Below are 56,433 nucleotides of genomic sequence, written 5' to 3'. Positions count from 1 at the left end.
GAGGTTCCTGACCCACGGCTAAGCCAGCTAGCGCAGATTGTTTCTCCTGAAAGAGTCTTACCTGCTGTGACGGAATTTGTTGATATTGCAGGGCTGGTGGCGGGTGCCTCTAAGGGAGAGGGACTCGGTAATCAATTTCTGGCAAACATCAGAGAAACCGATGCGATTGCCCATGTGGTTCGCTGTTTTGAGGATACAAACGTTATTCATGTGGCAGGAAAAATTGATCCCATTGATGACATTGAAATTATTAACACAGAGCTGGCTTTGGCTGACTTGGCTACTGTTGAGAAAGCCGTTCAAAGAGCGCAGAAAACAGCCAGGGCTGGGGATAAGGACGCCCTTCGTTTGCTGTCAATTCTAGAGGTGATTCACAGTAAACTTAATCAAGGAACCCCTGTAAGAGCCATGGGGTTTGATGAGGAGGAAAAGATTCTAATCAGACCTTTATGTCTTATTACCGCAAAGCCTGCATTATATGTGGCGAACGTTGCTGAAGGCGGGTTTGAAAACAATCCTCTATTAGATAAGGTGATTGCCTATGCCCGCCAAGAGGGAGCCCCTGTGGTGCCTATTTGTGCGGCCATTGAAGCACAGTTGTCCGATCTTAGCGATGAAGACAAATTACTGTTTCTCTCTGATATGGGGCTATCGGAAGCAGGACTTGATCGATTAATACGTGCTGTATATAAATTGCTTGGTTTGGAAACTTACTTTACAGCGGGTGTCAAAGAGGTAAGGGCTTGGACAATACGCTCAGGCGCCACAGCGCCCCAGGCGGCCGGAGTGATCCATAACGACTTCGAGAGAGGATTTATTCGTGCAGAGGTCATTGCTTTTGATGACTATATCGCCTGTCGTGGCGAGTCAGGCGCTAAAGAGGCTGGTAAAATGCGTCTTGAAGGAAAAGAGTATCGAGTGAAAGATGGTGATGTAATGCACTTTAGGTTTAATGTATAATAATATTTTTAGTTTTACATTTATTTACAAATTTATTACAAATAGTAAACTTGGTAATAACAGGAGCAGATGGTTAATTCGATTTTCATGAAGGGGAAAAAATCCTCTGCAGTGCTTTTGCTGCATGGATTATATGGAACCCCTCAACAGTTACAGTACATTGGCCGTAAACTCAATGTTCAAGGTGGCTATAACGTTTGTATTCCTAATATTCAAGGTTATTCAGTTTTTGATAACCCTGAGGCCAATGTCACCACTAAATGGCCACACTGGTTAGAGCAGGTGGAGGCACGCTTTGATGCTCTAAAACGTGAGTATGATGAGGTCAGTGTAGCAGGTCTTTGTATTGGTGCGGATCTGTGCCTTGAACTTGCAGCCATTAGAAGTCCTGATATTTATTCATTAATTTTATATTCAGCACCTCTGCGTTATGACGGGTGGAATGTGACTTGGATGCGCTGGCTAAAATTTTTAGGTTATTACACACCGATTCGGTACTTTTGGTCCTTAACTGAACGTCCTCCATACGGTCTTAAAGATGAGCGTATTCGGCAGTGGGTGGCCCATCAGATGGAAAAGCAAGGCTCTTCAGCAATCGGATCATCGGCCTCTCCATTAACGGGGGTATTAGAGTCTGAGAGACTCATGCGCAGTGTTCGCAAAAAGTTACACAAAATATCGGCCCCGACACTTATAATACATGCTGTTGAAGATGATCTGGCGAGTCCTAAGAACGCTGATTTGATTGAAAAAAGTATTTCTTCCTCAGTGATTAAGAAAGTGTTATTGAATAACTGTTATCATATAATTACTATGGATTTTGAGAAGGAGCGAGTAGCTCAAGAGACACTTGGTTTTATTCAATCACAACCGCAATCGGATGTGGTTCAAAACAAAACCAATCTGTTACTTGTCAGCTAGTTTAGAAGATTAATGAGTTCATTACCTTTAATACAAAAAATGCTCATAGAAGAGTTTGGTCTTACTGAAGAGCAAGTGAAACCTGAGTCTCAACTCAATGAGTTAGGAGTTGACTCATTGGCAACCGTTGAATTTATGTTTATGTTAGAGGATCGGTTTAAACTTAAAATGAGTGGTGAGCCAGTGCCTATTAAAACCGTCGGTGATATTGCTAAAGAAGTGGATTTGGTTATGGAAAAGCAAGGTATTACCCTACCAAACAACTAAAGCTGTATGAATAAGGTTGTGGTGACAGGAATAGGAGCCATTACGCCACTGGGTCCTGACTTTACTTCCCTGATGAAGGCGGTGTATGAAGGTAGTTCAGGGGTGAGGGCTCTTACCACACCTTGGATAAGCCAATTACACTCCCCTCTTGCTGCACCCATTTTATTTCCTGTAGATAATCAATTTACTAAATTACGACGTTTGATGCTCGATCGTGTCGCTCAGTTAGGCCTCATTGCGGTAAAAGAGGCGATGAATCAGGCAGCTCTTAATACCTCAATTGATGGTGGATTGCAGGGTGGCGTGTTTTGGGGAACGGGTATGGGAGGTGCCCAAACCTTAGAACAGGCTTATATGGATTCTTTCAGCCATCCTAATAGTCGTCCTCGACCTAGCACCATTGTGATGTTTATGACCAACTCCACCACTGGGCAAATCGGTATTGAACACAAAATTAAAGGGCCGAGCACCACTTATTCCTCCGCTTGTTCCTCCTCAGCTGTGGCGATTGGCGAAGCTTTTGAGGCAATTCGAAGTGGTAAAATCAACTATGCTGTAGCAGGGGGGAGCGAGGCGTTACTGACATTAGGCGTAATGAAGGCTTGGGAGTCACTGCAAACCTTAGCTCGTCCTGATGCCCAACACCCAGAAACCTCATGTCGTCCTTTTTCTAAGGACCGTTCAGGTTTTATTTTAGGTGAGGGAGCTGCCTCCTTGATTCTTGAAAGTGAGGAGCATGCAAGGCAAAGGGGAGCTCATATTTTATGTGAGTTAGTGGGCTACGGTAACACCACTGATGCCTCACATATCACTCAGCCTGAGGCAAATGGACAGGCGCGAGCCATGAGCATGGCCTTAGCTCAAGCCCAAATAAATATTGAAGAGGTAGATTACATCAATGCCCACGGCACGGGAACTCAAGTGGGGGATGTAAGCGAAACGAAGGCTATCCACCATGTGTTTGGGTGGCGTGCAAAAGCTATTCCAGTGAGTGCAACCAAAGCTTTACACGGTCATTTGATGGGGGCCACAGGAGCTGTGGAAATGGCTATCAGCCTTGGAACACTGATGTACAAAACTGTTCCTGGCACAGCGCATCTCTTCTATCCCGATTCAGAATGCGATCTTGACTACGTGGCAGAGGGGGCAAGAGTGTTACCTAAACTTGATGTAGTCATGAGCAATTCCTTTGGTTTTGGTGGCAACAATGCTGTTCTCGTTGCAAAACGTTACTCTGAATAAAAAAATAAAAAGTAGTTAATCCCTGTGGTTTATTTTACTCACTGACCTCGCTAGTCTTGTTATGGGTGTTTTTGCGGGCGTTAATTGCAACTACTCAGATAAATTAGCTGAGTAGTTGCTGCCACTGTGTGCACCCAATTATGAGATTAACTATTGACAACTCCAGCGGCGTGAGCCTGTTGGTCAGCATGATAACTTGATCTGACCATGGCGCCACAGGCTGCATGTTGGAAACCCATGTGGTAAGCTTCTTTAGTAAAGAAGTCAAACTCCTCTGGATTGACATAACGCTTAACAGGTAGGTGATGAAGTGTGGGTTGTAGATACTGGCCAATAGTCAGCATATCCGTTGCATGAGACCTTAAATCCCTCATCACCTCAAGGATTTCCTCATTACTTTCACCAAGCCCTACCATGAGTCCTGATTTGGTCACAATGTTTGGATGACGTCGCTTGAACTCTTTAATTAAGGTTAAAGAGTGTTGATAATCGGCACCAGGCCGAGCTTCTCGGTAAAGTCTCGGAACTGTCTCAAGATTATGATTCATGACATCAGGTAACGCTTGCCCTAAGATATCTAAAGCAATGTCTAAGCGACCTCTAAAATCAGGAACTAAAATTTCAATTTGTGTTTGTGGAGAAAGCTCTCTCACCGCTTTAATGCAGCGTACAAAGTGAAGTGCTCCGCCATCCCGTAAGTCATCACGATCGACACTGGTGATCACCACATAATTAAGTGCTAAGTTAGCAATGCTTTGAGCCAGATGGAGGGGCTCATGTTCATCAAGAGGGTCAGGTCGACCGTGCCCCACATCGCAAAAAGGACAGCGTCTTGTGCAGCGGTCACCCATAATCATAAATGTGGCGGTCCCTTTGCTAAAACACTCACCAATATTAGGGCAACTCGCTTCCTCACACACCGTGTGCAGTTGTTGTTCCCTTAAGAGCGTTTTAATTTCATTAAAACGTGGACTAGAGGCAGTTTTTACACGTATCCAATGGGGTTTTTTTAAGGGCTCTTGAGGCACAACTTTAATGGGGATTCGAGCAGTTTTTTGTGCTCCTTTTTCTTTCACACTCATCCTTGCTTTACCTCCAATTCTAATAAGTTAGAGAGCTCAATCATGACTCGCTCAATAACCGCCTCTTTAGTAATACCTCGATACCACTCTTTGACTTGAGTGGTTTTTAAACGTTCATAGCCACAAGGATTGATCAATGTGAAAGGAGTCATATCCATGTCTACATTAATGGAAAACCCATGACGACAATAGCCGTTTTGAATTCTTAAACCAAGTGCAGCTATTTTAGCATGCTCAACATAAATTCCTGGAGCGCCCTCCACACGATGGGCTTTAATGGCAAAAAAATCAAGCATATTGATTACAGTCTGTTCAATCGTATTCACCAGTTGCCTCACGGTGAGTTGATGTCGTTTTAAATCTAGTAAGAGATAAAAAATAATTTGTCCGGGTCCATGAAAGGTGATTTGACCGCCTCGGTCAGAGCGAATAACAGGAATGCTCTCAGGGTTAGCTAGAAGATGACTCATGAGTCCTGCTTGACCTAAAGTAAAGACCGAAGGGTGTTCTAAAACCCATAACTCATCTTGGGTGTCAGGCTGACGTTGTTGATTAAATGCTCTCATGGCGTCTAGGGCCTGAGCATAATCCGTCAGGCCGGGTAGTTGTCGAACGAGCAGGATTGAGTGGGTCACAAACAATACAATTAAAGAACCATGACCACAAGAGGATGAGCTGATAATTCACGATAAAGATTATCCAGTTGATCTCGTGACACGGCTCTGATGGTGCAGGTAACGCTGAGATATTTGCCCTCCCGGCTAGTTCTCATCTCCATGGTTCCTGCGTTGAAATCAGGAGCATGTTTGAGAACAATGTCAAGAATGGTTTGCGCAAAACCGTCCACGGTTTTACCCATAGCTTTAATGGGAAATTCGCAGGGGAAGTTAAACAAATCCTCTTGGGGTTCTTCATCATGAGAAAACTCTTGGGTCATATTATTTTAAACCCTGGTACAAAGACAGCAGCTCTCTGAACAGGGGGCCAGGAACACCTGCCCCTACTTTTTTTCCATCCATTTCAGTTATTGGGACGATTTCCCGCGTACTGGAGGTCATCAACAACTCACTTGCCTCTTGAAGTTGAGATCGAGTCACAGGCGCTTCCTTAAAGGGGATACCATGTTTTTTTGCTAACTCGATAACCAGATCATAGGTAATACCCGGTAAAATCAAATGATTACGGGGTGGGAACAGCAATTGTTCCTCATGCACTACAATGATATTACTCGCCGCTCCCTCAGTGACAAAACCATCGCGAATTAAGATACATTCAACTGCTTTATGATCAACAGCATATTGACGTAACAGCACATTAGCAAGAAGCGCCGTGGTTTTTAAATCACAGTGTAACCAACGGTTATCCTCATGAGTTACCACCTTTATCCCTTGACTTAACCACTCCTCAGGAACGGCAGTCATAGGTTTTGCCATAGCAAATACAGTGGCTTGAGTGTTGGCTGGGAAAGCATGGTCCCGTGGAGCTACCCCGCGGGTGATCTGTATATAAATAGAAGAGTCATCCGTTTCAGTTTCTTGCACCAATCGCGCAATAATAGGTTGCCATTGCTCAGCATCCAGAGGGGGAGACAAGCGAATGCCTGCAAGGCTTCGGTCAAGCCTTTTTAAATGGGCCTCAAGGGCGAATACCCTTCTGTTATAAACAGGGATCACTTCATAGACGCCATCACCAAAAATAAAACCACGATCTAATACCGATACGTGAGCTTTTTCTATGGGCAACCATTGCCCGTTTAAATAAACATGACTCATTTAATCATTAACCTTATTGAATCCCATCCACGTGTAAAAGCATTACCCAAAGGAACGCTGTCTAAAGATATCAATGGAATACTTTCTATGGAAGAACCATTATAAGTGATATCAAGTTTACCAACGTTTTGGCCTACCATGACAGGCGCTATAATGGGTTGAAAGGTAGTGAGTAGCTCATGGAAATGGGTGCTGTCTCCCGCAGGATGGGTAATCCATACGTCCTCGTTAAAGCCGGCTTGGATTTGATGTAAGCTCCCTTTGTAAGCAGTGAGTACTTTGACAGGAGTGTTTTTCTTAAACAATAAAGTACTCTCAAAGGTTTGAAATCCCCAATTGATGAGTTTTTGACTTTCACTGGTTCGTGCTTTGTCGCTATTAGTCCCAAGCACCACCGATAAAATTCTTCTTTGTCCACGTTTAGCACTACTGATGAGGCAATAGCCCGCTGACTCGGTATGTCCTGTTTTTAAGCCATCCACACTAGGATCAATCCATAACAACCGATTACGGTTAGGTTGCGTGATATTGTTGTAGCGGTATTCTTTTGTTGAAAATAGTGATAAGTACTCAGGAAAATCACTGAGTAGGGTACTAGCAAGTTTAGCTAGATCACGGGCTGTACTGTAGTGCTGTGGATCAGGAAGACCGGTGGCGTTAGAGAAATGTGTGTTGGATAAACCTAATCTGGATGCTGTTAAATTCATACGGCTGACAAAAGCATCCTCTGAGCCTGCCACGCTCTCCGCCAAGGCAGTGGTGGCATCATTGCCGGATTGTATGATCATGCCATGAATGAGTTCATCTACCGTCACTGGTTTATTAGGTTCAATAAACATCCGCGAACCTGGAGCGCGCCAGGCATGTTCTGATACACTGACGTGTTGAGTTAAGCTGATTTTATGGTTACGCAGAGCGTCAAAAACCAAGTAAGCGCTCATCAATTTGGTCAGTGACGCAGGCTCAACACGCTCATCAGGGTTCAAGGTGGCTAACAGCTGATGTGACTCGACTTCTTCAAGGTAATACGCTTTAGCCGCGACATAGGGCGCCACTAGATTTGCATTAGTGTGTTGCTGTGCCGTGGTATCAGCCTTGGCATAGGTCATATTAAGAAAACAAGCAGTTAGTGCAATGTAATGGGCGGCTTTAATCATTATTCTCAACTTGAAAAATTATTTTGGAAAAACACGTTCAACCAATACCTGACTGGTTCCATGACCTAATATGCCTAACTTATAAGCGGCGGTATAACTTAAATCAATTAAGCGATCATCCTTAAAAGGACCGCGATCGTTTATTCGTACAATAACCCACCTATGATTTTTAAGATTAGTGACTTTGACATAGCAGGGGATTGGTAAAGTAGTATGAGCTCCTGTCATGGCATACATGTTATACACTTCACCGGAAGCAGTACGATGATGATTATAACGTCTTCCATACCACGATGCATAACCTACTGCTCGGTAAGGCGCATTATTAGTTTGTGGATAATACCATTTACCAAGAGCTTCATAGGGTTTATTAGCATAACGGTTATAAGGTTCCCAACGTGGTACAGCATTGGGGACAAGATCTAAATTAGCTGGGGGGTGACTTTCAGGACCATCGTCAAGATAATATCCCCCATTACTAGTGGATGTATGGGAAGTGGTTGAACAACCACTTAAACAACACAGAAGCAAGCATATAAACAGTAAGCTGAGAGCTTTCATTGTTTGACCAGTTGACGGTGATAGCTAACACTCATTAGTATGCCAAGACTGATAAAAAGTGTCACTAATGATGTTCCGCCGTAACTTAGAAAGGGTAATGGAACCCCCACCACTGGTAAGATGCCGCTGACCATTCCCAGGTTAACAAAGGTATATGTAAACAATGTCATGGATAATGTTCCTGCGATGAGGCGTGAGAAGGGACTCGATCCCTCTAAGGCAATGAAAAATCCTCTGACGATCAGGATTAACATTAAGCTCAAAAATAGACATTCTCCCACTAGGCCAAACTCCTCACCAAATACGGCAAACACAAAGTCTGTGCTGTGTTCTGGTAGAAAATCTAAATGAGATTGAGTGCCGTGTAGCCAACCTTTTCCCAAAAAACCTCCAGAACCTAATGCAATCATGGATTGAAGAGTGTGGTATCCCGCCCCTAAAGGGTCCTTGGTGGGGTCTAACAGGGTCAAGATACGCTGCTTTTGATAATCATGAAGAACATGCCAGACAAAGGGCAAAGAGCATAGACCTCCACCTATCAAAGTAAGTAATACGCGCCAGGATAGACCAGCTAGCAGAATGACATAAAAACCAGAGCTGGCGATGAGCAAGGCTGTACCGAGATCAGGTTGTTTAATCACTAAGGCTACGGGTGCCAATAATAATAAGGCGGCGATAATAAAATCTAGCCAGTAACGGTCTTTACCGCGTTGGTCAAAGTAACTGGCCAGCATAAGAGGGAGAGCGATCTTCATAAATTCTGAGGGTTGCACATGCAACGGGCCCAGGTGAAGCCAACGCCTCGCACCGTGACTGACTTCGCCAAAAAGAGCAACGGCAACTAACAGAGCAAGAGAAAAGATATAAATAGGCAACGCTAATTTTTGTATTTTACTGGGTGAAACGGTTGCTAGGATCCACATGAGTAAAAAAGCGATCAAATAGTTTTTGACCTGCCCTAAAGTTTTTATCATATCCATACCCGAGGCACTGTAAAGAACGACTAATCCTAAGATCATGAGTATGAGGCTGGTATTAAATAAGATTTTATCAAGCGGTTTGAGAAAGTGATCGACCAGTTTTTTAATCATGTGGAGCCTCCTCCTCCGTGGGTTGAGTGGATGTCTGATTGTCTTTCACGGCGCTAGTGGGTAAGCCTAATAAGTAATTGTCCATGACTTGTCGGGCAATTGGTGCAGCTGTGGAGCCACCATGACCACCGTTTTCAACGAGTACCGCAATAGCAATTTTTGGTTTGTCGGCTGGTGCAAAGGCCACAAAAAGAGCGTGATCTCTATGAAACTCAGAGGTTTGACCGGCATTGTATCGTTGTCCTTGTTTTACCCCAATCACCTGGGCTGTGCCTGTTTTTCCGGCAATAAGATATTTGGCGCCGGCTCCTGCCGTGGCTGCAGTACCGCCTGGTTTCATCACATCAACCATAGCATCACGGATCAAATTATAACTGTCATCTGCCATGGGAATTTTAGTTACCACTTGCAGTGGAATGGGAGTAAGGATATTGGTTTGGGGGTTTCTGGTGGACTTTAACAGATGGGGACGCATCATCACTCCATGATTCGCAAAAGTAGCGATAGCGCTGGCCAGTTGTAGTGGGGTAACTAAAATATATCCTTGACCAATACCGCTGATGATGGTTTCTCCCGTATACCAATCTTGATGGTAACGTTTTCTTTTCCATTGTGTGGAGGGATACAAACCCGTGAGTTCACCATCTAGATCAATGCCGGACTTTTTACCAAAACCCAAGTTGCTAAAAAAATCATGCATACGATCAATACCCAATTGATTGGCCAAACTGTAATAGTAGGTATCACAAGATTGGACAATAGATAAATGCATATCGACCATACCGTGACCTTGTACTCGCCAATCACGATAATGATGAGTGGATCCTGGTAGAGCGAAGTAGCCCGGATCACTGATAAGGGTTTGTGCACTGCGTACCCCAGAGTTGAGGGCAAGTAGTGCCATCAAAGGTTTAATGGTAGAACCGGGTGGATATTGTCCTCTGAGAGCACGGTCATTTAAAGGTCTGTTGGGAGAGTTATTGAGATCATTCCAATGTTCTTGATCAATCCCATCCACAAACAAATTAGGGTCAAAGCCAGGCTGACTGACAAAAGCCAGGATTTCTCCAGTACTGGGATCGATGGCAACCAATGCCCCTCTGTGTTCACCAAAGGCTTTTTCTGCGGCCACTTGTAATGTTGCGTCTATGGTTAAAAATAAATCAGTCCCGGCAACGGGAGGAGAGTAGGACAGCGTTCTCACTCCGTGCCCTGAGGAGTCCGTCTCTACTTGTTCGGAGCCGGTGACGCCATGGAGTAGGGATTCATAATGGGCCTCAATCCCTAATTTACCTATATGATTGGTTCCGCGGTAGGCATCTAATTTATCCTCATCATCTAAGTGATCAAGATCGTTTTGATTAATGCGACTGATATACCCCACCACATGAGAGGTGGCCTCGGCGAGGGGGTAGTTACGAATTAATCGAGATTCAATACTGACCCCTTTAAAAGCGTAACGGTAGACTGAAAAGCGAGCAATTTCCTCTTCGCTCAAGCGAGCCCGGATAGCAACAGGAGCAAGACCACGGGATTCTTCATTTAATTTATGAAAGAGTTTTTTATCCGATGAGCTGATGGTGATGATGTGTGATAATTGCTCAATCACTTGATCAACGGGAGCGCTCTCTCTGGGGTTAATCTCTAGGGTATAAGTAGGCGTGTTATTAGCCAGAGTGAGTCCATTGCGATCAAAAATATTACCGCGATGAGGGACCACTGGCACAATACTAATGCGATTAGCCTCGGCCAAGGTATGGTAGTAACTATAGGAAATAACTTGCAACCAAAACAATCGAATTAACAGTAGGAGAAATAAAACAAAAATAATACCAGCTAAGATTTTGATGCGAAGTTGAAAGTCCCATCGGTCCTGTTGAGGGTTACGCAGTGATACTCTTTTTTTCATGAGTTTTTCGCGGACAGCTTTGCCTCAAGGACATAAGGCGTAATGAGCCAACACAGGGCGGAGAGAAGGCTTTGGGTAAACCAAAGTATGTGGGGGAGTGTGTCAGTGGTAACGTAAACCACGACAGTGATAATAAGCTGGTTCAGAAAGAAGGCGGGCAATAAATGAATGGCCTGATTGGCCGCATAAAAAGTAAGAATACGTTGGCGATAAATAGATAATAACCACAATATTAAGCTAAAACTTAATGCATGAATGCCCAGAATTGAGCTTTGTGCCACATCTGAAATTAAGCCCAAGACGAAAAAAGCAAAGCCGTTAATGACCCGCGGTTCATGAAGTCCCCAGTAAAGTAGAACAATCAGAATCCAACTAGGCTCCATCATTTGTCCATAGCCTGACCAAGGCAATAGAGTTAACACCACTGAAGCCACCAGGGTAAGGATGATCCTACTCATGGGGGCGGGTTTTTTAATTGAACGATGAGCGCTGGATAGCATGATAAGGATTATTTTTTCTTAGATGTGTTTTTTTTCTTATCTTGAGAGGCGGGACTGCGCTCCAAAGGTTCGATTTTATTAATGAGCTCATGATCATTGATAGGGTTGAGGACCGCCACATAGTGTCCTGAGCGCAAAACATGGTTAGTCTGGCAGCGGATAGTAAAAAAGGCTGAATTACTATCCCGTGTCACAGAAATGATTCGGCCGACGGGAAGACCTGCCGGATAAACACCTCCGAGTCCTGAACTCACCATTTCATCGCCAACTTTAAAATCACTGGTCACAGGAACATACATGACATCAAATAGATCGTTTAATCCTTCCCCTTGCGTGAAAGATCGATAACCGGTTCTCAGGTTTTCAACAGGGACAGAAAGATTTTTATCACTGAGAAGAGTCACTTCGCTACTTTTTGGGAAAAGTACTGTGACTTGTCCGATCAGCCCCTCTGAAGTGAGTACTGGTGAACCTAATTTGAAATCCTGTGTTGCTCCCCCATCAATAATAAGCTTTTGATGAAAGGGGTTATGGGCAGCATAGAGGGTTTGGCTCAGTTTTATAGAAGTACTGTAATGATCTTTAATACCCATTAACCCTTCTAATTCTAAGTTTTTCTTAACTAGAAAAGCTTTGTCTTGCACAAGTACTTGGTCTTGTAATAATTCAAGTTTAAGTTTTTGATTTTCTGAAATCAGCTCCAGCTGATGACTAAATAAATGATTCGTTTGTTGAATTAATTGCGTGGGGAGATTTGCCAATGCTTGAAGCGGCACTAACGTAATGTAAACCAGATTACGTAAAACATTTAGCTGATGGAAGTGGTTGTCTATAACAATAGCGAAAAGGGCTAATAGTATATATAAAGTTTGTCTTAACCAAAGGGCCGCGCCACGGGTAAAGAGTTGAGGGGTACGTGTATTCATGGAAAATAAAATTAAAGTAACACGTGCCCCTGTTGGTTAGTCGGTGGTGAAAACCATACCTAGACGATCAATCTCTTCAAGGGCTCTTCCGCAACCACGCACTACGCAGGTGAGAGGATCCTCTGCCACCCAGACGGGTAGCCCCGTTTCTTCGCTAAGCAAACGGTCCAAGTCCCTTAATAGTGCGCCGCCTCCGGTTAAAACCATTCCTCTGTCCGCAATATCAGCGCCCAATTCAGGAGGGGTTTGTTCCAGCACGAGATGGATAGTACTGATGATAGAGTTGAGCGGATCAGTCAAGGCTTCTAGCACTTCATTACTTGAAATAGTAAAAGTGCGAGGTACTCCCTCAGCAAGATTTCTCCCTTTGACTTCCATTTCTTTGACTTCTGAACCCGGGAAAGCGGAGCCAATATTCTTCTTAATCTGCTCAGCAGTGGTTTCCCCGATCAACATGCCGTAATTACGGCGGATATAATTGATAATGGCCTCATCAAATTTATCGCCACCAGTTCTAACCGAGGAGGAAAAAACCAGCCCGCCTAAGGACAGAACCCCCACCTCGGTGGTCCCCCCACCGATGTCCACGACCATGGAGCCGGTGGCCTCAGCCACGGGAAGATTGGCGCCGATGGCGGCGGCCACAGGTTCTTCAATTAAATAAACTTGTCTTGCCCCAGCACCAATAGCTGATTCTCTAATCGCCCGTCTTTCAACCTGTGTCGAACCACAGGGTACGCAAATAATGATTCTAGGACTAGGTGATAGGAGCCTTGATTCATGGACTTGCTTAATGAAATATTTGAGCATCTGCTCGGTAATGGTAAAATCAGCAATCACACCATCTTTCATAGGGCGGATGGCTGTGATATTGCCGGGAGTACGCCCCAACATGGCTTTAGCTGCAAGGCCTACAGCTTGAATCACTTTTTTGCCTTGGGTTTCACCATCTTGGCGAATGGCAACCACGGAGGGCTCGTTAAGAACAATCCCCTTGCCTCTAGAGTATATGAGAGTGTTGGCTGTACCCAAATCAATGGCTAAGTCGTTGGAAAAATACCCGCGTAGAAATTCGAACATAAACACTGTCCCTTGTAGATAGACTTTTTAGCCTATTATGATACCTGATTAAGGCATGGCTTTAAAGTAAAGGAAATATAAAATTGTGAGTTTATCAGATAAAGAATTAAAGCATCTTGCACGATTAGCGAGGATACACGTTGATGAAGATGAGTTAGGTCCGCTCAGGGAGCAACTTACTCGTGTGTTTCAGTTGATTGATGCGTTGCAGGCAGTTGATACAACAGGTATTGAGCCTTTGTCTCATTCTCTGTCAATCAATCAACCACTGCGTGAGGATAAAGTCACTGAGGAAAACCTACGCGACAGCTATCAAAGTATCGCGCCTCAGGTTGAAAAGGGGTTATATATTGTTCCTAAGGTCATTGAGTAAATCATGGATATATCGTCATTAAGTATTAAAAAAATAAAACAACTCATTGATTCTAAGAGTTTAACTGCTGTGGAGTTAGCTTCGCTGTATTTGCAGCGTATCGATCAACTTAATCCAGAGCTAAATGCTTTTATCACCGTGGATAGAGAAAAAACTCTTCTGCAGGCTAAGGAGGTTGATCGGGCCATCGCAAAAGGTGACAACACTGCCTTAATGGGTGTTCCTTTAGCGCATAAAGATATTTTTTGCGCAAAGGGGTGGTTAACCACTTGTGGCTCTAAAATGCTGGCTAATTTTGTGGCACCCTATGACGCTCATGTGGTTGAGGCATTTAACCACAGTGGTGCCGTTACTTTAGGTAAAACCAATATGGACGAATTTGCTATGGGCTCCAGTAATGAGACCTCGTATTTTGGTCCGGTTAAAAATCCGTGGCATCTTGGTCGAGTTCCAGGAGGCAGTTCAGGTGGGTCTGCTGCGGCGGTAGCCGCGCGCTTAGCTCCCCTTGCTACGGCCACTGATACGGGGGGATCTATTCGTCAACCCGCTGCTTTGTGTGGGGTAACAGGGTTAAAGCCTACCTATGGCAATGTATCGCGCTATGGCATGATCGCCTATGCGTCAAGTCTTGATCAGGGAGGCTTAATGGCGGTCTCTGCTGAAGATGTTGCCTATGGGTTAAATATTATGGTGGGTCATGATGAACGAGATTCCACCTCTGTTAAAAGAGAGGTTGAGGACTTTACTGCTCCCCTGAATAACTCCCTCAAGGGGCTACGTATTGGTCTTCCTGAGGAGTTTTTCAAGGAAGGGGTTGATGCGGATGTGGCGCAAGCAGTAGAGCGCGCCATTCAAGAGCTAGAGAAGCTTGGTGCTGTGCGCGTCCCTCTGACTTTACCCAATACTTCCCTATCTGTGCCCGTTTATTATGTCTTAGCGCCAGCTGAGGCATCTAGTAATTTGTCACGTTTTGATGGGGTTCGCTATGGGCATCGAACCCATGACTACCGTAATTTAATCGAGTTGTATGAGAAAACCAGAGCTGAAGGTTTTGGCGCAGAGGTAAAACGTCGAATTTTGACGGGAACTTATGTATTGTCTAGAGGTTACTATGATGCCTACTACCTTCAAGCGCAACGAGTAAGACGTTTAATATTGCAAGATTATCTACAAGCCTTTGAGCGCTGTGATGTGATTGTGGGCCCCTCAACGCCCAGTGTCGCCTTTGGTTTTAATGAAAAAACCAGTGACCCTGTGAGCATGTATCTCTCTGATATTTTTACTATCAGTGTTAATTTGGCGGGGTTACCAGGCTTATCCATACCCATTGGTTTTGGTGATAGTCATTTGCCTGTAGGGCTACAACTTATAGGACCTCATTTCTCTGAAGCAAAATTATTGAACGTGGCTCATCAGTATCAATTGGTGAGCGATTGGCATCAACAACTTCCCACTGGGATAGCACAAGTCTAGGAGTTAATTTATGCAATGGGAAGTGGTTATTGGACTTGAAACGCATACGCAGCTTGCGACGCATTCAAAAATATTTTCTGGGTCATCAACAGCTTTTGGCGCACAGGCCAATACCCAAGCTTCTGCTGTGGATATTGCACTGCCTGGTGTACTGCCAGTCCTCAATAAGCAGGCAGTTGAATATGCCATTCGTTTTGGACTTGCGGTGGGAGCGGAGATAAATCCTCGTTCAATTTTTGCCCGTAAAAACTATTTTTATCCTGATTTACCTAAAGGGTATCAAATCAGTCAATACGAAGAGCCTGTTGTGAAAGGGGGGATGATTCATTTTTTGGTTAATGAAAAACCCCATCAAGTACGTCTGACTAGAGCCCATCTTGAGGAAGATGCAGGGAAGTCTTTACATGAAGAGATCCCCAGCGCCACGGGTATTGACTTAAACCGGGCGGGAACACCTCTTTTGGAAATCGTCTCTGAGCCTGATATGCGCAGTGCTGCAGAGGCGGTGGCTTATGCCAAAGCGTTGCATCAGCTAGTTACTTGGATTGGGATATGTGATGGCAACATGCAAGAGGGATCATTTCGATGTGATGCTAATGTATCAGTGAGGGCTGTAGGAAGTGATCAGTTTGGTACTCGTTGTGAGATTAAAAACCTCAACTCATTTCGTTTTTTAGAAAGAGCTATTGAGTTTGAGGTTGAAAGACAGATTGAAGTTCTTGAGAGTGGGGGATCCATCATTCAAGAAACCCGGCTTTACGATCCAGACCGAGATGAAACCCGTTCCATGCGCAGTAAAGAAGATGCCATGGACTACCGATACTTTCCTGATCCTGACTTATTACCTGTCATGATTGACTCAGCTTGGGTGGAGCGAGTTAGAGCAGTCATGCCACCATTGCCGCAAGAGTTGAAAGAGCGATTTATTAGGGATTATGCCTTAACAGACTATGATGCAAGTCTGATTATTAGTGACAAGGCCTTGGCAGACTACTTTATTGCTGTAACAACTCAGCAACAGGTCTCGCCAAAACTTTGTGCTAATTGGTTAACAGGGGAGCTCTTGGCGTCACTTAACCGAGCACAATTAACTATTATCCATTGTCCTATTAGTCCAGAACAGCTGGCTAAGTTAATTGTTAGAATTGAAGACGGGACAATTTCTGGGAAAATTGCTAAGAGTGTCTTTGATGTATTATGGAATGATGGGGGAGAAGTTGACCAAGTCATTGAGTCTCGAGGTCTAAAGCAAGTTTCCGATACAGGTGAGATTGAAAAGATTGTGGATGAATTAATGTCTCGTTATCCTGATCAAGTGGCTGAGTTTCGCGCTGGTAAGGATAAAGTGTTTGGTTTTTTTGTGGGTCAAGCCATGAAGGCTTCAGGAGGCAAACTTAATCCCGCCCAGTTAAACGATGTACTCCGGAAAAAATTGGCAGGATAAATGATTTCATCCTTAGATACTATTCACCCTCAGTTCATACATTTTGCTGAACCAATAGCGTTATCTTCAGGTACTGTGTTGCCGGGATATGAACTGGTTTATGAAACTTACGGCAAACTGAATCAAGACAGATCAAATGCTGTTCTTATTTGTCATGCGTTATCAGGAAATCATCATGTGGCTGGAACCTATAACGGTGACCCTAAAACTGTAGGCTGGTGGGATAACATGGTGGGTCCTGGTAAACCCATCGACACCAATCATTTTTTTGTGATTGGAGTGAACAATTTGGGAGGATGCCATGGCTCCACCGGTCCTTCCAGTATTAACCCTCAGACCCAGCAGCCCTATGGTGCTACCTTTCCTTTTGTTACGGTTGAAGACTGGGTGAAGACCCAAGCACGTCTTGCTGATCATTTGGGGATTGATTGCTTTGCTGTGGTAATGGGTGGAAGTCTTGGTGGAATGCAGGCTTTACAATGGACCATTTCATTTCCCGAGCGCTTGAAACACTCTCTGGTTATTGCCTCGGCTCCCAAACTATCAGCCCAAAACATTGGCTTTAATGAAGTGGCGAGACAAGCCATTACCACGGATCCACATTTTTACGGTGGTAATTTTTATCAACATCAAGTGCTACCTCATAGAGGTTTACGTTTAGCAAGAATGCTAGGGCATATTACTTATTTAAGTGATGATGCGATGATGGAGAAATTTGGACGAGATTTTATTACTAGGACTCCTCAATTTTCTTTGGATGTGGAGTTTGAAATCGAGTCTTATTTACGTTACCAAGGAGATAAATTTGCCGATTACTTTGACGCCAATACTTATTTGATTATGACTAAAGCTTTGGATTATTTTGATCCAGCACAAAAAACAGATAACCGTTTAGATCAAGCGCTCTCTAGTGCGCGCTGTCATTTTTTGGTTATTTCCTTTACCAGTGATTGGCGTTTTTCTCCTGGGCGTTCCGAGGAGATTGTGGAGGCGCTGATGAAGAATCAATTGCCGGTAAGTTACGCACAGATTGAATCTACTCAAGGACATGATTCGTTTTTGATGGAGAATAAACATTATTTTTCGGTAGTCAGGGCTTATATGGCTAATGTACTTAAGGATACGCTGTGATACGTTTTGATCATCAAGTTATTGGCCAGTGGATAAAACCCAAGTCTCGTATTCTTGATTTGGGTTGCGGAGATGGTCAATTAATGAAATATCTTCAATATAAATACCATGTATCTGGATATGGGGTTGAAATTGAAATTGAACGCGTTACTAAGGCCATTGCTAACGGGGTGAATGTTATTCAACGGGATCTTGAGAGTGGCCTTGCGGGTATCGCAGAACAGTCTTTTGATACAGTGATATTATCGCAAACCCTACAAGCCATGCGTCAAACTGAGTTTTTATTGAGTGATATGTTAAGGGTCGGTCGTGAAGGAATTGTCACCTTTCCTAATTTTGGTTATTGGAAAAATCGCTGGCAAGTGATGAAAGGGATTATGCCTAAATCAGAGGATTTGCCTTATGAGTGGCACAATACCCCTAATATTCATTTGTGTACATTACAGGACTTTGAAGATTTATGTCGTCACTTAAATATTAAAGTGATTGAAAGGCATGTTATTAGTCATGGTAAGACAGTTCATTTCGCTCCTAATTTGTTGGGGAGTCTTGCCATGTACCGAGTCACTAAATTGATTTAATCGATAGGTTCTTTAGTGCTTCTCTAACCCACCATAAAATAACTATGCCTGGTATGGCAGAGAGGGTTGCCACAATAAAGAAATTCATCCATCCCAAGTTGGCTACAATCACTCCGGCGATGGGGGCAAGATAGACCCGTCCTACAGCAGAGAGTGCGCTCAATAACGCAAATTGCGTGGCGCTAAATTGGTGATGGCACAAAGACATTAATAATGCGCTTAATGCTGCCGTGCCCATACCGGAAGTTAGATTCTCTAAAAATACACTAGTGATCATGAGTAACGAATGATGTCCCAGGTGAGCTAGCAGAGCGAAGGAGAGTGTTGCAACAGCCTGCAGTAAACCAAATATCAATAATGATCGGTATAGATTAATGCGGGTCATCAATAATCCACCAATAAAAGCGCCGAGTAATGTTGCCCCAAGTCCTATCCCCTTGTTTACCGCCCCCACTTCTACCAGAGTGAAATGCACTCCTTGAATCAGAAAGGCGGTGGTGAGAGAGCCGGTGAGCGCATCACTTAATTTGTATAAAATCACTAATGATAGGAAAAAGAATGACAGCGGACGTTTTAAAAACTCCGCAATAGGAGCAGTCCATGAATAATCATGTTTAGTGAGTGACTGGGTGAGGGGTTCTGGCGCAAACAACGACACAGTAATCATGAGTACCATTAACAAAGCCATGACTTGGTAGGTGGCATGAAAGCCCAAGTAGTTAGCCAATATTAACCCTCCTGCACCAGAGACTAACATGGCTAGGCGATACCCTAAAACAGCCATGGCAGATCCCATTCCGCGTTCTGACGGCGCTAAAATATCTGTTCGATAGGCATCAATAACAATATCTTGGGAGGCTGAGAAAAATGCAATGAATAGTGCCACAAGACCAAATTGCTCCAGACTCTCTAGTGGGGTTAAGGTACTCATCCAATTGATAGAAAAAAACAACGATAACTGTGTGAGTAATAACCAAGTTCTTCGCCTACCAAGACGCGGAATATAATAGCGATCCATTAATGGAGACCATATAAATTTCCAAGTATAGGGAATACCAATGGCGGCAAATAATCCTATGGTCTTGATCCCCATGCCACTATTCACTAGCCACGCTTGCAGTGTCGTCCCCGTTAAAGCCAGGGGTAGCCCTGAGGAAAACCCCATGCATAAAATAAGGAGTTGTCTTTTTAAGGATAACTTTTTTGCTGCAAGCAAGGTCATCTCCTGTGATATCCTTTCATGATAAATTATGTGAGCAAAATATGAGTCATTTTCGTACGGATTTTATAGCCTTTGCAGTTGAACAAAAGGTGTTGCGTTTTGGAGAGTTTACAACGAAGGCTGGCCGTCAGTCCCCTTATTTTTTTAATGCGGGGTTGTTTTACACGGGAACTGCGCTAGATCGTTTGGCGGATTTTTATGTTCAAACAATTAATGAATCGGGGATCGTTTTCGATGTGTTATTTGGCCCAGCTTATAAAGGTATTTCCTTAGCTGCAGCCATTGCTATTGCGTTTGCAAAAGTTGGACGTGAAGTTCCTTTTTGTTATAACCGCAAGGAAGCCAAAGACCATGGTGAGGGAGGAACTTTGGTCGGCGCACCAGTTCAAGGGCGAATTCTGATTGTGGATGATGTAATTTCTGCCGGAACCTCCGTGCGTGAATCTTTTGAGTTGATCAAGGCAGCAGGAGCTGAACCCGTTGGAGTCGTGACAGCCTTAGACAGAATGGAGCGCGGCGTGGGGAATCTCTCCGCCGCACAAGAAGTGAGAGAACAATTAGGTATCCCCGTAGTCAGTATTGCTAATTTAAATGATTTGTTAAGTTATCTCATTGATGATGCCACACTACAAGAGTTTGCCCAGAGAACTCTCTCCTACAGAAAACAGTACGGAGTGAATGAGGATTAGTGTTGATTCAACTCACTGATTAAGGCATTAATTTTTTCAAAATCATAGGTTTTTAATATTTTCTTGGTTATTTTTTTTGTTTTTTCAATATCTGTGTTGAGAATGATTTGTTTTATCTCGGGAATATGGGCGGGATGCATGGAAAACTCTTTTAATCCCATACCGAGTAAAAGTCTTGTGAATCGAGGGTCACCGGCCATCTCACCGCATACGGAAACTGGCTTGTTGGTACTGTTTGCGAAGGCAATGGTGTTGGCAAGGAGGCTTAAAATAGCAGGATGTGCTGGATTATATAAATGGGCCACGGCATCATCAGAGCGATCGATGGCTAAAGTATATTGAATTAAGTCGTTGGTTCCGATTGAAATGAAATCGAGGCTATCAAGAATGAGAGGAAGCGCCAGAGCCGCAGCGGGCACTTCAATCATGGCCCCAACCGGTAAATGCTGATTAAAGGCGATGCCTTCCTCTAACAACTCTTTTTTGGCCTGATGAATAATGGCCATGGTTTGATTGACTTCATGGTTGCTTGAGATCATGGGGATTAGACAATGGACATCGCCAAATTGAGATACTCTTAAAATTGCTCGTAATTGAATTTTAAACAGATGGGGTTCAGATAAACAGTAGCGTACCGCCCGTAATCCTAAGGCTGGATTAAGAGTGTGTCCAGTGCTTAGGCTGTCGATGGGTTTGTCTGCGCCAATATCTAAAGTGCGAATAATAATAGGTTGCCCTTTCATTGATTCCACTACTTTTCGATAAGCTTTAAATTGTTCTTCTTCACCAGGTGTTGTGATGCGATTCATGAACAAAAACTCGGTTCGATATAAACCAACCCCCAGTGCGCCACTTTTCTTGACGGTATCCATGTCTTGGGGAGATTCAATATTGGCTAAAAGAAGAATCTCTTCGTTATCTAAGGATTTGGCTGGTGTTAATCGTAACTTTTTTAATTTTTTCTTTTGCTCATTCCATTGCTCTTGTTTGACACGGTATTCTGTTAAAACTGTCTCATCAGGATTGACAATCACAACCCCACAGGTGCCGTCAATGATGAGTAGTTCCCCTTCCTTAATAATATGCCAGGCATGATGAAGCGCCACTACGGAAGGAATACTTAACCCACGAGCGAGGATTGCCGTATGTGAGGTGGCGCCTCCCATGTCGGTGATGAAAGCCTGGAAAGCTTGGTTTTTAAACACCAGCATGTCAGCAGGACCCAGGTCGTGTGCCACCAAGATAATTTCTTCATCCTTATCCCAAGTGGGCATGGCCGCTGATTTTTTACCGGTGAGCGCTTTTAGTATCCGTTCTACCACTTGAACAACGTCAGCTTGTCTTTCACGAAGATAAGGATCTTCAATTAATTGAAACTGCTCAATGAGTTGCTCCATTTGCAACCTAAGGGCCCATTCTGCGTTACATTGTTGATGTCGGATTAAGTTCGTGGGTTCGTTACTCAGCGTACCGTCATTTAAAATCATTAAATGTAGCTGTAGAAAAGCGGAGAACTCAGTGGGGGCGTTATCTGGAATATTTGCCTGTAGTGTTTCTAATTCATCTCTCGCGTCAGCGATGGCATCTTTAAAGCGCACAATTTCTTGATCAATTTGCTCTTCTTTTATCGTGTAATGAGTGACTTCTATTGAACTGTGAGAAAATAGATGGGCGCGTCCGATGGCAATACCATTTGCAACGGCAATCCCATGGATGGTGTAACTCATTTATTCTTCCTCATCAAATTTATTGTTAATTAGCTCAACGAGAGCATACATTGCCTTTTCTTCATCTACACCATGACAGTCCAGTACCACAGTACTGCCTCGACTGGCTGCCAACATCATTACGCCCATGATGCTTTTTGCGTTGACCCTTTTATTATTTCGTGCGATACCAATATCACAAGTATATTGAGACGCAATTTGTGTCAGTTTTGCAGAAGCTCTAGCATGTAGACCTAATTTGTTAATGATTTCAATTTCACGGTTTATCATACTCTCCAATCCTAATTATTCTATGTGTTAATCTGTATTCTATCGCTTGGAAAAATCAAGGTGAAAGTACTTCCTACACCGAGGGAGCTTTCTATTTCCAACACGGCATCATGATGCAAGGCGATTTGCTTAACAATGGCAAGCCCTAATCCCGATCCGCCCGTGACGCGAGAACGCTCTTTATCGACACGGTAGAATCTCTCGGTGAGGCGTGTGATATGCTCCTTATCAATACCAATTCCTGTATCTTTGACTTGAAAGTATCCTTTACCCTCGATCACCTGCCAAGTAATATTAATTTTTCCCTTGTCGGGGGTATAGCGCACTGCATTAGAGACTAGATTAGAAAATGCGCTAATCAATTCATTACTTGAACCTAAAATGAAGCCCTTTTGATGGGTGAAGTTCACTTCTATTTGATGTTTTTGGCCGCTAATATGTTCTGCCATCTGTTTGATTTGCTCAATAATCAACTCTATGGATACCTGCACTTTAGGAGCGGGAAACTGTTGTGATTCCAGACTGGATAGGGAAAGTAATTCCTCCACAATTTGGAACATGCGATTTGTTTGTTGGTGTATGGTTTGATAAATGTGATCAATGGTTTTTTTTTCAATAGTGGGGTTATCTATTAAAGTTTCAATAAACCCACCCACTACGGTTAAGGGCGTTCTTAACTCGTGAGAGACATTGGCCACAAAATCCCTACGTACTTTTTCATCTATTTCAACTTGTGATACATCATGACTTACCAGTAACCTTTCATCGCTACTATAGGAAACTATTAAAATAGACAGAGTGATATCACTACCACGAATTCCTTTAATGAGTAAAGGTTCCTTAGGAATTCCTCTCTTTAACCAGGAAAGAAAAGCGGAGTGTCGGATTAAGTAATAAAGTGCCTGTTGACGATCTCGCTCAAGATTAATATCAAAATGCTTTTCAGCGCTGGGGTTGCACCACTGAATTCGGTCATCCTTATCCAGTACAATAATCCCATTTGGTAGCGCTTCCCCAGCCTTTTGAAAGCGGATTAACGTATCCTTAAGTTTGTTTTGTATGGTAATGGTGTTTTTTTCTAAAGCAGATAATTGAGAGAACGCTTGATCCCAGGCGTTGCTAGCTCTAGGGAAAAGTGGGTGACTGCCATGCTCGGTTAACCACCTGGTTAATTGATAGAGTTTTTTAGTGTTATGGAGAATAAAGATTAATAAGAGAGTGGAAAAAATTAACCAGCCCCAATTGGCATCGAGACTAAAGCCAACAACCACCCCAAGAATCGCAGCTAAAAAAACCCCACTTAATGTAATAATAAAAAATCGAGCCATAATCTCACTTTACGTATTAGTGTGAGATTATCAGACAATCGGCTTTCAGGCGATAGCCGTTAATCGATAACCTGCTCCTCTTACCGTTTGCAGTAGGGAGGCAGTGCCAGTGCTTTCTAAAGCGGCACGCAATCTTCTTATGTGCACATCCACGGTTCTTTCTTCAATAAAAACATGGTCTCCCCATACTTGATCAAGGATTTGTGTTCTTGAATAGACTCTCTCTGGGTGGGTCATGAAAAAGTGAAGTAATTTAAACTCTGTGGGACCAAGGTTTAAGTCCTGACCACTGGCATTAACGCGATGAGTACTGGGATCCAGTGTCAGATGTTTAAAGATCACTTTATCCTCAGTGATTTGTGGCGCACGTCTGCGTAATACGGCCTTGATTCTAGCGTTGAGTTCTCGAATAGAAAAAGGCTTGGTAATATAGTCATCGGCTCCAGAGTCAAGCCCTGCTAATTTGTCATTTTCATCGGCTCTCGCGGTGAGCATGATGATCGGTATACTTCGCGTACGGTCATTGTTTCTTAAACGTCGAATAAGATCAATGCCGCTCATGCCAGGAAGCATCCAGTCCACCAAAATAAGATCGGGGAGGGTGTCGCGAACTTTTTCTAAGGCCTCTCCAGCGTCAGAAACAATGATAGGGGAATGACCCGCTTGACGGAGATTCATTGAAATTAAATCTTGAATAGCAGGTTCATCTTCAACAAGCAGAATATTAGCGGCCAAATTTGCCTCCATAAAGTAAAGATGTTGAGTGGGTAAATTAGCCATTTCCATGACAGTTTTATACCTGCTCAATGTGACGAGATTGTTACAATCCCTTAATTATGCGATTTTTTTCTATTTGAGCCAGAAACTAATGGGATATAAAAGAATCGGCATTCAAGAGCTCCATTGAACAAAGGGATCTTCCGGCTAGGTTTTAATCGTAAACCTTTGGGAAAAGTCAGGTCGGCAGTTAAAAACCAACTATCCCAATCAGCATAGCGCTTTTTTAAGGTTTCACCTAATTGAGGATACCATTCTTGGAGAATGGCCTGCTCGCTCAACCGTACCCCGTAAGGAGGGTTTGACACAATCACTCCAGTCTCAATGGGGGGAGTTGATTCTATGGCGTTAACCTGCTTCAGAGAGATACATTGCTCTATGTCTGAGGCTTTGAAGTTAGTCCAGCTAGCTTGAATGGCATCCCCTTTTAAATCATAGCCCCAAATAGGGAGAGGTTGTTGAGGTTGAGCTGCTTGATGTGCCTGCTCAAGAAGTGTTTGCCAGTCTTGGGGTTGGTGCGGAGTTAGTTTCTCAAAGCCAAAGTGACGATGTAATCCGGGAGCGCGCTGTAGGGTCATTTCGGCAGCCTCGCTGAGAATTGTTCCTGAACCACAAAACATATCCACTAAAGGGGTTCCTGGGCGCCAGTTACTCAAAGCAAGTAACCCTGCGGCCAAATTTTTCTTTAGCGGTGTCTCACCACTTTCAATACGAGCTCCTCGTTTGAACAGTGCCTCCCCACTCATATCTATATAGTAATAGAAATCTTGCTCAGTGAGATAGACATAAACTCGAACATCAGGCTCCCTGGTATCAATGGACGGACGTTGATTCAATTCCTCACGAAACTGGTCACAAATAGCATCTTTAACCCGTAAGGTGACAAAGTCTAAGCTTTTTAATGGGCAGTGTTTTGCATTTGTCGTCACCATGAAGGTAAGGTTGACATCAAACCAGTTAACCCAAGGAAATGAATAGGCGCTGTCATACAGATCGTTCTCGTGGGAATACTGTCCTTTCACCACCAGTAATAAAATACGACTTGCAATGCGTGAATAAAGATTAGCCTTCATCCCCTCTGTAAAGGTTCCGGTAAACCATACACCAGCCTCACCCATTACTAGGTTCTGTAAGCCATGGGTAGTTAACTCTTCCAGTAACGGGGCCTCAAGACCCTTGGGACAAGTGGCAAAGAAGGAAAATAAAGTCATCGTTAGCCGGAAAAGGGTTTGTAAATCACTAGAAAAACCACCGGGATGAGGATAATCACTGGAAATTCGTTAAACCAGCGATACCAAACATGACTATGATGGTTGTTGTTGTATTTAAAATCATGTAATAGTTTTCCGCACCATATGTGATAAATAATCAATAAGAGCACCAATGAGAGTTTAATGTGTAGCCAAACTCCCATATCGTGATAGATAAAAACCATCGCTAATCCGGTAACGACAGTCAGAATTCCTCCTGGTGTCATGATGCCCCAAAAGAGTTTTCTTTCCATGATTTTGAAGCGTTCATGCCCCTGAGGGTCGTTATCTAACATGGCATGGTAAACATATAAGCGGGGCAAATAAAATAAGCCAGCAAACCAAGTGACCATTAATATAATATGCAATGCTTTAAGGGTGAGGAAAGACATAGATTTATCCTGTAGTGTTAAAAAAATACCGTGTTATCCAGTCACGAATAATGGTTAAACGATGATGGAAAAAATGATCGGCACCGGCCACCACCACGACTGAGAGTTGATGGGCTCTTGCCCATTCAAAGACAGCGGGTAGAGGTATTGTTTCATCAAGTTCACCATGGATTAATAATGTTTCCGCAGGCACAGGAGCCACTGTGAAGTTACCGCAGGGAGTTCCAACCAATACCATTTTTTGTGATGGTTTAACCAAATTAACTTGGCTCATGACGAAAGCACCAAAAGAAAACCCTCCATAATATAAGGGTAAATTGGGGTAAAGACCAGAAAAATACTCAATGACCCTAAGCCAATCTTGAGTTTCGCCGAGTCCGTGATCAAATGTTCCGTCGCTTTTCCCAACCCCCCTAAAGTTCATTCTGATAGTAATACAACCCTGCCTTAAAAAAGTGGTAGCAATGGTTTGGGTCACCTTGTTTTGCATGGAGCCACCATAAAGAGGATGTGGGTGGGCTACAAAAGATAAACCTTGGGGAGCGCTGGTATCGGGCTTTTCAACCAACAGTTCCATATTACCCACGGGACCTTGAAGCTGAAATGATTGTTTTTTTAGCATAAAATCACCCGATTTTTTCTAATTCTACTTGATATAGCAAAGAGCGGTTTACATAACTCGTAGCATTTTCTTTTAAAGCACTAATCTCTTGTTCAGTTAAGCTTCTGACCACTTTACCGGGGCTTCCTATTACCAAGGAGCCATCTGGAATGATTTTTCCTTCAGTAATCAGTGTGTTGGCGCCAATTAAACAATTTCGTCCAATGTTTGCACCATTTAGTATCACCGACTTTATCCCGATTAGAGAATTCTCCCCTATCGTACAACCATGAAGCATGGCTAAATGCCCCACGCTCACCCCCTGTTCAATATGAAGAGGCATCCCGGGGTCAGTGTGTAACACAGCACCATCTTGAATATTGGAGCGTTTACCAATCATGATCGGTTCATTGTCAGCCCGGAGAGTTGCGTGGCACCATACGCTAGCACCTTCTTCCAAGGTGACTGCGCCAATGATTACCGCACTCTCGTGAATATATGCGCCAGCATGAAGCGTAGGTGTTTTTCTACCGAGTTTGTAGATCATTTAGGTGATCTCCTTGATTTAAGAATAGTTTGCGGCTTATTAAGCCCGTGATAGAATAATGGACATTTTTGTAAATAGTTATTTCTATTGACTAAAAAAGTTCTTAATTATTACTTAATAACACAAGAGGAGTTTAACATGCGCATGATTAAACCAAGCTGGTTAACACCAGTTATTAGTGCTTCACTAGTCGCTTTGACCTTGTCAGCGCAAGCTGCCGAGACGATCAAAATTGGCGTCTCTGGTCCATTAAGTGGGGGATCTTCTCCAATGGGTATTTCTATGCGCGACGGAGTTAAGTTAGCGGCGGATGAGATCAATAAGGCTGGTGGTATTTTAGGCCGTCAGATTCAACTCGTTGAGCGTGATGATGAAGCCAAAAACGAACGTGGTGTTCAAGTGACTCAAGATTTGATTAATCGCGAACACGTGGTAGCAACTCTTGGTTTTATCAATACCGGCGTGGCGCTAGCTTCCCAGCGTTTTTACCAACAGGCTAAAATTCCTGTGATTGATAACGTGGCCACAGGTAGTATTATTACCCAACAATTTTTGCCCCCTAGATATTCAAAAAACTACATTTTTAGAATTGCTGCCAGTGATAAAATTCAATCACACATGATCGTTGAAGAAGCAGTTGTTAAGCGTAAGTTTACTAAAGTGGCGATTCTTGCTGATTCTACTAACTACGGTCAATTAGGAAGACAGGATTTAGAAAAAGCTTTAGCGGCTCGCGGCATGAAACCGGTTGCTGAAGAAAAATTCAACATCAAAGACACTGATATGACGGCTCAGCTGTTAAGAGCCAAAGAGGCTGGTGCACAAGCAATTTTAACCTATGGTATCGGTCCTGAGTTGGCTCAAATTGCTAATGGTATGGCTAAGCTTGGCTGGAAAGTACCCATGATTGGTAGCTGGACTTTATCTATGGCAAATTATATAGATAATGCAGGTAAAAATGGTGAGGGAGCACGTATGCCCCAAACCTTTATTCAGGAACCAAACACCCCAAAACGTAAGCAGTTTATTGATGCTTATATCAAAGCTTATCACCCAGCCCATGATCGTATCCCTTCACCCGTTTCGGCGGCACAAGGTTATGATTCGATGTATGTGTTAGCTGCGGCCATTAAACAAGCGGGGGCAGCTGATAGCAATAAAATCCAACAAGCTTTGGAGAATTTAAGTACCAAAGTGGATGGAGTGGTAACCAGTTATGATCATCCTTTTACCAGCACCAATCATGAAGCTATTGGTGTTAAAGACACAGTAATGGGCGAAGTGAAAGATGGTTTTGTGGTATACGCATACGAAAGTGATAAAAAAGGTCATTAATGTGATCTAACAACTTAATGGTATTCTGCTTGTTAAGCGGAATACCATTTTGAGTTTCAAGAGTGACTATTGATTAGGACTTCTCATGGAAATACTGTTGCAATTAGTTTTAAGCGGCGTGGCGTTGGGCATGATTTATGCGGTGGTTGCCTTTGGTTACCAATCTACGTTTGCGACTTCCGGTACGCTTAACTTTGGACAAGGTGAAGCGCTCATGTTGGGTGCCATGTTTGGTTTAACCCTTGCAGGGGATGTCATGGGCGGACCCTACATGAATTATTGGTTAATGATTCCTGCCGTGTTGATTTTTGGGGCAGTTCAAGGGGTAGTGGTGGAAGCTGTCGGGGTCAGACCCGCCATTAAAATTAAATCTGAATTTGGTTGGATCATGTCGACCATTGCTTTAGGTATTATTTTCAGGAATGTGGCAGAAAATGTGTGGGGTAGAGATGATATGCCTTTTCCTTCACCCATATCCTCAACGCCACTTCACATTTTTGGCGCCAGTGTGTTACCCATGGAATTGATGGTGGATGTAGGTGCTTTATTAATGATGGTGTTAGTTGAGTTGTTTAATCGTAAAACCATTTATGGTAAAGCTGTGGTGGCCACTTCAACAGACCGGGATGCGGCAGGATTAATGGGTATCAACACGCGAATGGTGATTACTTTTTCTTATGCGTTGTCTTCTATGTCTGCGGCTTTTGCTGGCGTGTTGATTGCGCCTATTACCTTAACGGGAGCCTCTATGGGGGCTGTTTTAGGACTAAAAGCTTTTGCTGTGGCAATTATTGGCGGCTTAAACTCCGGATTAGGAATTATCGTGGGTGGAATTATTCTCGGAGTGGCCGAAACCACCACGGGATTTTATCTTTCAACGGGCTATAAAGATGTTCCGGGCCTGGTGTTATTATTGTTGGTGTTAGCTATTAAGCCTAGTGGTCTCTTTGGTAAAACAGCTATCAAGAAGGTATAAATAATGAAGTTATTTAAAGTTCTAGTCTCATTGATAGCTATTGGTGTTTTATTTTTAATTCCTACATTTTTAAATGGTAATGAGTATTACGTTCATCAAGTAGCACTTATTGCTATCTATGCTGTTTTGCTATTTGGTTTAGATATCGTGGTTGGGTATACGGGGGAAGTGTCACTGGCTCATGCTGGACTTTTTGGTATTGGAGCCTATACCACGGGAATTTTAAGTTGGCGCCTTGGTTTGCCTTTTTATATTGGTGATATAGCCAGTATTTTCGTAACGGCTTTTTTTGGTTTACTGCTAGCTCTTCCTGCCTTGCGTGTGACGGGTCCTTACTTAGCTATGGTGACTTTAGCCTTTGGAACTATTGCACAAATTTTAATTAACGAAATGGATTTTCTAACCAACGGACCTTTAGGTATAACTATTCAACAACCCGTGTTGTTCGGCAAAAGTTTAGATGAGCAACATTATTATTATGTGGTGATTGTTGTCTTTTTGTTGGCCATGTTACTGGTTGGTCGAATACTTAAATCTCACTATGGTAGAGCTTTTGAGGCACTACGGGGCAGTCCAGTAGCTTCTGACTGTATGGGAGTGAGCGTTTATAAATACAAGGTTTTTGCTTTTGTTATCAGTGCAGGTATTGCAGGCTTTGCAGGGAGTTTGTTTACCTTTAACGAGCTATATATCGCTCCTAACACTTTTAACTTTGATCTAACTATTTTGTTTTTACTGGCCATTATTATGGGGGGTAGAAAAACAAGATTAGGCCCTGTCGTGGGAGCGACTATCGTCGTATTACTCCCTAACCTGTTAGATGATATCGGTTTATTCAGAGACTTATCATTAGTAGCCTTAGCAGGGCTAGTGATATTTGTTCTGAGGCACTTTATCTCTGGCAACAGAACTATTAAACCCTTATTGATTCCGGCAGTGGCTGTGGGGGTCCTTGTTACAAGCGCTTATCGTTTGGAAGAGATGACTAACTGGCGTATCACTATCTTTGGTTGTTTGATTTTATTTGTTGTGTATTACTTGCAAGATGGGATAGTGGGCTGGGTAAGAAGTATTATTGGGCACTTTAAACCCCAGTGGGTAGCCAGAACAAAAATCAAAGTGGATCCTAATACAGCACTAATGAGTGCCGTGGAAGGTAAAACACTGGTCTCCAATGATTTGTTGGATGCCAAAAAAATCTTGATGCAGTTTGGGGGGTTAAAGGCTTTAAACGAAGTTGATTTAACGGTGACCAAAGGCACTATTCATGGCCTGATAGGTCCTAATGGATCGGGTAAGTCTACTATGATGAACGTTCTAACAGGAATTTACGTGCCGACTTCTGGAACGGTTTCCCTGGACCAACAAGTCATATCAGGCGACACACCATCTGATATTGCTTTAAAGGGTATCGCCCGTACCTTTCAAAATCTTCAATTGTTTGGTGAAATGACTGCCCTAGAAAATGTTATGGTAGGACTTCACCATACCTATAAGTCAAATCTTCTTGATGTGGTGTTGCACACACCGCGATATCAAAGAGAAGAGCAATACGCAAGAGAAAGAGCCGCCAGTATTTTGAAATTTGTTGGCCTTGATACTTTTATTAATGAAGAAGCAAGAAATCTACCTTATGGACGACAACGATTACTTGAAATTGGACGCGCCTTGGGATTAAACCCTGCTTTGTTATTACTTGATGAGCCTGCGGCAGGTTTAACACCGCCAGAAATTGCAGATTTGATCAATATCATACGTAAAATCAAGGAACAGGGTATTACTGTTATTCTGATCGAGCATCATATGGATGTGGTGATGGGTATTTGTGACAATGTTTCTGTCTTGGATTTTGGTCAAAAAATTGCTGAAGGACAGCCAGAGACAGTACAACGCAATCCGAAAGTTATTGAGGCGTACTTAGGTAGTCAGGCCAGTTAAATAGAGAGAAGGTATTTATGTTAGAAGTTCGGAATTTGAAAGCTTCCTATGGTCAGGTTCAAGTTTTACATGACATTTCTTTAACTGTGCCTAAGGGTAAAGTGGTGACTTTAATTGGTTCAAACGGGGCTGGTAAAACCACTACCATGCGCGCAATCAGTGGCATGATCAAACCAACCTCAGGCAAGGTGGAGCTCTCAGGAAAGAATATTGCAGGTCTTCCTTCCCATAAAATTGCCAAGTTAGGTCTTGCGCACTCCCCAGAAGGAAGAAAAGTATTTCCAACTCAGTCCATTACAGACAATCTTTTGCTCGGTGCTTTTACTCGCTTATCTATTAGGGGCGGTAGACCTAAGGGAGATATTGCCAGTGATTTAGATCGTGCGTTGGATCTGTTTCCTCGGTTACGTGAGAGGCAGCACCAGCTGGCTGGTACTCTCTCAGGCGGCGAGCAACAAATGCTCGCTATGGCGCGAGCCCTGATGCTTAATCCAGATGTGTTACTTCTTGATGAGCCTTCATTAGGACTGGCACCTATTTTAGTGGACGAGGTATTTCATATCATTGGTCGCTTAAAAGAACAAGGAATCACTATGCTACTCGTCGAACAGTTTGCTGCAGCGGCCTTGGCTATTGCGGATTACGGCTATGTAATGGAAAATGGTAAAATTGCTGTACATGGCCCTGCTAAAGATTTACAGAATGATCCGAAAGTAGTTGCTGCCTATCTGGGCGGGGGACATTAACTTTTTGTTCTAGTAATTCTTTTAAAAACCCCCATGATCATTAATGGGGGTTTTTACATTACCCACTGTGCCACTTCACCACCTATCAGTAAGCCCATGAGAAAAAGAATTACCATTAACCATCTTTGGAGACTCTGGTTTTGTTGCTGAATAGCTTTTATATCAGTTTGGAATTGATTTGAGTGTTGTTGATTGAGACTGTGATGAATGAGGCGTGGGAGCTCTGGAATGAGTCCTACCCATTGCCCCCCCTCATGTTTAATGGCCTTAAGAAGACCTCTCACCCCCACTTGTTCGCTCATCCACTTTTCTAAATAGGGTTTAGCTGTTTTCCAAAGGTCTAACTCCGGATCAAGATCTCTGCCCAGTCCTTCAACATTTAATAATGTTTTTTGCAATAAAACTAATTGTGGTTGTACTTCCATGTTAAAGCGTCTTGATACTTGAAATAGACGCAGAAGTACCTTACCAAAAGAAATGTCTTTTAGGGGCTTATCAAAAATAGGCTCACACACTGAGCGAATGGCAGATTCAAATTCGTCTGGTCGCGTATCCGCAGGGACCCACCCCGCTTCAATGTGTGCCAGGGCTACCCGTGCATAATCACGGCGAAAGAATGCAATGAAGTTCTGGGCTAAATAATTTTTATCGGTTTTATTCAGGGTTCCAACAATCCCAAAATCCAGTCCAATGTAACGGCCGTCTTCGGCCACTTGGATGTTTCCAGGATGCATGTCGGCATGAAAAAAACCGTCTCTAAACACTTGGGTGAAAAATATCTCCACCCCGTCTCTAGCTAGCTTTGGGATATCTATACCCATGGATCTTAATTTATTGACTTGGCTGATGGGCGTTCCATTCATACGTTCCATCACCATCACTGAGGCATCACAAAAGTCCCAATAGATCTCAGGAATAATGAGCAGTCGACGATCAGCGAAATTACGCCGTAATTGACTGGCGTTTGACGCCTCAACCATTAAATCCAGCTCATCTTTTAAATGTTTTTCGAATTCTTGAATGACTTCAATGGGATGAAGTCGTCGAGAGGCGGGAATGAAACGTTCAATTAAATGAGCAATGGTATAGAGCAACGCCACATCACGGGCAATCATTTGATGTACTCGGGGGCGCAATAATTTAACCGCTACCTCTTCACCGCTAAAGAGAGTAGCGAAATGAACTTGTGCCACAGAGGCGCTAGCAACAGGTTCAATATCAAAGGTTTTAAATACTTGTTCAAGGGGTTTTTGATACACTTCCTCAAGCATTTTCTTGGCTTGTAAGCCAGGGAAGGGCGCTACCCTGTCTTGCAATAAAGCTAACTCATCGGCAATATCAGGAGGCAGTAAGTCTCTTCTGGTGGAGAGTGCTTGTCCAAATTTAACAAAAATGGGACCTAAGGTTTCCAGGGCTAAACGTAAGCGATTGCCACGGGGTACAGAAAGCTGGCGCCAAAAAAATAAGTATTTGACGAGTTGATTTAGCAGACCGTTTTGATGACGGTAAAAGAAAAACTCATCAAGTCCATAGCGAAAAAAAACAGATAGTATTTTAAAAACCCTGAATAGTCGTATCATAATTTATGCTTAAAACGATTCTCAATATTATTTAGTTGTCGCTGTAATAGTTCGACTTCATGAACCCAGTCCTGAAACTCTTCTCGTCCAAGCAAAAGCTGTTTTTCTTCAGTTAAATATTCCGACACGCTGTGTTGCATGAAATGAAGCATAGATTTCCCATAGGAAAAAGATTGCTTAGCCAATTCTGATAACTGGTAAGCGAATACATCCCCCACCCAATGACTTAATAATTCTTCAAGGTCGGGTCTGAAGTGTTTTGCAACAAAGCCTAAATCGCTGGCCAGCGCTGAGTTACCCTGAATATGCATATAGTGTAATGCGCTAGAGGATGATTGAATAATCTTAGCCAGATCTTCTCCATTTATCACAATACTCAAATCCGGAGTATTGTCCTGTTCGACTACCAATTGCGGTAACCCCTCTTCACGAATAGTTAAGTAACTAGACCATTGAGCAATAGTTAGCTCGATCAACTTACCATGATGGGGTTGTAATGTACTTAACGAGGTAGGTGAACTAAGTAGTAACTGTTCAAGTTTGCGGTTAGTGAAGTTAAACAGTTTCTCTTTCAACGAGACAGGGAGGAGTGAATGAATCATTTATATTTTATAACCACGATGAAGGGCTACCACTCCGGCTGTTAAGTTAAACCATTTGACATGAGATAACCCAACCTGTTCCATCATTGTCTTCAGCGTTTGCTGATCAGGATGCATTCTAATGGATTCAGCTAAATACTGATAACTCAATGCGTCTTTTGCAATGATTTCCCCCATTTTAGGTAGTAATTTAAATGAGTAGAGATCATAGAGCGGTTTAAGCGGTGCCCAAATGGTAGAGAATTCTAAAACCAATAGACGGCCACCTGGTTTTAAAATACGAGTCATTTCAGACAGGGCTTTGTCTTTATGGGTCATATTACGTAAACCGAAGGCCACACTCACACAATCAAAATAATGACTAGGAAAGGGTAAGCTTTCAGCGTCACATTGAACAGCTGCTATAGCCGAGCCTTGATCTAATACACGATTACGCCCTCGCTCTAACATGGAGCCATTAATATCAGACATCACAACCTGTCCCTGAGGACCGAGTTGTTTGGCGAAACCTAGCGCTAGATCACCGCTGCCTGAGGCAATATCAAGAATGCGTTCATTGGGTTTAATGGCGGCGGTTTGAATGGTGAAATACTTCCACAAACGGTGTAAGCCCAAAGACATCATGTCATTCATGATGTCATAGGAGGGGGCTACTGAGTCAAATACAGCGCCGACCCGTTTTGCTTTGTCCTGTTCATCAACTTCAGTGAATCCAAAATGTGTTTTGTTCATTAATGAACCTCTTGATCACGACTAGCTCCTGCAGCCTCCAGTCGGTTTAAATAGTCCGCCCAGTTGTCTTCATGATAAACACCTAAGCGTTTTAAGTAATCCCAGGAATAGATACCTGTGTCGTGGCCATCACTAAAATGGATTTTAATAGCGTAATGCCCCACTGGAACTATTTCATGAATAGTCACCAGCCTCTTGCCCGTTTGTAAGATCTCTTGTCCTGGTCCATGTCCAATCACTTCAGCGGAGGGGGAATAGACCCTTAAATATTCAATGGGAAACTGATATTGGCTGTTATCATCAAACTTAATCTCCAGTTGTCGACTTTCTTGATGAAGGATAATATCAGTGGGCCAGGGTGTTTCCGGAGTTAATCCTGCCATACAAAAACATCCTATTTAATAGTTAACGATATCATATACCAAGCATCACCTTAGGTAATACTTTATGAGCATACAGCACTCTATTTTACAACTAACCCTAGGGCAACGAATAGACTCAATTAGGAATACTATACAAGAGCTTAAGGTGGACAATGAGGTTACTTTGGTGGCGGTCAGTAAAACTCAGCCAGCCAGTTTGATTGCAGAAGCCTTTCAAGAAGGAGTCACTCATTTTGGTGAGAATTATTTACAAGAAGCTCTAACCAAACAGAATACACTAAAGCATCTACCTATTATTTGGCATTTCATCGGACCTATTCAGAGTAATAAAACCGCCTTGATTGCTCAGCAATTTGACTGGGTGGACAGTGTGGATCGTCAAAAAATTGCCCAACGTCTCTCAGAAGCGCGGTTACTTAGCGGTAAAACTCCCCTTTCCGTGTGTATACAGGTTAATATTAGTCATGAGTTGTCTAAATCTGGCGTGGATGAGAAGGAACTGCCTCAGTTGGCTCATTGTGTCAGTTTGTGCCGAGGCTTGCAATTAAGAGGGTTAATGGCTATCCCAGACCCTAGACTCTCCGATACCGAACTGAGGATGCAATTTAGAAAAATGAAAGATTGGTTTGACCAACTTCGGCAGCAATACTCCAGCATGGATACGCTCTCTATGGGGATGACGCAGGATTATTTGATGGCCATCAGTGAGGGGGCTACCCAAGTGAGAGTGGGGACCGGTATTTTTGGAGTGAGGGAGAAATAAAGTGACCATAGCTTTTATTGGTGGAGGCAATATGGCAAGAGCCTTAATTGAAGGGTTGATTCGCCATGGCCAAGCGGTAGAAGACATTCAGGTAATAGACATTAATCCAGCTGTTGCTCAGGCTTTAGAGCAAGAGTTGTCCTTAACGGTTCTACAATCCTGTGATCAACTCAACCTTGAGCAGATCAGCACCTTGGTGTTTGCTGTTAAACCACAGCAATTGCCTAGTCTTGCTAAGGGGCTAGGGAGGCTACCCAAACAGTTAAGAGTTATCAGTATTGCCGCTGGAGTGACCACTCATGCTCTATCACAATGGTTAAAGGGGCATAATAACATCGTGCGTGCCATGCCCAATACCCCAGCATTAATTGGTGAGGGGATATCGGGTTTATATGCAACCTCCGGAGTCAATCAAGAAGATAAACTGGGTGCTCAGTCACTTCTTTCAGCGGTGGGCTCCGTCATTTGGGTGGATCATGAAACGGATTTAGATGCTGTCACAGCAGTCTCTGGTAGTGGCCCGGCTTATTTCTTTTGGATGATGGAAGAAATGCAAAACATCGCTCAGAGTCTTGGTTTACCTCAAGAGATCGCACAAAAACTAGTATTACAAACGGCCTTAGGCGCCACCAAGCTCGCCTCGCAATCCCCTGACACCCTGCCAGTGCTAAGAGAGAAAGTGACCTCTAAAGGAGGAACCACTGAAGCGGCTTTAACGATATTAAATCAAGAGCATGTGGCAGAATTACTAGAAAAAGCTATCTTGGCAGCACGTCAAAAAGCAGAAGAGTTAGGACGTACGCTCAGTCAACAATAAAAGGGTATTTATGCATTCTATTGAGTCTATTATTGAGATTGCTCTCACTTTATTAACCGTCTTAGCGGTACTTCGTTTTCTGATGATTTATTTCGCTTCACCTTGGCGCCATCCTATCGGACAGTGGTGTTATAAATTAACAGAGTTTGCTGTCAATCCCTTAAAGAAAATCTTTCCCAAATCGCCGCGCTTTGATTACGCCAGTTTGTTTTGGGCTTATCTGTTGGACATCGTACTTGTCACGCTCAACATGATTGGTTTTAGTCAGATTCATTTGACACAATTTATCTATGCGTTACCTTTTGTTATTTTTATGGCCATGATTGCTGTAATAAAACAAGCAATTTATATTTTAATGACCAGTGTGTTTGTTTATGCTGTATTGAGTTGGATGAGTCCCAGTAATGAGCTGATGCCCTTAGCGCGATCATTAACCGCCCCATTTTTAACGCCAGTTAGAAGAATTCTTCCTCCTCTAGGTCAACTGGACTTATCCCCCGTTGTACTGATGATCATTTATCAACTAACCATTACTATTTTAATTGGAGCCTTAGAAATGCTCATAGAGCAATTACTGTAAATGGCTCACATTAAAATGACATCAAAGTATTCTTGGTTTAAACCATGACTGCCCTGAAGGCTGATGGGTTTACCAATAAAGTCGCTCACTTCTGCTAGATTTGCTGATTCCTCGTCAAGAAATAAATCAATGACTTTTTGATGAGCGATCACACGATATTCTTTGGCGCTAAATTGTTTTGCAGTGCGTACCACTTCTCTTAAAATATCGTAACATAATGTTTGTGGTGTTTTCAGTTGGGCGCGACCTTGGCAACATGGGCAGGTTTCACACAGGACGTGCGCTAAGCTTTCACGAGTGCGTTTACGGGTGATTTCCACTAAACCAAGATTACTAAAATCACTGGCATTAATTTTGGTTCTATCACGTGCCAGGGCTTTGTGAAACTCAGTGAGTACCGCTTCCCGATGTTCCTCTGATTCCATATCAATAAAATCAGCAATAATAATACCGCCTAGATTTCTCAAACGTAATTGTCTGGCGATAGCTTGCGCTGCTTCCATGTTCGTTCTAAAAATCGTATCGTCAAAATTCTTGACGCCCACAAAGCCACCAGTGTTGACATCAATGGTTGTCATCGCTTCAGTTTGATCAATAATCAAGTAGCCTCCAGACTCCAGGTCTACTCGCCTTGATAGCGCTTTTTCAATTTCCTCTTCAACACCGAAGAGATCAAATAACGGCCTCGGTCCAATGTAATGCTCCAGAGAGGAAAGCGCCTGTGGGCAATACTCTTCGGCAAACTGCTTGAGTTTTAAAAAGTTTTCACGAGAATCAATTAATAAACGATCGGTGTTGTCCATCACAAAATCTCGGATAACACGTTGGGCTAAGTTGAGTTCCTGATAGAGTAAAAAAGGGGAAGAGTGAGTGCTTTGTACCTGGGTAATATGTTTCCATAACTGCGATAGGTATTGATAGTCACGCAGTAGTTCGTCATCCGAGGTGTTCTCAGCAACGGTGCGGATAATAAACCCTCCCTGATAGTCAGGGGGTAGGATAGAAATAAGACGCTCTTTGAGTAGAAGGCGCTCCTCATCGTTTTCTATGCGTTGGGAAACACCTATATGCTTGTCAAAGGGCAAATAAACCAGATAGCGGCCTGCAATACTAATTTGCGTGGATAAACGAGCCCCTTTTGTACCAATGGGGTCTTTGATGACTTGAACTAAAAGCGACTGACCATCAGATAATAACTTTTCAATAGGTGGCAGCGATTGGGTTTCTTTATTGGCGGCAATATCCGCCACATGTAAAAAAGCTGACTTCTCTAAACCCAGATCAATAAAGGCGGATTGCATCCCAGGTAGAACCCGTGATACTTTCCCCCAATAAATATTGCCCACCAATCCTCGGGAACTGGCTCGTTCTATATGAATTTCTTGGGCTACGCCTAATTCAATGATGGCTACTCGAGTTTCTTGGGGGGTAACATTGACGAGTATTTGATTATTCATATTTTATATTGGGTTGTGTGATTAACTTCAGTAATTCGGAGGTTTCATAAAGGGGTAAGCCTACAATTCCGCTAGGGCTTCCTTCAATGCGTTTAATAAACGATGCGGCCCGTCCCTGTAGTGCATATCCTCCCGCCTTATCTTGATATTCCTGTGAAGCAATATACCATTCAATATCTTGCGCTGTCAGGGGTTTAAACCATACTTGGTTGATACTTAATCGCTCAATGATGGTTTCCTTAAAACAGCCTACCACGGCAGTAAGGACTTGATGTTGCTGGCCAGATAAGAGAGTTAAGTAATGTCTTGCTTCCTCAGCATCTGTTGGTTTACCTAATATGAGGTGATCAATGGTGACGGTAGTATCGGCGGCGAGTATGGGAAATAGAGTTTTTTGTGAAGACACAAGTCTTTGCCAACTGAATAACGCTTTATTTCTTGCAATACGTAAGACGTAATCAAGAGGAATTTCATCTGGGAGCGGCGTTTCATCAACTGCTTCCTCTGATGATTCTGGTAACAAGAGTTCATAGTTAATGCCGATCTGGGCTAACAACTCCCGCCTTCTTGGGCTGGTGGATGCAAGATAAATCATGGTTACTCTCTATGGTAGGGATGGCCTTGTAAAATAGTATAAGAACGATAAAGCTGTTCACAAAGAATGGCTCGCACCATGGCGTGAGGCAAGACAAACGGAGAAATATTAATCAGATGATGAGCCGCTTGTTTGATGGAAGCATGTAAACCATCAGCGCTACCAATAATAAAATCAATATTTCTACCGAGCTCTTCTTCGGTTTTAATCAGTTGAGTGAGTTGCAGGGTAGTGAGTGGGCGACCTCTTTCATCCAAAACAACAGTAAGGTGGTTATTTTTTAATTGAGAGTCAATTTTTTTGGCTTCACTCTCTAAAATCTGTTCTGTACTTCTATTTTGAGTTCTTGTTACTGGTTTGATTTCCACCAACTCCACAGAAAACTCTTTTGGTAGACGATTCAGATATTCTTGCTGTACTTCCTGAACCCAATGAGGCATTTTGTGACCCAGGGCAAGTATACGGATTTTCAAGAGGTTGTCTTCTTTTTTTTACTCAGGGCTAAAGGTGTCGGAACAGCTCCACCCCATAGTTCGGACAGATTATAATATTCACGAACAGTGGGTTGCATGATATGAACAATGACGCTACCACAATCCACGAGTATCCATTCACCCGTCCCCCCGCCTTCCACACTGTGTACAGGAATCTCGTTTAGAAGGCACTCTTTCTCAATATTTCTGGCTAGCGCTTTGGTTTGCCGAGTGGAGTCGCCACTGGCGATAATCATGATGTCACATAACGTAGTTAACTCGGTCACATGAAGTACTTCAATATTTTTAGCTTTAATATCATCTAAAGCTTTCACTATACATTGACTAATTTGATCTGGATTCATGGCGACTCATTGATAGAGGTGATGTTGAGAAATATAAGTATAAACTGGGCTCGGTACCAAAGACTGAACATCCTCTTGACGCTGAATTAACGCGCGAATAGTTGTGGCCGAAATGGGACTTTCAATAATAGGTATGATACTAACTTTACCAGCTGGTGAAGTAATGGTTTTAGGTTCATTTTCTAATCTTTCCTCCAAGGCTACACGAAGAGGGGTAGAAAGTGTTTCTGTTTTTAAGTCAAACTGAGGTCGGCAAGCTATGGCAATATGAGCTAAATCAAATAAGCTTTGCCAGTTACGCCACGTAGGGAAATTAATAAAACTGTCGGCTCCAACAATAAACCAAATAGGGACTTGACTCCCTTGTTCATGACGAATTTCTGTCAGTGAGTCAATAGTATAGGTGGGACCAAGGCGGTGTATTTCTCGTTCATCCACTTTAAAATGAGGATACTGGGCTAGAGTGAGTTGGATCATTGCTAAACGATGATCTTTATTAACTTGAGGCTCACGCTGCCAAGGAGTGCCAGCTGGCATCAACCAGAGAGTATCGAGGCCGAGGGACACCAGTAGTTGGTTGGCCACACTCAAATGGCCGTTGTGAATCGGGTCAAATGTACCTCCAAAATAACCTTGTGCTTTCAAACCATTAACCCGCTCTGATTTCCCCGTGGCCAAAGACCACATATTTCTGATTAGTTAAGCCCTCCAACCCCACTGGACCTCGAGCGTGTAGTTTATCTGTTGAGATACCTATTTCAGCGCCTAGTCCATATTCAAATCCATCGGCAAAGCGCGTGGAGGCATTAACCATTACCGAGCTTGAATCCACTTCTCTGAGGAAGCGATTAGCATTATTCCAATCATTTGTGATGATGGCGTCGGTATGATGAGAGCCAAAGCGGGCGATGTGATCCATGGCTTCATCTATATTGGCGACTACCTTAATAGATAGAATAGGAGATAGGTACTCGGTGGCCCAATCATCCTCAGTGGCGGCTATGGTGTGTGGAACAATTTGACGCGCTAAGGGATCGGTTCGGCACTCAACACCTTTATCGATTAGCTGTGCCACAAGGGGAGGGAGAATCTCACTCGCTACATCTTGGTGGACGAGCAGCGTCTCCATGGTGTTACAGGTACCGTAGCGCTGGGTTTTTGCATTGTCTGCAATACGAATAGCCATGGCGCTATCGGCGCTGGCATCAATAAACACATGACATATCCCATCAAGATGTTTAATGACTGGAATGGTGGCTTCCTTAGAAATTCTTTCAATGAGCCCTTTACCACCTCGAGGAATAATGACATCAATAAATTTATTGAGCTGAATCAGCTCTCCCACGGCAGCTCGGTCAGTGGTTTCTAACACCTGGATAGCTTTTTCAGGAAGTTGCGCTTGTCTGAGTCCTAAATGTAATGATTTAGCGATTTCTTGGTTAGTATGAAACGCCTCAGACCCACCTCGAAGGATACAAGCATTCCCGGATTTTAAGCACAACCCAGCTGCGTCGGCTGTGACATTAGGACGTGCCTCATAAATAATAGCAATGACACCAAGAGGCCCCCGCATTTTACCGACCTCAATGCCCGATGGGCGTCTTGCTAGATCGGTTATTTCTCCCACTGGATCTGGAAGAGCGGCGATTTGTTCCAACCCTACAGCAATATGTTCAATACTTTTATGACTCAGTGTTAAGCGATCAATAAAGGCGGAGTCAAAACCTAAGCGTTGAGCATTATCGAGGTCCTTGAGGTTGGCTTGGAGAACAATTTCGGTATTGTCTCTTAGGTGGTGTGCAGCAAAAACTAAGGCATTATTTTTAGCCAAGGTGGATGCTTTAGCCACGAGACGAGAGGCGGCTCTGGCATGGCGTCCAAGCTCTGTGATGTGGGTATTTAAGTCAGTTAAATTCATAGGTTTATGTTATCAGATTGCTGATCATCACGTCGATTTTATGTTTTTCTGGAACCCCTGACAAACTTGAGTCCCCAATTAGCCAGCGCATGCCAGGGGTCCCCTCCCTGTAAACCTTTTATCATTGTATCAATGTGATGAAGATCGATGATACATTCTGTTATAAGTTGAAGTGAACAGCGTTCAAGAAGGGCGGGATAGCTTTGGACCTGTAAAGGTTTTAAATATAATTGACGAGTGATTTCAGAAAAACGAAGACCTTGATCTTTTAACTCAAGCGCTTTTAGGAGAAGGTGAATATCCTCATTGAGGGCCCATAGCACCAGAGGAAGGGCTTCCGCTTCAGCCTTAAGGCCGTATAAAATTCTCTCAAATTGAAGTAAATCACGTTTGTAGAGCGTAGGCATTAAATCAAAAATTTGAAAACGCGACACATCCATTATGGCATTTTTAATGTCGTCTTCAGTCAGGGCTCCTGTTGGAAACAGTAATGTTAGTTTTTGAATTTCTTGATGAGCAGCCAGTAAATTGCCCTCTACTTGATGGGCAATAAAAGTAGCGGATGCCGGTGTGATGGTTTGTTCTTGTTGTTGAAAACGCTCGATGATCCATTGCGGTAATTGTGCTCTCTCTATGGGGTGACATTGGATCAGTAGGCCATTTTTTTGTATGACATCAAACCATTTACTTTGTTGAGTACGATAATCGATTTTAGGTAAGCTGATAATGATGATGGTTTCTTCGGGTGGGGTGAGGCTTAATGTATTTAATACTTCAGCACCGATGATGCCAGGCTTTCCTGAGGGAAGTCGTAAATCAATGATTTTTTGTGCTGCAAATAAGGAGCTGCTGCGGCTATTAGCTAAAAAGCTGTGCCAATCAAAGCTGCTATCAGCCACATAAATCTCGCGGCTAAGATAGCCTTTTTCTTTGGCTACTTTGATGAGTAAATCCAAAGATTCTAGTGCCAGTAAAGGCTCTACGCCGTGAATCATGTAGAGGGGCGACCAGGATTTTTTTAAGTGACGAGTTAAGTCTTTTGAATCAATACGCATTGTTTCTAGTGAACGGATTTGGGATTGATAGAAGATAGTCGGCGTAGCATTTGTAATACTAAATCTTGCCGCATATCATCGTTTAAGCTTTTTTCTTCCTGTAAGCTCGCGTAAATTTGTGCATCACTATATTTTAGAATTCGGCTTGCAACGAGTTGTGTGGGAGGAAGCAGTTCATTATCTTCATTATCGTGAGCGCGGAAGTTAAGTTTCATGTAAAGCGTATATTGAGAGACCAATCCTTGAGAATTTAAGCTTAATATTTGTCGCGTGGCTTGCGGGGGAGAAATATTAACAATGACCTCTGCATCAGCTGGATTTTTAACGATAGTTAAGCCTTCATCAACGGTCAGGGAGCTCGTGACAGTCCGTTTAATGGAGGAATCCAGTACCCCTTCGATAAAGATAGTTTTAAAGTGGAGCTGGGGTGGTTGACGGAGTTGAAAGCCACAGGAGCTAAGCAAAACAAGAACCCAAAAACCAATAATGATCTGTTTTATCATGATTAGTTAAACTACTATATTCATGAGTTTGTTAGGCACAAAAATTATTTTTTTAATGGTTTTTCCTTCTATATGTTTGTGTACATTATTGTTATGACATGCCATGGATTCAATCTCTTCTTTTGTTGCGGAGGTGGCGACCAACAAGGATCCTCTTAACTTACCATTCACTTGAATCATGATTTCAATATTATGTCTTATCAATGCGCTCTCATCATGGATAGGCCATGTCGCCTCGAATACACTCTTACCCAGACCTAAGTGGCGCCAGAGAAACTCGCAGAGGTGAGGGGTAATCGGTGCCAACAGCCGTATTAAAATAGACAATCCTTCTGCCGTTAACTGATCATCCTTGAGCCATGTTGTATCTAACACATTAAGGATTTTCATGGCGGCAGAAGCCACGGTATTAAATTGCTGTTTATCAAGATCATGGTTGGCTTGTTTTAAAATGCTATGGAGTTCAAAGCGACTCTCTGCCATAGCGGGTCCATTAACCAAGGATTGCTTATCTTTGAACTCTTTAAATCGTGATGCAAATTGCCAGAGTCTTTTTAGGAACCGGTGAGCACCAGCAACGCCGCTGTCAGACCACTCTAAGGATTGTTCAGGAGGGCTTGTAAAGATCATAAAAAAACGTGCTGTGTCGGCCCCGTATTGATCGATCAAAGCTTGCGGATCAACGGTATTTCCTTTCGATTTGGACATTTTAGCTCCATCTTTGAGCACCATACCCTGCGTCAGGAGTCTTGTGAAAGGTTCGGCATGATTGATCAAACCAACATCGCGGATGAGTTTATTAAAAAAACGGGCATAGAGTAAATGTAAAATAGCATGCTCAATCCCTCCTACATATTGATCAACAGGAAGCCAATAATTAGCTCGGTCATCTAGCATAAGTTGATTCTGGTCAGGACAGGCAAAGCGCGCATAATACCAAGAAGACTCCACAAAAGTGTCCATCGTATCTGTTTCTCGCTCCGCTTTTTGGTGACAGATTGGGCAAGTGGTCTCATAAAAGCCCGGATCTTTTTTAATGGGTGAACCGACCCCAGACATCTCAACATTCTCGGGGAGAATGACGGGTAATTGATCATCGGGGACAGGCACATTGCCGCATGTGGGGCAGTTAATAATGGGAATTGGGCAGCCCCAATAACGTTGCCTTGAAATACCCCAGTCACGGAGGCGGTATTGAATATGGGTTTTTCCGCTTTCAAGCGCTGTTAGAACCAACGCCATGTTGTGTCGTGCCTCGGCACTACTACGCCCAGAAAAATCTTCAGAGTTGATTACTACCCCTTCATCACAAAAGGCTTCCTTCAGGGGTAGAGTGAGAGTGCCCTCTTGGGGTTGCACAACCACTTTAATGGGTAATTGATATTTACTGGCAAATTCAAAATCTCTTTGATCATGGGCTGGTACGGCCATGACCGCGCCTTCGCCGTAGCCCATTAAGACGTAATTAGCAATCCATACAGGAATAGTCTGTCCTGTTAAAGGATGAATGACACACAATCCCGTATCCATGCCCTCTTTCTCTTGAGTGGCGAGATCAGCTTCTGCCACGCCGCCAAGACGGCATTGTTCAATAAAGCGAGAAATCTCGATATTGTGTTGTGCCGCTTGCAATGAGAGAGGATGTTCAGGGGCAACGGCCACATAGGTCACGCCGTAAAGCGTATCGGCGCGGGTTGTGTAAACCTTTAATTTTTGATTAGAGTCATCCGCATAACTAAACTCTACAATGACCCCTTGAGATTTTCCAATCCAGTTACGCTGCATGGTTTTTACTTGCTCTGGCCAGCTATCTAGAGTATCTAATTCACTCAACAGTTCTTCTGCGTAAGCGGTGATTTTGAGGTAATACATTGGGATTTCGCGTTTTTCAACGAGCGCTCCTGATCGCCATCCCCGGCCATCAATGACTTGTTCATTGGCCAGGACTGTTTCATCCACGGGGTCCCAATTAACAGTTCCTGTTTTTCGGTAAATCAGACCTTTTTTAAAGAGTTGATTGAACAACCATTGTTCCCAACGATAGTAATCGGGTTTACAGGTAGCTATTTCTCTTTGCCAATCTATGGCTAACCCCAAAGACTTGAGTTGCGCCTTCATCGCTTCGATATTTTCATAGGTCCATTGCGCCGGAGGTACCTTATTTTTTAGGGCGGCATTTTCTGCGGGTAGACCAAAAGCATCCCAGCCCATGGGTTGTAGTACATTAAAACCTTTCATCTGATGGGAGCGCGCGAGTACATCACCGATAGTGTAGTTTCTTACGTGCCCCATATGTAATTTACCGGAGGGGTAGGGAAACATAGATAAACAGTAATATTTAGGCTTGTTAGTGTTTTCAATGGCGCGGTGAGTATTTGAACTCTCCCACTCATGTTGTAGTTGCTTTTCTAAGACTGTTGGGTTGTAGTGCTGATCCATGGGAATTGTTCGTCCGCAAACGTGAAAAGAATAATTATACCAATTCAAGAGCCTCTTCTCATTGACATCTTGTTTAATCATGACAGTGTGGCCACTGACTAAAAAAATACTTTTTCCAGAGAGCATAAACAACAGCATGACGAATACTGTTTAAGTATTGAAATAATAATATTTCTGTTTAGTGCTATGGTGAAGCCAACGTATAATAATCGATTACAACTAAGTTTAAAAAAAGGGAAGTCATGGAGTTGTTGTCAGGTTTAAATCAAGAGCAAGCCCAAGCCGTTACTCTGAGTAAAGGTTCTGCCTTAATTTTAGCAGGTGCCGGAAGTGGAAAAACTCGCGTATTGACAACAAGGATGGCGTGGCTAATCCAAAACTCCCTGGCGCCGCCCCATGGTATCTTGGCGGTAACCTTTACTAATAAAGCTGCCAAAGAGATGCTCACCCGACTCTCAGCCATACTCCCTATTAGCACGAGGGGAATGTGGGTTGGTACCTTTCATGGACTATGTAATCGTTTCCTACGCACCCACCCTCAAGATGCTAATCTCCCCCCGTTGTTCCAGATACTAGATAGTCAAGACCAACTTTCAGCGATTAAGCGTTTACTAAGATCCATGGGTGTTAATGAGGAACAGTATCCGCCCAAGCAACTCCAGCATTTTATTAATGGTAATAAGGAAGAGGGGCGGCGCGCCCAAGAGGCCTTGGTTCATGATGCCACCACACGAGCCATGCAGGATATTTACGCGCAGTACGAGATTCAGTGTCAGCAAGAGGGGGTGGTTGACTTTGCTGAGCTGTTGTTGCGCAGTGTAGAGTTATTACAACGCAATAGTGTGTTAAGAGAGCACTATCAAAGGCGGTTTACTCATATTTTAGTGGATGAGTTTCAAGATACCAATCGTTTGCAGTATGTTTGGTTAAAGCTTTTATCAGGACCTCATGCTTCGGTGTTTGCGGTAGGTGACGACGATCAATCAATTTACGGTTTTCGGGGTGCTGAAGTAGCCAATATGTATCAATTCGAGAAGGATTTTGGTCAACCTGAAATAATACGTTTGGAGCAGAATTACCGCTCCTATGGCAATATTTTAGATGCCGCTAATGCGCTAATTAAAAACAATCAAGGCCGCATGGGTAAAACCCTTTGGACAGAGGTGGGCGCGGGGGAACCCATTAGGATTTATGAGGCGCCCACCGATCAAGAGGAAGCGCGTTTTATCGTTGGTAACATTAAAGAGTTAAATGCTACGGGAACGGCCTTGTCGGATATGGCAATTTTATATCGATCCAATGCTCAATCGCGGGTATTGGAGCAAACGTTGTTTGCTGCAGGAGTCAGTTACCGGGTCTACGGTGGGTTACGTTTTTTTGAGCGGATGGAAGTGAAGCATGCATTGGCTTATTTAAGACTAGTTGCTAATCAACATGACGACGGATCTTTTTTACGGGTAGTGAACTTCCCGCCCCGAGGAATAGGTCCTAAATCCATTGAAATAATCCAGTTAAGAGCCCAAGAGAGAGCCACCAGTCTCTTTCAGGCTGCCTCCTCTCTTGAGTTGAGTGGTAAAGCCGGTAGTGGTTTAATGCAGTTTGTGAACCATGTTGAGCGCTGGAAGGAAATGGCGCATGAAATGAGTTTACCTGAGCTAACGGCTTTGGTTATTCAGGAAAGTACTTTGGCGGCTCATTTTAAACAGGATAAAGACGGGGCTGATCGAGTAGAGAATCTTGAGGAATTGGTAGCGGCAGCCAATGGTTTTGACCATCAAACAGATTTAGATGATCTGTCAGCCTTTTTGTCTCATGCAAGTCTTGAGGCGGGAGATCATGAGGCTCAGGTAGGGGCTGATGCATTACAGTTAATGACGGTTCATGCGGCCAAAGGACTTGAATTTGATGTGGTGTTTGTGAGTGGGTTGGAGGAGGGACTGTTTCCCCATGATAATGCCTTAAATGATGCCAAGGGGTCGGAAGAAGAACGGCGGTTGATGTATGTCGCTATCACCAGAGCGCGTCAAAGATTGACTTTAACGCGAGCTGAAAACCGAATGTTACACGGTCAAGTTCGTTACGGTATGCGCTCAAGGTTTATAGATGAAATACCAGAATCCCTTTGTAAATATTTAACACCCAACAAGAAAATGGATTCATTTTTTGACTTTTCTCCGTCAATTAAAAAAACCAATACATTTTCGTCCGATACAACATTTAGCGCCAAATCCCTCTCCCCTTATCGTGTAGGCCAGAATGTCAGTCATATTAAGTTTGGCCCCGGTGTGATTTTGGCTGTGGAGGGCAGTGGTGAAGAGGGGCGAGTACAAGTAAACTTTAGAGAAGTAGGGGTGAAGTGGTTGGCTTTGGCTTATGCCAAGTTAAGCATTGGATGAGTTCTGTTAGAATAATGTGTGCGTTAGGCTTCGGGGAGGCAAATATGTTTAAAACTATTATTGCAGTATGTTTGTTAGTACTCACTACCTGCTCCTATGCTAAAAAACCAGACCCGGTTAAGGGTAAAGCGGTGGCATCAGGGGTATGCTATGCCTGTCATGGTTTAGAGGGGGTTAGCCCTATTCCGACCCAGCCACATTTGGCAGGTCAGGTACAAGAATATATTGTCAAACAAATTGAAAATATGAAATCAGTAAATGGTGCCCCACCAGAGCGAGAGAACTTAGTGATGTCTGGCATTGTCCCAATGCTCAGTGATGCGGATATTCAAAACGTGGCAGCCTGGTATGCCGAGCAAAAGCCTCACACGGCCTCTGCGCACAGTCAACAATCGGTGGTGATTGGTGAGCATCTTTGGCGTGCAGGCGATACGATAAGAGGTATCCCAGCTTGCGCCAGCTGTCATGGACCCACGGGAGCTGGAGTACCAAGTCAGTATCCAAGACTCTCAGGGCAATATCGGGAATACACTGAAACGCAACTACTGCATTTTAAAAGCGGGGCAAGACATAATTCGGCAATTATGATGGCTATTGCTTCACGTTTAAGTAATGAGGAAATTAGTGCCTTAGCAGATTTTACGGCTGGGTTAAGATAACTGGATAATATTAATGAATCAGAAAATTCAAGGGTTTGCCCTCTTAGGTCTTTGGGGAGTAGTGGTTTTTTTAATGTTTAGGCATGCGCCTTTTGCGTTAAATGAGGGCGCAGCAAAAGCGCTATTAATGGATTGGTCTATTGGTGATCAAGTAGCGAGTTCAGTGGTGACACTAGGGATGCCTGATCTGCGAGCATTGATTTGGTTGCCTTTAGGTTTCTTGTGGCCAGGGCAGATCCTTGCGGCAAAGATCGTTACCTTATTGCTATTCGCCCATGCTACCTACCTTCTTTACCAATGGCATGTGACGAATAAACAAGATGAAACGGCACTGTTATCCTGTGGTTTGGCTCTTATCGCTCCCATCACACTACAGCAAATTGATCAATTAGATCCTGCTATTATGTTGTTTATCAGCCTGGTCTATGGGGCTACTCTCGATCGGTCCTATCGGGCCGCGCCAAGGCTGTTTGGAGGTAATTTCTTTGCTCAATTATTATTGATTGTATTTGCCGCTTCTCTTCATCCTATGGGAATTGCCTATGGCCTGAGCGTTTTATTTGGTTGGTATAAGGACAGTACTCTTGGTAAGGTGAATCAAAGAAGTTTTTTAATAGGCTCTTTGATAGCTTTGTTTACTGGAGTATTACTGCGGTGGGGCTGGAAGGACATTAGCTTCGGATTAAACCCTTTCCCGGCTGCAGCAAGTGTATTTACGGGGCATCCTCTCGACGTAATACTTGATCTAAAAGTAGCTTTATTAGGCCTGATTGCCATGCTACTCGCCTTATTGTTTCTCATCTCTGATCGTCAGACAATGTTAAAAAACCAATTGTCTTTGTCATTGGCTTTAGCCGTTATCCTAGGTCTTGTATCTGGTGATTACAATTGGGGCTTCATGCTTCTTATGTTTATTTTAAACGTTGGCTTTCCATGGATACTTAAACCTAGAAAAGTGCTGTTGCAGTATGGTTTCTTAGTGCAGCGAGGATGGTTATGGGTAATACTTTTAGTGATTGGTACCACCTATTTACATACTGATCGGAATCAATACGTTTTTGCTAAAGCGAATGTATTATCTAATCAAGATCAGGTGATTCAGACCTTATCTGAGGATGTTGATTTAATCAGAAAAGTGTCAGATGAAAACAGTGTTCACGCCCCCCTAATACGTGTTGCCAGTCAATGGCCTGCGCGAACCATGATTGCATGTCGTTGTGATGTGCTCCCTCTGCCACCGGTAACTGCAAAACCAGAGCAAGAGTTAGCGCTAATTAAGGGTATTACCCATATTATTTTTGTACCTAACGAGAATAAAAACTTGGGCTTGACGCAGAACCTATCCGTACTAGGTGATCGGATTGAGACGGTTTCCCTGCAACCCGGTGGGGTGATTTTACATGTAAAGGGAGAGGAAAAAAAATAAAATGGATGTTAAGGAGATTATTGTTTATATGGTGGTAGGATGTAGCTCACTTTTCCTTTCTGCTTATACAGTCCACATGGTGGTAGGTGGGTTAGTGTCTGAACACACAGAATACTTGTTAATGGCAGTCATGTGCACGCTGGTGGGAGCAGCATTAACTTATATGGTGTGGGATGTTTATCAAAGAAGAAAGAAAAAGCATTAACTCTTAATAAATAGTTTGGTTAAAGATTCATAGTCTTTTTCAGTTAAAAACTGACCTTTATGTAAAACGTATTGTTGCAAGCGTCCTGTTCCATCAAGCCCTGATAATCCTATACTTTTTCCTGATAGATCCCTGAAGAATTTTACCTGCTTAATGAGCTCAACGGTTTTTCCGTTTTTTAATTTTATACCAACCTGATTTCCTGCATTATTTACCTCTAAAGAGACAGGCGAAGTGGGCAAAATCATCAAACGTGTTTTAAGGATGCGGTTTGTCCCCGCCAAAGTAAAGAAACTACCCAGAAATAAAAGCAAATAACTTAAGTAGGGGTTTTTTTGAAACCAGAAGCTAGCTGAAAGACCAAAAAGAGCTACCACCGTAGGAATGTATAACATTAGATCCCATACGAGGCCTTGCTTATCCTGTTTTAAACTAAAGAGTTTGTTTGACACGCTAATGTTTAACTTTATCTGATGCTACTAACATATTTTTGATAGCGTAATCCATCTCATTCATTAACATCGGTCCGGGTTGTTCGTAACGAACAATTCCTTTAGCATCAATAAAGAAGTTCCATGGGTCACCCATGACTTTATAAGCCTTAAAAGCATCAGGGTTTTCATATTGATCCATGTGTAAAAAAATAACTTGACCTTGGTACTTATCTAATAAAGCCTTCACTTCTTGAAGTTGGCGATCACACACAGTACAGTGACCGGGTGTCGCAAACTCAAGCATTATAGGCTTACCACTTTTTAAAGCCTGATCAAGTGAGTATTGATACATACGTTTATCAGGTTGACGATAAGTTGTTATTTTTGCCATATCCCCGCCTACATCCTGCAGTGTTTTAGTACGGATTTTAGGAGCTTCAGAGCCCACATGAAGACGGCTCGTTGGCGTACATCCCAATAACAAGGTAACACTTGTTATTGAGATGGTTGAAAGGATAAAGTTTTTCATGGCTATGGTTTCAAGATTTTATGATAAAAATCTTAGGAGTTAACTAAGCTATTAGTCGAAAAGGAAGGATTAACCCTGGTTTCTGTTTTGACTTCGTTGATCATGACAGAATCAGGACCTTTTTTACCTGTTTTGAAAATATTGTATCCCCAAATAATGTTGGCAAGTAATACCAGAGTGCCAAAGATGCCTACCCCAGCCATTAAGTGACTGACCATTCTCTCGCTGTGTTCATCAGGTGTGTATCCGCCAATTGCGCCTGCCACAGTGAAAAGAACAACCATGCCCATTAAGCCTACATTATGAATCCAAAAATGTACCTTGACTAATTTCAGACTATATATTGGACGGTTAACAAGACGTGGGATGACATAATAAATTGCACCAAAAATTGCCATTTCAACCCAACCTAACAGGTTAATATGACCATGTGCAAGAAGGATCAGTTTACCGTGAGGGGCGTAGTCCACGAAGTTCCTCAGAGCTGGGATTCCTCCCATAATGGCGCCCCAAGAGAAGCCAATAATGGCATAGGTGACGCAGGCGTAAACAAATAAAAGGGTATAACGAGTATAGTCTGGATGATAAATTTCTGCATGATAGGGACGAGCGGTTGTCATTTTTATTTCTCCATGTTATTTAGCTGGTGGCTCTCCAGCTTCTATTCTAAGATCTTTGTGTTCTTTTTTCCAGTTTTTTGGTGCCCAAATACTCACCATTTCGTCAACAAACCCTGAACGCTCTGGCATGGGCATTGGCGAATCGGCAGCCCCTTGTCTTGCTTTTAGTTCTGACAAGAAAGTTGCTAAATCGTTTAATTCTTTATCAGGTAGATTTGAAACATATGCGGCTTCTTTAAAAGGACCATGGTCAACCGTTTTAGCGTCATAGGTAGCTTCAGGTTTGTGTAGAAACTTCAGTAAGTATACAAAATTTCTTTTTGTACCCACTCCATCTAAATCTACCCCGTTATTAGTACCATTTCTCACAGCCCTATGACAACTGGTACATCCTCTGTCTCGAAATAATACTGAACCTCTAAGCCCCGCCTCGGTAAATGTAAAACTATCATTTATTTGATACATGGGGTGTTTAAGCTTGGATCGATAAATTTCTAAACCAATGAAACTAACAATCGCAAATACTGCAATGAGGCCAATAACACCAAACAGTACCTTCTCACCAACTCTAAACTTATTTGTTGCCATAGTTAATCTCTTAAAAAAAAACCCGCACTAAAGCGCGGGTTTTAGATTTATCACACAGTGGGATTACTGTGTTTTCGCGCTAAATGAAGTGTAGTCACTACCACCATCTGTAGTTCTAGGTGCAGTGGCAAGGTAGGTTGCTGCATCAAGTATATCTTGATCCGTTAACTTACTAGCAATCACTTCCATCATTTGATATGGGTCATTATTACGGCTTTTATCTCTCCAGTTGTGTAACTGATTAACAAGATAAGTGAATTTTTGTTGACCAATTACTGGGAAGACGGGTGGTGCACCGCGCCCATTGTAACCATGACAGGAGACGCAAGCTGATACCTTTCCACTCACACCATACTTAACTAGAATCTCACCCTTGTATCGAACACCTACAGGCTGTCCACTTGATTGGATATCTTTTAAATCAGAAAGTTCCGGTGTGGTATTTAACGTGTTCACGTAGGCGGCGATATCTTTTCTTTCTTGAGGTGTTAATTGACTAGCAAAATAGGGCATAACTGCGCCAGCACCTTGTGGAACACGACGTCCTTCCGCTAGATCAGTGAGTTGTTTAACGATATAAGGATAGCCGAGGTTAGCTAATCGAGGCGCTCCCATTGCTTCTGTTCCCCATCCAGTGGGACCGTGACAGGTCATGCAAGCAACAACAGGACCCTTACCGTTCATGAAAATTTGTTTTCCGTTTGCAGGGTTTCCGTCCATTGGTATACCCTCAGCCATAGCGAAACCGGAAAATAATGAAGAAAATAAAGCTACTGTAAGGCTAGCGATTTTTATTGATTTATACATTTACCCCCCCAATCTTAAAGGTATTAAAATGTGAATACGACTTCTCTAAATTATTTTAAAAAGCCACTATATTTTTTTATGAGCATAACCTAAAAAAAAATAACGATCAATAACTAGTTGGTTATTTCTTATTATTAATAGTATTAAATTGTAACAAGGTACGTAATGGCAAAATATTCTTGTAATAAACGTTTGACAACATTTTTTTTTAGAGATACGCTAAGTACATGTCAGTTATTCAAACAACTGGTCTGACACAGTCACATGTGAAAAAATAAGTTTGAAAGCTGGTTTATTTAATAACATCATTATGTTTTGGGGGATATTTCATGGAAGACATTAAACTATCACGTCGTCAACTATTAAAGATGGGCTCAATTGCTTTAGTTGCAGCTCCTCTAGTTGGCTTATCAACTTCAGCATCAGCGCATCAAAACACCGCTGTTCGTGCTGCTCTTAAATTTCAAACCAAACCAAACGGTGCTAAGCATTGTGCAGTTTGTATGAACTTCTTGCCTAAGGCTGATTTAAACCATAGTGGTTGTAAGCTTTATCCAGGAGATGATGAGATTTGCCAAAACTGCTATTGCAACGGTTTCGTTCAAAAAGCTGGTTAATATTTTTCATCTGAAAGCGGGGTGCCTTGCACGCCGCTTTTTTTGTCTCTAACGTTTTGTCCAATCTGAATTAAATTTAACGATTAACTTAAAGATGCACAGTTTAAATAAAATGAGTTGCATTTTTATCATAAAAAAAAGCAAAATTTGGGGATTCTTGCACTATAAATAATAATTATTGTTAACGCAAGTGTTTTTTAGGGTTGAATTTTTTTGCGTTGCAAAAAAACAACTAAATCTTGCAAAAGTCTAATCTTTGAGGAGGAGATTGACGTGAATATAAAAAAAATAGAACTTTTCTTTTTTGGTATTTTGTTTTCAATGCTGGCTCAATTAGGTCATGCGGAGGCATTTCATCCTGGGGGGGCGCCCGGTACTCAAACTATAGATGGCTACAATGCTCTTGGTCCTAAAGTAGAACAGCCCATTGAGTTTCCTCACTACACTCATGCTAATGTGATGAAAATCAACTGCATGTATTGTCATACTTATGCTAGAAGAAGCGCCGTATCAGGAATTCCTCGTTTAGATAAATGTATTGGTTGTCATAAAATGATTCCTGAGGTACGGGATCGCCCTAGAATTAAAAAACTATTCTGGTACTGGGATAACCATATCTCTATTCCCTGGAAAAAAGTACATGATTTACCAGATTTTGTTCGATTTAATCATGAGCGACATATTCAAAGATTTTACTTTCAAGATAAACGTCCGGTGAGAGAGGTATGTGGGTATTGTCATGGAGACGTAGCCAATATGACCACTGCAAGACGAGTTAAAGCGATTTCTATGGGATGGTGTATTGATTGCCACAAAAAAGATCATCAAATTAGCAAAGTTAATTTAAAAACAACAAATGGCCCCAATGATTGTTGGATGTGCCATAAATAAGATGCCTGTAAAAAAGCAAGAAAGTATAGATACGGGGGAGAGAGCCATGGCAGCAGAAAAAAGACCAATAGTAGAACGCAGAGATTTCCTTAAAATATTAGGTATAAGTGGGGCTGCGGCAACGCTTGCAGGATGTGGGAACACTTCCATTGAGTCGGGTGTAGAAAAAGTTCAGTCCTATGTTCAGCCAGAGGATTTTGTAGTTCCTGGTAATAGCGTTTTTTATGCATCAACTTGTACTCAATGTCCTTCTCATTGCGGTGTTATGGGTCGAGTGAGAGAGGGTAGAGTACTAAAATTAGAAGGGAACCCTAATTCAATTATAAGTAATGGAAAAATTTGCGGTTTAGGTCAAGCCAGTATTCAGTTGCAATATAACCCTGATCGTTTAACTACCCCAATGATTAGAGAGGGTGGTAAATTAGTAACTGCATCCTGGGACCAGGCTATGAAAATAGTTAATGATGGGTTAGGTAAAGACAGTCGAATCAAAGGGAATGAAATTGTATTTCTTACTAACAGTGTCAGTGGCCATCAAAAGGTATTAATTAACAACTTTTTAGAAAGTTATGATTCGAAAAATCATATTGCCTATGACTCCCTGTCCACTCAAGTTGGTGACCAAGTTAGGGAAAATATTTATGGGTACACTAATCCTGTACATAAAATAAAAGAAGCCAGATTGATTCTCTCATTTGGTAATGATTTTCTGGGTGCCGGAGTCTCTCCTG

Annotated in this window: 61 protein-coding genes and 1 pseudogene (2 of these 62 running past the window's edge); 24 read left to right on the top strand and 38 right to left on the bottom strand. The window is 42.8% G+C overall.

The genetic code is table 11. The features are described from left to right. The 4 genes from ychF to FERRO_RS01555 all read left to right on the top strand — a co-directional run. On the top strand, positions 1–960 hold the 3' portion of the coding sequence (gene ychF / locus FERRO_RS01570) for a redox-regulated ATPase YchF (RefSeq protein ID WP_056929116.1). 132 nt of this gene lie to the left of the window's left edge; 960 of the gene's 1,092 nt are visible here — the last part of the coding sequence; the start codon falls outside the window, past its left edge; its stop codon occupies positions 958–960. Between the two features lie 69 nt (positions 961–1,029). Further along, complete coding sequence (locus tag FERRO_RS01565) at positions 1,030–1,881, top strand: alpha/beta hydrolase (protein ID WP_082601140.1); 852 nt, start codon at positions 1,030–1,032, stop codon at positions 1,879–1,881. 12 nt (positions 1,882–1,893) lie between these two features. Then, entirely contained in the window at positions 1,894–2,148 is a 255-nt protein-coding gene (locus FERRO_RS01560) for an acyl carrier protein (RefSeq protein ID WP_056929114.1), read from the top strand. A 6-nt stretch (positions 2,149–2,154) separates the two neighbouring features. Continuing rightward, positions 2,155–3,390, top strand: coding sequence for a beta-ketoacyl-[acyl-carrier-protein] synthase family protein (locus tag FERRO_RS01555; protein ID WP_056929113.1), 1,236 nt, complete (start codon positions 2,155–2,157; stop codon positions 3,388–3,390). Positions 3,391–3,536: 146 nt separating this feature from the next. On the opposite strand, the pseudogene lipA reads toward FERRO_RS01555, so the two are convergent. The 11 genes and pseudogenes from lipA to FERRO_RS01500 all read right to left on the bottom strand — a co-directional run. Continuing rightward, positions 3,537–4,457, bottom strand: a pseudogene (lipA, locus tag FERRO_RS01550) (lipoyl synthase); the annotation flags it as partial. A gap of 11 nt (positions 4,458–4,468) precedes the next feature. Beyond that, on the bottom strand, positions 4,469–5,107 hold the full coding sequence (gene lipB / locus FERRO_RS01545) for a lipoyl(octanoyl) transferase LipB (RefSeq protein ID WP_204374715.1): 639 nt from the start codon (positions 5,105–5,107) through the stop codon (positions 4,469–4,471). Positions 5,108–5,118: 11 nt separating this feature from the next. Beyond that, positions 5,119–5,409, bottom strand: a complete 291-nt coding sequence (locus FERRO_RS01540) for a YbeD family protein (RefSeq protein ID WP_056929111.1) — start codon at positions 5,407–5,409, stop codon at positions 5,119–5,121. A 1-nt stretch (position 5,410) separates the two neighbouring features. Next, positions 5,411–6,244 carry a D-amino acid aminotransferase gene (locus tag FERRO_RS01535; protein ID WP_056929110.1) on the bottom strand — a complete coding sequence of 278 codons (834 nt, stop codon included), beginning with the start codon at positions 6,242–6,244 and terminating at the stop codon, positions 5,411–5,413. Beyond that, positions 6,241–7,401 carry a D-alanyl-D-alanine carboxypeptidase family protein gene (locus FERRO_RS01530; protein ID WP_082601138.1) on the bottom strand — a complete coding sequence of 387 codons (1,161 nt, stop codon included), beginning with the start codon at positions 7,399–7,401 and terminating at the stop codon, positions 6,241–6,243. Before FERRO_RS01530 ends, FERRO_RS01535 begins: the two co-directional genes overlap by 4 nt. Before the next feature lie 18 nt (positions 7,402–7,419). Further along, positions 7,420–7,962 carry a septal ring lytic transglycosylase RlpA family protein gene (locus FERRO_RS01525; protein WP_056929109.1) on the bottom strand — a complete coding sequence of 181 codons (543 nt, stop codon included), beginning with the start codon at positions 7,960–7,962 and terminating at the stop codon, positions 7,420–7,422. Then, a complete protein-coding gene (gene rodA, locus FERRO_RS01520; RefSeq protein ID WP_056929108.1) occupies positions 7,959–9,053 on the bottom strand; it encodes a rod shape-determining protein RodA in 1,095 nt (364 codons plus the stop codon). Before rodA ends, FERRO_RS01525 begins: the two co-directional genes overlap by 4 nt. Next, positions 9,046–10,962: a penicillin-binding protein 2 gene (mrdA, locus tag FERRO_RS01515; protein ID WP_056929107.1), complete on the bottom strand. Its 1,917-nt coding sequence runs from the start codon at positions 10,960–10,962 to the stop codon at positions 9,046–9,048. The genes rodA and mrdA overlap by 8 nt, the downstream gene beginning before the upstream one ends. After that, positions 10,959–11,462: a rod shape-determining protein MreD gene (gene mreD / locus FERRO_RS01510; protein WP_056929106.1), complete on the bottom strand. Its 504-nt coding sequence runs from the start codon at positions 11,460–11,462 to the stop codon at positions 10,959–10,961. Before mreD ends, mrdA begins: the two co-directional genes overlap by 4 nt. An 8-nt stretch (positions 11,463–11,470) precedes the next feature. After that, positions 11,471–12,388, bottom strand: a complete 918-nt coding sequence (mreC, locus tag FERRO_RS01505; RefSeq protein ID WP_056929105.1) for a rod shape-determining protein MreC — start codon at positions 12,386–12,388, stop codon at positions 11,471–11,473. Positions 12,389–12,424: 36 nt separating this feature from the next. Further along, positions 12,425–13,468, bottom strand: a complete 1,044-nt coding sequence (locus FERRO_RS01500) for a rod shape-determining protein (RefSeq protein ID WP_056929104.1) — start codon at positions 13,466–13,468, stop codon at positions 12,425–12,427. 85 nt (positions 13,469–13,553) lie between these two features. Between FERRO_RS01500 and gatC the strand changes: the two genes are divergently transcribed. Genes gatC through metW form a run of 5 tightly spaced genes read left to right on the top strand, consistent with a single transcriptional unit; the run spans position 13,554 to position 18,470 of the window. After that, a complete protein-coding gene (gene gatC / locus FERRO_RS01495; RefSeq protein ID WP_056929103.1) occupies positions 13,554–13,841 on the top strand; it encodes an Asp-tRNA(Asn)/Glu-tRNA(Gln) amidotransferase subunit GatC in 288 nt (95 codons plus the stop codon). Positions 13,842–13,850: 9 nt separating this feature from the next. Then, positions 13,851–15,314, top strand: a complete 1,464-nt coding sequence (gene gatA, locus FERRO_RS01490) for an Asp-tRNA(Asn)/Glu-tRNA(Gln) amidotransferase subunit GatA (RefSeq protein WP_056929763.1) — start codon at positions 13,851–13,853, stop codon at positions 15,312–15,314. 10 nt (positions 15,315–15,324) lie between these two features. Next, positions 15,325–16,758, top strand: coding sequence for an Asp-tRNA(Asn)/Glu-tRNA(Gln) amidotransferase subunit GatB (gene gatB / locus FERRO_RS01485; protein ID WP_056929102.1), 1,434 nt, complete (start codon positions 15,325–15,327; stop codon positions 16,756–16,758). Beyond that, positions 16,759–17,889 carry a homoserine O-succinyltransferase MetX gene (gene metX, locus FERRO_RS01480; RefSeq protein ID WP_056929101.1) on the top strand — a complete coding sequence of 377 codons (1,131 nt, stop codon included), beginning with the start codon at positions 16,759–16,761 and terminating at the stop codon, positions 17,887–17,889. It begins immediately after the preceding gene. Next, on the top strand, positions 17,886–18,470 hold the full coding sequence (gene metW, locus FERRO_RS01475; RefSeq protein ID WP_056929100.1) for a methionine biosynthesis protein MetW: 585 nt from the start codon (positions 17,886–17,888) through the stop codon (positions 18,468–18,470). Before metX ends, metW begins: the two co-directional genes overlap by 4 nt. On the opposite strand, the gene FERRO_RS01470 is transcribed toward metW, so the two are convergent. Beyond that, complete coding sequence (locus FERRO_RS01470) at positions 18,457–19,692, bottom strand: AmpG family muropeptide MFS transporter (protein WP_056929099.1); 1,236 nt, start codon at positions 19,690–19,692, stop codon at positions 18,457–18,459. The two genes, metW and FERRO_RS01470, sit on opposite strands and share 14 nt — an antisense overlap. A gap of 41 nt (positions 19,693–19,733) precedes the next feature. On the opposite strand from FERRO_RS01470, the gene pyrE reads away from it, so the two are divergent. After that, positions 19,734–20,381, top strand: coding sequence for an orotate phosphoribosyltransferase (gene pyrE / locus FERRO_RS01465; RefSeq protein ID WP_056929762.1), 648 nt, complete (start codon positions 19,734–19,736; stop codon positions 20,379–20,381). On the opposite strand, the gene ptsP is transcribed toward pyrE, so the two are convergent. From ptsP to FERRO_RS01425, 8 genes are all read right to left on the bottom strand, one after another. Beyond that, positions 20,378–22,108, bottom strand: a complete 1,731-nt coding sequence (ptsP, locus tag FERRO_RS01460; RefSeq protein WP_056929098.1) for a phosphoenolpyruvate--protein phosphotransferase — start codon at positions 22,106–22,108, stop codon at positions 20,378–20,380. The two genes, pyrE and ptsP, sit on opposite strands and share 4 nt — an antisense overlap. Beyond that, on the bottom strand, positions 22,109–22,378 hold the full coding sequence (locus FERRO_RS01455) for an HPr family phosphocarrier protein (protein ID WP_056929097.1): 270 nt from the start codon (positions 22,376–22,378) through the stop codon (positions 22,109–22,111). It lies immediately after the preceding gene. Between the two features lie 20 nt (positions 22,379–22,398). After that, a complete protein-coding gene (phoR, locus tag FERRO_RS01450; RefSeq protein ID WP_056929096.1) occupies positions 22,399–23,706 on the bottom strand; it encodes a phosphate regulon sensor histidine kinase PhoR in 1,308 nt (435 codons plus the stop codon). A 45-nt stretch (positions 23,707–23,751) separates the two neighbouring features. Continuing rightward, complete coding sequence (phoB, locus tag FERRO_RS01445; RefSeq protein WP_056929761.1) at positions 23,752–24,441, bottom strand: phosphate regulon transcriptional regulator PhoB; 690 nt, start codon at positions 24,439–24,441, stop codon at positions 23,752–23,754. A 95-nt stretch (positions 24,442–24,536) separates the two neighbouring features. Further along, the gene (locus tag FERRO_RS01440; protein ID WP_056929095.1) at positions 24,537–25,694 is read right to left on the bottom strand and encodes a THUMP domain-containing class I SAM-dependent RNA methyltransferase; all 1,158 of its coding nucleotides are present in this window, start codon (positions 25,692–25,694) and stop codon (positions 24,537–24,539) included. 2 nt (positions 25,695–25,696) lie between these two features. Then, positions 25,697–26,125, bottom strand: coding sequence for a protoporphyrinogen oxidase HemJ (gene hemJ, locus FERRO_RS01435; RefSeq protein WP_056929094.1), 429 nt, complete (start codon positions 26,123–26,125; stop codon positions 25,697–25,699). 4 nt (positions 26,126–26,129) lie between these two features. Next, the gene (locus tag FERRO_RS01430; protein WP_056929093.1) at positions 26,130–26,747 is read right to left on the bottom strand and encodes an alpha/beta hydrolase; all 618 of its coding nucleotides are present in this window, start codon (positions 26,745–26,747) and stop codon (positions 26,130–26,132) included. A gap of 4 nt (positions 26,748–26,751) precedes the next feature. Next, positions 26,752–27,273, bottom strand: a complete 522-nt coding sequence (locus tag FERRO_RS01425; protein ID WP_056929092.1) for a gamma carbonic anhydrase family protein — start codon at positions 27,271–27,273, stop codon at positions 26,752–26,754. 144 nt (positions 27,274–27,417) lie between these two features. Here FERRO_RS01425 and FERRO_RS01420 point away from each other — a divergent pair, with 144 nt between their 5' ends. The 4 genes from FERRO_RS01420 (at position 27,418) to FERRO_RS01405 (ending at position 32,268) form a co-directional block, all read left to right on the top strand. After that, complete coding sequence (locus FERRO_RS01420) at positions 27,418–28,608, top strand: ABC transporter substrate-binding protein (RefSeq protein ID WP_056929760.1); 1,191 nt, start codon at positions 27,418–27,420, stop codon at positions 28,606–28,608. An 85-nt stretch (positions 28,609–28,693) separates the two neighbouring features. Then, entirely contained in the window at positions 28,694–29,584 is an 891-nt protein-coding gene (locus tag FERRO_RS01415; RefSeq protein ID WP_056929091.1) for a branched-chain amino acid ABC transporter permease, read from the top strand. Positions 29,585–29,587: 3 nt separating this feature from the next. After that, positions 29,588–31,522: a branched-chain amino acid ABC transporter ATP-binding protein/permease gene (locus FERRO_RS01410; protein ID WP_056929090.1), complete on the top strand. Its 1,935-nt coding sequence runs from the start codon at positions 29,588–29,590 to the stop codon at positions 31,520–31,522. Positions 31,523–31,539: 17 nt separating this feature from the next. Continuing rightward, positions 31,540–32,268 (top strand): ABC transporter ATP-binding protein, encoded by a 729-nt coding sequence (locus tag FERRO_RS01405; RefSeq protein WP_056929089.1) that lies wholly within the window; start codon positions 31,540–31,542, stop codon positions 32,266–32,268. A gap of 53 nt (positions 32,269–32,321) precedes the next feature. On the opposite strand, the gene ubiB is transcribed toward FERRO_RS01405, so the two are convergent. Genes ubiB through FERRO_RS01385 form a run of 4 tightly spaced genes read right to left on the bottom strand, consistent with a single transcriptional unit; the run spans position 32,322 to position 35,565 of the window. After that, positions 32,322–33,845 carry a ubiquinone biosynthesis regulatory protein kinase UbiB gene (ubiB, locus tag FERRO_RS01400; protein WP_056929759.1) on the bottom strand — a complete coding sequence of 508 codons (1,524 nt, stop codon included), beginning with the start codon at positions 33,843–33,845 and terminating at the stop codon, positions 32,322–32,324. After that, positions 33,845–34,450, bottom strand: coding sequence for a ubiquinone biosynthesis accessory factor UbiJ (locus FERRO_RS01395; RefSeq protein ID WP_056929088.1), 606 nt, complete (start codon positions 34,448–34,450; stop codon positions 33,845–33,847). Before FERRO_RS01395 ends, ubiB begins: the two co-directional genes overlap by 1 nt. Continuing rightward, a complete protein-coding gene (gene ubiE, locus FERRO_RS01390; protein ID WP_056929087.1) occupies positions 34,451–35,182 on the bottom strand; it encodes a bifunctional demethylmenaquinone methyltransferase/2-methoxy-6-polyprenyl-1,4-benzoquinol methylase UbiE in 732 nt (243 codons plus the stop codon). Next, a complete protein-coding gene (locus FERRO_RS01385) occupies positions 35,182–35,565 on the bottom strand; it encodes a gamma-butyrobetaine hydroxylase-like domain-containing protein (protein WP_056929086.1) in 384 nt (127 codons plus the stop codon). The genes ubiE and FERRO_RS01385 overlap by 1 nt, the downstream gene beginning before the upstream one ends. Positions 35,566–35,629: 64 nt before the next feature. Between FERRO_RS01385 and FERRO_RS01380 the strand changes: the two genes are divergently transcribed. Genes FERRO_RS01380 through FERRO_RS01370 form a run of 3 tightly spaced genes read left to right on the top strand, consistent with a single transcriptional unit; the run spans position 35,630 to position 37,725 of the window. Further along, positions 35,630–36,328 carry a YggS family pyridoxal phosphate-dependent enzyme gene (locus FERRO_RS01380; RefSeq protein ID WP_056929085.1) on the top strand — a complete coding sequence of 233 codons (699 nt, stop codon included), beginning with the start codon at positions 35,630–35,632 and terminating at the stop codon, positions 36,326–36,328. 1 nt (position 36,329) lies between these two features. Then, a complete protein-coding gene (proC, locus tag FERRO_RS01375) occupies positions 36,330–37,145 on the top strand; it encodes a pyrroline-5-carboxylate reductase (protein ID WP_204374711.1) in 816 nt (271 codons plus the stop codon). Positions 37,146–37,155: 10 nt separating this feature from the next. Then, positions 37,156–37,725: a YggT family protein gene (locus tag FERRO_RS01370; RefSeq protein WP_056929084.1), complete on the top strand. Its 570-nt coding sequence runs from the start codon at positions 37,156–37,158 to the stop codon at positions 37,723–37,725. Between the two features lie 5 nt (positions 37,726–37,730). Here the strand turns inward: FERRO_RS01370 and rng are convergent, their stop codons facing one another. From rng to leuS, 9 genes are read right to left on the bottom strand one after another with little or no spacing between them, the layout of a single operon-like run. Further along, on the bottom strand, positions 37,731–39,182 hold the full coding sequence (gene rng / locus FERRO_RS01365) for a ribonuclease G (protein WP_056929083.1): 1,452 nt from the start codon (positions 39,180–39,182) through the stop codon (positions 37,731–37,733). Then, positions 39,175–39,777 carry a Maf family protein gene (locus tag FERRO_RS01360; protein ID WP_056929082.1) on the bottom strand — a complete coding sequence of 201 codons (603 nt, stop codon included), beginning with the start codon at positions 39,775–39,777 and terminating at the stop codon, positions 39,175–39,177. Before FERRO_RS01360 ends, rng begins: the two co-directional genes overlap by 8 nt. A 2-nt stretch (positions 39,778–39,779) precedes the next feature. After that, complete coding sequence (gene rlmH / locus FERRO_RS01355) at positions 39,780–40,250, bottom strand: 23S rRNA (pseudouridine(1915)-N(3))-methyltransferase RlmH (protein ID WP_056929081.1); 471 nt, start codon at positions 40,248–40,250, stop codon at positions 39,780–39,782. Next, the gene (gene rsfS / locus FERRO_RS01350) at positions 40,247–40,615 is read right to left on the bottom strand and encodes a ribosome silencing factor (protein ID WP_056929080.1); all 369 of its coding nucleotides are present in this window, start codon (positions 40,613–40,615) and stop codon (positions 40,247–40,249) included. The genes rlmH and rsfS overlap by 4 nt, the downstream gene beginning before the upstream one ends. Positions 40,616–40,621: 6 nt before the next feature. Further along, the gene (gene nadD, locus FERRO_RS01345; protein WP_056929079.1) at positions 40,622–41,302 is read right to left on the bottom strand and encodes a nicotinate-nucleotide adenylyltransferase; all 681 of its coding nucleotides are present in this window, start codon (positions 41,300–41,302) and stop codon (positions 40,622–40,624) included. Further along, positions 41,265–42,533, bottom strand: coding sequence for a glutamate-5-semialdehyde dehydrogenase (locus FERRO_RS01340; protein WP_056929078.1), 1,269 nt, complete (start codon positions 42,531–42,533; stop codon positions 41,265–41,267). The genes nadD and FERRO_RS01340 overlap by 38 nt, the downstream gene beginning before the upstream one ends. Positions 42,534–42,571: 38 nt before the next feature. Further along, positions 42,572–43,588 carry a DNA polymerase III subunit delta gene (holA, locus tag FERRO_RS01335; protein WP_056929077.1) on the bottom strand — a complete coding sequence of 339 codons (1,017 nt, stop codon included), beginning with the start codon at positions 43,586–43,588 and terminating at the stop codon, positions 42,572–42,574. Between the two features lie 5 nt (positions 43,589–43,593). Continuing rightward, a complete protein-coding gene (locus FERRO_RS01330; protein ID WP_056929076.1) occupies positions 43,594–44,091 on the bottom strand; it encodes an LPS-assembly lipoprotein LptE in 498 nt (165 codons plus the stop codon). A gap of 6 nt (positions 44,092–44,097) precedes the next feature. After that, entirely contained in the window at positions 44,098–46,530 is a 2,433-nt protein-coding gene (leuS, locus tag FERRO_RS01325; RefSeq protein WP_056929757.1) for a leucine--tRNA ligase, read from the bottom strand. 242 nt (positions 46,531–46,772) lie between these two features. Here leuS and FERRO_RS01320 point away from each other — a divergent pair, with 242 nt between their 5' ends. The 4 genes from FERRO_RS01320 to FERRO_RS01305 are packed head-to-tail and all read left to right on the top strand — an operon-like array spanning position 46,773 to position 51,216. Continuing rightward, the gene (locus FERRO_RS01320) at positions 46,773–48,926 is read left to right on the top strand and encodes a UvrD-helicase domain-containing protein (protein ID WP_056929075.1); all 2,154 of its coding nucleotides are present in this window, start codon (positions 46,773–46,775) and stop codon (positions 48,924–48,926) included. Positions 48,927–48,970: 44 nt separating this feature from the next. Continuing rightward, positions 48,971–49,585 carry a c-type cytochrome gene (locus tag FERRO_RS01315; RefSeq protein ID WP_056929074.1) on the top strand — a complete coding sequence of 205 codons (615 nt, stop codon included), beginning with the start codon at positions 48,971–48,973 and terminating at the stop codon, positions 49,583–49,585. A 13-nt stretch (positions 49,586–49,598) separates the two neighbouring features. Then, positions 49,599–51,011: a hypothetical protein gene (locus tag FERRO_RS01310; protein ID WP_056929073.1), complete on the top strand. Its 1,413-nt coding sequence runs from the start codon at positions 49,599–49,601 to the stop codon at positions 51,009–51,011. Between the two features lies 1 nt (position 51,012). Next, positions 51,013–51,216 carry a hypothetical protein gene (locus tag FERRO_RS01305; RefSeq protein WP_056929072.1) on the top strand — a complete coding sequence of 68 codons (204 nt, stop codon included), beginning with the start codon at positions 51,013–51,015 and terminating at the stop codon, positions 51,214–51,216. Here the strand turns inward: FERRO_RS01305 and FERRO_RS01300 are convergent. The 5 genes from FERRO_RS01300 to FERRO_RS01280 all read right to left on the bottom strand — a co-directional run bounded on the left by FERRO_RS01300 (position 51,213) and on the right by FERRO_RS01280 (position 54,194). Continuing rightward, positions 51,213–51,611 carry a hypothetical protein gene (locus FERRO_RS01300; protein ID WP_056929071.1) on the bottom strand — a complete coding sequence of 133 codons (399 nt, stop codon included), beginning with the start codon at positions 51,609–51,611 and terminating at the stop codon, positions 51,213–51,215. The genes FERRO_RS01305 and FERRO_RS01300 overlap by 4 nt on opposite strands. A gap of 58 nt (positions 51,612–51,669) precedes the next feature. Beyond that, the gene (locus tag FERRO_RS01295) at positions 51,670–52,179 is read right to left on the bottom strand and encodes a TlpA family protein disulfide reductase (RefSeq protein ID WP_056929070.1); all 510 of its coding nucleotides are present in this window, start codon (positions 52,177–52,179) and stop codon (positions 51,670–51,672) included. A 32-nt stretch (positions 52,180–52,211) separates the two neighbouring features. Continuing rightward, a complete protein-coding gene (locus FERRO_RS01290) occupies positions 52,212–52,799 on the bottom strand; it encodes a cbb3-type cytochrome c oxidase subunit I (RefSeq protein WP_082601136.1) in 588 nt (195 codons plus the stop codon). Between the two features lie 15 nt (positions 52,800–52,814). Continuing rightward, complete coding sequence (locus FERRO_RS01285) at positions 52,815–53,387, bottom strand: c-type cytochrome (RefSeq protein WP_056929069.1); 573 nt, start codon at positions 53,385–53,387, stop codon at positions 52,815–52,817. A 63-nt stretch (positions 53,388–53,450) separates the two neighbouring features. Next, positions 53,451–54,194, bottom strand: a complete 744-nt coding sequence (locus tag FERRO_RS01280; protein ID WP_056929068.1) for a c-type cytochrome — start codon at positions 54,192–54,194, stop codon at positions 53,451–53,453. Positions 54,195–54,523: 329 nt separating this feature from the next. Here FERRO_RS01280 and FERRO_RS01275 point away from each other — a divergent pair, with 329 nt between their 5' ends. The 3 genes from FERRO_RS01275 to FERRO_RS01265 all read left to right on the top strand — a co-directional run. After that, complete coding sequence (locus FERRO_RS01275) at positions 54,524–54,811, top strand: hypothetical protein (RefSeq protein ID WP_056929067.1); 288 nt, start codon at positions 54,524–54,526, stop codon at positions 54,809–54,811. A gap of 273 nt (positions 54,812–55,084) precedes the next feature. Further along, positions 55,085–55,702 carry a cytochrome c3 family protein gene (locus FERRO_RS01270; protein WP_056929066.1) on the top strand — a complete coding sequence of 206 codons (618 nt, stop codon included), beginning with the start codon at positions 55,085–55,087 and terminating at the stop codon, positions 55,700–55,702. Between the two features lies 1 nt (position 55,703). After that, positions 55,704–56,433, top strand: partial view of a molybdopterin-dependent oxidoreductase gene (locus tag FERRO_RS01265; RefSeq protein ID WP_204374710.1) — the 5' portion only. Its footprint extends 1,541 nt past the window's final position; 730 of the gene's 2,271 nt are visible here — the first part of the coding sequence; its start codon is at positions 55,704–55,706; its stop codon lies off the right edge, out of view.

Origin of the sequence: Ferrovum sp. JA12, assembly GCF_001431705.1 — a bacterium.
In the GTDB taxonomy this organism is placed as follows: domain Bacteria; phylum Pseudomonadota; class Gammaproteobacteria; order Burkholderiales; family Ferrovaceae; genus PN-J185.
The sequence above is the reverse complement of the archived record's forward strand: the minus strand, read 5'-3'. Positions and strand labels throughout refer to the sequence as shown.

Coding starts and splice junctions, on each gene's coding strand:
- FERRO_RS01565 (WP_082601140.1), top strand. CDS start 1,030: ATGGTTAATTCGATTTTCATGAAGGGGAAAAAATCCTCTGCAGTGCTT.
- FERRO_RS01560 (WP_056929114.1), top strand. CDS start 1,894: ATGAGTTCATTACCTTTAATACAAAAAATGCTCATAGAAGAGTTTGGT.
- FERRO_RS01555 (WP_056929113.1), top strand. CDS start 2,155: ATGAATAAGGTTGTGGTGACAGGAATAGGAGCCATTACGCCACTGGGT.
- FERRO_RS01540 (WP_056929111.1), bottom strand. CDS start 5,409: ATGACCCAAGAGTTTTCTCATGATGAAGAACCCCAAGAGGATTTGTTT.
- FERRO_RS01535 (WP_056929110.1), bottom strand. CDS start 6,244: ATGAGTCATGTTTATTTAAACGGGCAATGGTTGCCCATAGAAAAAGCT.
- FERRO_RS01530 (WP_082601138.1), bottom strand. CDS start 7,401: ATGATTAAAGCCGCCCATTACATTGCACTAACTGCTTGTTTTCTTAAT.
- FERRO_RS01525 (WP_056929109.1), bottom strand. CDS start 7,962: ATGAAAGCTCTCAGCTTACTGTTTATATGCTTGCTTCTGTGTTGTTTA.
- rodA (WP_056929108.1), bottom strand. CDS start 9,053: ATGATTAAAAAACTGGTCGATCACTTTCTCAAACCGCTTGATAAAATC.
- mrdA (WP_056929107.1), bottom strand. CDS start 10,962: ATGAAAAAAAGAGTATCACTGCGTAACCCTCAACAGGACCGATGGGAC.
- mreD (WP_056929106.1), bottom strand. CDS start 11,462: ATGCTATCCAGCGCTCATCGTTCAATTAAAAAACCCGCCCCCATGAGT.
- mreC (WP_056929105.1), bottom strand. CDS start 12,388: ATGAATACACGTACCCCTCAACTCTTTACCCGTGGCGCGGCCCTTTGG.
- FERRO_RS01500 (WP_056929104.1), bottom strand. CDS start 13,468: ATGTTCGAATTTCTACGCGGGTATTTTTCCAACGACTTAGCCATTGAT.
- gatB (WP_056929102.1), top strand. CDS start 15,325: ATGCAATGGGAAGTGGTTATTGGACTTGAAACGCATACGCAGCTTGCG.
- metX (WP_056929101.1), top strand. CDS start 16,759: ATGATTTCATCCTTAGATACTATTCACCCTCAGTTCATACATTTTGCT.
- FERRO_RS01470 (WP_056929099.1), bottom strand. CDS start 19,692: ATGACCTTGCTTGCAGCAAAAAAGTTATCCTTAAAAAGACAACTCCTT.
- pyrE (WP_056929762.1), top strand. CDS start 19,734: ATGAGTCATTTTCGTACGGATTTTATAGCCTTTGCAGTTGAACAAAAG.
- ptsP (WP_056929098.1), bottom strand. CDS start 22,108: ATGAGTTACACCATCCATGGGATTGCCGTTGCAAATGGTATTGCCATC.
- FERRO_RS01455 (WP_056929097.1), bottom strand. CDS start 22,378: ATGATAAACCGTGAAATTGAAATCATTAACAAATTAGGTCTACATGCT.
- phoR (WP_056929096.1), bottom strand. CDS start 23,706: ATGGCTCGATTTTTTATTATTACATTAAGTGGGGTTTTTTTAGCTGCG.
- FERRO_RS01440 (WP_056929095.1), bottom strand. CDS start 25,694: ATGACTTTATTTTCCTTCTTTGCCACTTGTCCCAAGGGTCTTGAGGCC.
- hemJ (WP_056929094.1), bottom strand. CDS start 26,125: ATGTCTTTCCTCACCCTTAAAGCATTGCATATTATATTAATGGTCACT.
- FERRO_RS01430 (WP_056929093.1), bottom strand. CDS start 26,747: ATGCTAAAAAAACAATCATTTCAGCTTCAAGGTCCCGTGGGTAATATG.
- FERRO_RS01425 (WP_056929092.1), bottom strand. CDS start 27,273: ATGATCTACAAACTCGGTAGAAAAACACCTACGCTTCATGCTGGCGCA.
- FERRO_RS01420 (WP_056929760.1), top strand. CDS start 27,418: ATGATTAAACCAAGCTGGTTAACACCAGTTATTAGTGCTTCACTAGTC.
- FERRO_RS01415 (WP_056929091.1), top strand. CDS start 28,694: ATGGAAATACTGTTGCAATTAGTTTTAAGCGGCGTGGCGTTGGGCATG.
- FERRO_RS01410 (WP_056929090.1), top strand. CDS start 29,588: ATGAAGTTATTTAAAGTTCTAGTCTCATTGATAGCTATTGGTGTTTTA.
- FERRO_RS01405 (WP_056929089.1), top strand. CDS start 31,540: ATGTTAGAAGTTCGGAATTTGAAAGCTTCCTATGGTCAGGTTCAAGTT.
- FERRO_RS01395 (WP_056929088.1), bottom strand. CDS start 34,450: ATGATTCATTCACTCCTCCCTGTCTCGTTGAAAGAGAAACTGTTTAAC.
- ubiE (WP_056929087.1), bottom strand. CDS start 35,182: ATGAACAAAACACATTTTGGATTCACTGAAGTTGATGAACAGGACAAA.
- FERRO_RS01385 (WP_056929086.1), bottom strand. CDS start 35,565: ATGGCAGGATTAACTCCGGAAACACCCTGGCCCACTGATATTATCCTT.
- FERRO_RS01380 (WP_056929085.1), top strand. CDS start 35,630: ATGAGCATACAGCACTCTATTTTACAACTAACCCTAGGGCAACGAATA.
- FERRO_RS01370 (WP_056929084.1), top strand. CDS start 37,156: ATGCATTCTATTGAGTCTATTATTGAGATTGCTCTCACTTTATTAACC.
- rng (WP_056929083.1), bottom strand. CDS start 39,182: ATGAATAATCAAATACTCGTCAATGTTACCCCCCAAGAAACTCGAGTA.
- FERRO_RS01360 (WP_056929082.1), bottom strand. CDS start 39,777: ATGATTTATCTTGCATCCACCAGCCCAAGAAGGCGGGAGTTGTTAGCC.
- rsfS (WP_056929080.1), bottom strand. CDS start 40,615: ATGAATCCAGATCAAATTAGTCAATGTATAGTGAAAGCTTTAGATGAT.
- nadD (WP_056929079.1), bottom strand. CDS start 41,302: ATGTGGTCTTTGGCCACGGGGAAATCAGAGCGGGTTAATGGTTTGAAA.
- FERRO_RS01340 (WP_056929078.1), bottom strand. CDS start 42,533: ATGAATTTAACTGACTTAAATACCCACATCACAGAGCTTGGACGCCAT.
- holA (WP_056929077.1), bottom strand. CDS start 43,588: ATGCGTATTGATTCAAAAGACTTAACTCGTCACTTAAAAAAATCCTGG.
- FERRO_RS01330 (WP_056929076.1), bottom strand. CDS start 44,091: ATGATAAAACAGATCATTATTGGTTTTTGGGTTCTTGTTTTGCTTAGC.
- leuS (WP_056929757.1), bottom strand. CDS start 46,530: ATGGATCAGCACTACAACCCAACAGTCTTAGAAAAGCAACTACAACAT.
- FERRO_RS01320 (WP_056929075.1), top strand. CDS start 46,773: ATGGAGTTGTTGTCAGGTTTAAATCAAGAGCAAGCCCAAGCCGTTACT.
- FERRO_RS01315 (WP_056929074.1), top strand. CDS start 48,971: ATGTTTAAAACTATTATTGCAGTATGTTTGTTAGTACTCACTACCTGC.
- FERRO_RS01310 (WP_056929073.1), top strand. CDS start 49,599: ATGAATCAGAAAATTCAAGGGTTTGCCCTCTTAGGTCTTTGGGGAGTA.
- FERRO_RS01305 (WP_056929072.1), top strand. CDS start 51,013: ATGGATGTTAAGGAGATTATTGTTTATATGGTGGTAGGATGTAGCTCA.
- FERRO_RS01300 (WP_056929071.1), bottom strand. CDS start 51,611: ATGTTATACATTCCTACGGTGGTAGCTCTTTTTGGTCTTTCAGCTAGC.
- FERRO_RS01295 (WP_056929070.1), bottom strand. CDS start 52,179: ATGAAAAACTTTATCCTTTCAACCATCTCAATAACAAGTGTTACCTTG.
- FERRO_RS01290 (WP_082601136.1), bottom strand. CDS start 52,799: ATGACAACCGCTCGTCCCTATCATGCAGAAATTTATCATCCAGACTAT.
- FERRO_RS01285 (WP_056929069.1), bottom strand. CDS start 53,387: ATGGCAACAAATAAGTTTAGAGTTGGTGAGAAGGTACTGTTTGGTGTT.
- FERRO_RS01280 (WP_056929068.1), bottom strand. CDS start 54,194: ATGTATAAATCAATAAAAATCGCTAGCCTTACAGTAGCTTTATTTTCT.
- FERRO_RS01275 (WP_056929067.1), top strand. CDS start 54,524: ATGGAAGACATTAAACTATCACGTCGTCAACTATTAAAGATGGGCTCA.